General features: G+C 70.0%; 52 protein-coding genes, 1 tRNA gene and 1 rRNA gene (1 of these 54 only partly in view). 28 read left to right on the forward strand and 26 right to left on the reverse strand.

The window, feature by feature from the left end:
- Both IEY33_RS15285 and IEY33_RS15290 read right to left on the reverse strand, forming a co-directional pair.
- Window positions 1-79 (reverse strand): 16S ribosomal RNA (locus tag IEY33_RS15285); the annotation flags it as partial.
- Between the two features lie 354 nt (window positions 80-433).
- On the reverse strand, window positions 434-2,290 hold the full coding sequence (locus tag IEY33_RS15290) for a menaquinone biosynthesis decarboxylase (protein ID WP_188964161.1): 1,857 nt from the start codon (window positions 2,288-2,290) through the stop codon (window positions 434-436).
- A 136-nt stretch (window positions 2,291-2,426) separates the two neighbouring features.
- On the opposite strand from IEY33_RS15290, the gene IEY33_RS15295 reads away from it, so the two are divergent.
- Together IEY33_RS15295 and IEY33_RS15300 are read left to right on the forward strand one after the other, a co-directional pair.
- Complete coding sequence (locus tag IEY33_RS15295; RefSeq protein ID WP_188964162.1) at window positions 2,427-3,929, forward strand: DUF4153 domain-containing protein; 1,503 nt, start codon at window positions 2,427-2,429, stop codon at window positions 3,927-3,929.
- Window positions 3,930-4,151: 222 nt separating this feature from the next.
- The gene (locus IEY33_RS15300) at window positions 4,152-5,210 is read left to right on the forward strand and encodes a 3-deoxy-7-phosphoheptulonate synthase (RefSeq protein WP_188964163.1); all 1,059 of its coding nucleotides are present in this window, start codon (window positions 4,152-4,154) and stop codon (window positions 5,208-5,210) included.
- Between the two features lie 64 nt (window positions 5,211-5,274).
- On the opposite strand, the gene IEY33_RS15305 is transcribed toward IEY33_RS15300, so the two are convergent.
- Window positions 5,275-5,580, reverse strand: a complete 306-nt coding sequence (locus IEY33_RS15305; protein ID WP_188964164.1) for a GNAT family N-acetyltransferase — start codon at window positions 5,578-5,580, stop codon at window positions 5,275-5,277.
- Between the two features lie 143 nt (window positions 5,581-5,723).
- On the opposite strand from IEY33_RS15305, the gene IEY33_RS15310 reads away from it, so the two are divergent.
- A tRNA-Cys gene (locus IEY33_RS15310) sits at window positions 5,724-5,797 on the forward strand.
- A gap of 98 nt (window positions 5,798-5,895) precedes the next feature.
- On the opposite strand, the gene IEY33_RS15315 is transcribed toward IEY33_RS15310, so the two are convergent.
- The 4 genes from IEY33_RS15315 to uvsE all read right to left on the reverse strand — a co-directional run bounded on the left by IEY33_RS15315 (window position 5,896) and on the right by uvsE (window position 11,783).
- Window positions 5,896-6,867, reverse strand: coding sequence for a glycoside hydrolase family 130 protein (locus IEY33_RS15315; RefSeq protein ID WP_188964165.1), 972 nt, complete (start codon window positions 6,865-6,867; stop codon window positions 5,896-5,898).
- An 85-nt stretch (window positions 6,868-6,952) separates the two neighbouring features.
- Complete coding sequence (locus IEY33_RS15320; protein WP_229671058.1) at window positions 6,953-8,056, reverse strand: glycosyltransferase family 4 protein; 1,104 nt, start codon at window positions 8,054-8,056, stop codon at window positions 6,953-6,955.
- Entirely contained in the window at window positions 8,049-10,379 is a 2,331-nt protein-coding gene (locus IEY33_RS15325; protein WP_188964166.1) for a glycosyltransferase family 4 protein, read from the reverse strand. The genes IEY33_RS15320 and IEY33_RS15325 overlap by 8 nt, the downstream gene beginning before the upstream one ends.
- 510 nt (window positions 10,380-10,889) lie before the next feature.
- On the reverse strand, window positions 10,890-11,783 hold the full coding sequence (gene uvsE, locus IEY33_RS15330) for a UV DNA damage repair endonuclease UvsE (protein ID WP_188964167.1): 894 nt from the start codon (window positions 11,781-11,783) through the stop codon (window positions 10,890-10,892).
- A gap of 157 nt (window positions 11,784-11,940) precedes the next feature.
- On the opposite strand from uvsE, the gene IEY33_RS15335 reads away from it, so the two are divergent.
- Complete coding sequence (locus IEY33_RS15335; protein WP_188964168.1) at window positions 11,941-12,270, forward strand: PadR family transcriptional regulator; 330 nt, start codon at window positions 11,941-11,943, stop codon at window positions 12,268-12,270.
- Window positions 12,267-13,418, forward strand: a complete 1,152-nt coding sequence (locus IEY33_RS15340; protein ID WP_188964169.1) for a permease prefix domain 1-containing protein — start codon at window positions 12,267-12,269, stop codon at window positions 13,416-13,418. The genes IEY33_RS15335 and IEY33_RS15340 overlap by 4 nt, the downstream gene beginning before the upstream one ends.
- A gap of 7 nt (window positions 13,419-13,425) precedes the next feature.
- Here the strand turns inward: IEY33_RS15340 and urtE are convergent, their stop codons facing one another.
- The 5 genes from urtE to urtA all read right to left on the reverse strand — a co-directional run bounded on the left by urtE (window position 13,426) and on the right by urtA (window position 18,298).
- The gene (gene urtE, locus IEY33_RS15345; RefSeq protein ID WP_188964170.1) at window positions 13,426-14,130 is read right to left on the reverse strand and encodes an urea ABC transporter ATP-binding subunit UrtE; all 705 of its coding nucleotides are present in this window, start codon (window positions 14,128-14,130) and stop codon (window positions 13,426-13,428) included.
- Window positions 14,117-14,911 (reverse strand): urea ABC transporter ATP-binding protein UrtD, encoded by a 795-nt coding sequence (gene urtD, locus IEY33_RS15350; protein ID WP_188964171.1) that lies wholly within the window; start codon window positions 14,909-14,911, stop codon window positions 14,117-14,119. The genes urtE and urtD overlap by 14 nt, the downstream gene beginning before the upstream one ends.
- Complete coding sequence (urtC, locus tag IEY33_RS15355) at window positions 14,895-15,992, reverse strand: urea ABC transporter permease subunit UrtC (RefSeq protein WP_229671059.1); 1,098 nt, start codon at window positions 15,990-15,992, stop codon at window positions 14,895-14,897. The genes urtD and urtC overlap by 17 nt, the downstream gene beginning before the upstream one ends.
- Window positions 15,989-16,894 (reverse strand): urea ABC transporter permease subunit UrtB, encoded by a 906-nt coding sequence (gene urtB, locus IEY33_RS15360; protein WP_188964172.1) that lies wholly within the window; start codon window positions 16,892-16,894, stop codon window positions 15,989-15,991. The genes urtC and urtB overlap by 4 nt, the downstream gene beginning before the upstream one ends.
- A gap of 216 nt (window positions 16,895-17,110) precedes the next feature.
- Window positions 17,111-18,298, reverse strand: coding sequence for an urea ABC transporter substrate-binding protein (gene urtA / locus IEY33_RS15365; RefSeq protein ID WP_188964173.1), 1,188 nt, complete (start codon window positions 18,296-18,298; stop codon window positions 17,111-17,113).
- A 272-nt stretch (window positions 18,299-18,570) separates the two neighbouring features.
- Between urtA and IEY33_RS15370 the strand changes: the two genes are divergently transcribed.
- From IEY33_RS15370 to IEY33_RS15405, 8 genes are all read left to right on the forward strand, one after another.
- Entirely contained in the window at window positions 18,571-19,257 is a 687-nt protein-coding gene (locus tag IEY33_RS15370) for an urease subunit gamma (RefSeq protein ID WP_188964174.1), read from the forward strand.
- On the forward strand, window positions 19,254-20,963 hold the full coding sequence (gene ureC / locus IEY33_RS15375) for an urease subunit alpha (RefSeq protein ID WP_188964175.1): 1,710 nt from the start codon (window positions 19,254-19,256) through the stop codon (window positions 20,961-20,963). Before IEY33_RS15370 ends, ureC begins: the two co-directional genes overlap by 4 nt.
- A gap of 150 nt (window positions 20,964-21,113) precedes the next feature.
- Window positions 21,114-21,476: a hydrogenase maturation nickel metallochaperone HypA/HybF gene (locus IEY33_RS15380; RefSeq protein WP_188964176.1), complete on the forward strand. Its 363-nt coding sequence runs from the start codon at window positions 21,114-21,116 to the stop codon at window positions 21,474-21,476.
- Complete coding sequence (gene hypB, locus IEY33_RS15385) at window positions 21,473-22,141, forward strand: hydrogenase nickel incorporation protein HypB (protein WP_188964177.1); 669 nt, start codon at window positions 21,473-21,475, stop codon at window positions 22,139-22,141. Before IEY33_RS15380 ends, hypB begins: the two co-directional genes overlap by 4 nt.
- A complete protein-coding gene (locus IEY33_RS15390; RefSeq protein WP_229671060.1) occupies window positions 22,138-22,596 on the forward strand; it encodes an urease accessory protein UreE in 459 nt (152 codons plus the stop codon). The genes hypB and IEY33_RS15390 overlap by 4 nt, the downstream gene beginning before the upstream one ends.
- A 40-nt stretch (window positions 22,597-22,636) precedes the next feature.
- Window positions 22,637-23,329 carry an urease accessory protein UreF gene (locus tag IEY33_RS15395; RefSeq protein WP_188964178.1) on the forward strand — a complete coding sequence of 231 codons (693 nt, stop codon included), beginning with the start codon at window positions 22,637-22,639 and terminating at the stop codon, window positions 23,327-23,329.
- A gap of 8 nt (window positions 23,330-23,337) precedes the next feature.
- Entirely contained in the window at window positions 23,338-24,009 is a 672-nt protein-coding gene (gene ureG / locus IEY33_RS15400) for an urease accessory protein UreG (RefSeq protein ID WP_188964179.1), read from the forward strand.
- Window positions 24,006-24,866 (forward strand): urease accessory protein UreD, encoded by an 861-nt coding sequence (locus tag IEY33_RS15405; protein ID WP_229671061.1) that lies wholly within the window; start codon window positions 24,006-24,008, stop codon window positions 24,864-24,866. Before ureG ends, IEY33_RS15405 begins: the two co-directional genes overlap by 4 nt.
- 51 nt (window positions 24,867-24,917) lie before the next feature.
- On the opposite strand, the gene IEY33_RS15410 is transcribed toward IEY33_RS15405, so the two are convergent.
- Complete coding sequence (locus tag IEY33_RS15410; protein WP_188964180.1) at window positions 24,918-26,228, reverse strand: O-acetylhomoserine aminocarboxypropyltransferase/cysteine synthase family protein; 1,311 nt, start codon at window positions 26,226-26,228, stop codon at window positions 24,918-24,920.
- Window positions 26,229-26,703: 475 nt separating this feature from the next.
- On the opposite strand from IEY33_RS15410, the gene IEY33_RS15415 reads away from it, so the two are divergent.
- The 4 genes from IEY33_RS15415 to IEY33_RS15430 are packed head-to-tail and all read left to right on the forward strand — an operon-like array spanning window position 26,704 to window position 30,494.
- On the forward strand, window positions 26,704-27,708 hold the full coding sequence (locus tag IEY33_RS15415) for a sulfate ABC transporter substrate-binding protein (protein WP_188964181.1): 1,005 nt from the start codon (window positions 26,704-26,706) through the stop codon (window positions 27,706-27,708).
- A 2-nt stretch (window positions 27,709-27,710) separates the two neighbouring features.
- Window positions 27,711-28,577 carry a sulfate ABC transporter permease subunit CysT gene (cysT, locus tag IEY33_RS15420; protein ID WP_188964182.1) on the forward strand — a complete coding sequence of 289 codons (867 nt, stop codon included), beginning with the start codon at window positions 27,711-27,713 and terminating at the stop codon, window positions 28,575-28,577.
- Window positions 28,574-29,479 carry a sulfate ABC transporter permease subunit CysW gene (cysW, locus tag IEY33_RS15425; RefSeq protein WP_229671062.1) on the forward strand — a complete coding sequence of 302 codons (906 nt, stop codon included), beginning with the start codon at window positions 28,574-28,576 and terminating at the stop codon, window positions 29,477-29,479. The genes cysT and cysW overlap by 4 nt, the downstream gene beginning before the upstream one ends.
- Before the next feature lie 31 nt (window positions 29,480-29,510).
- Window positions 29,511-30,494 carry a sulfate/molybdate ABC transporter ATP-binding protein gene (locus IEY33_RS15430; RefSeq protein ID WP_188964183.1) on the forward strand — a complete coding sequence of 328 codons (984 nt, stop codon included), beginning with the start codon at window positions 29,511-29,513 and terminating at the stop codon, window positions 30,492-30,494.
- 78 nt (window positions 30,495-30,572) lie between these two features.
- Here the strand turns inward: IEY33_RS15430 and thrS are convergent, their stop codons facing one another.
- Window positions 30,573-32,522: a threonine--tRNA ligase gene (thrS, locus tag IEY33_RS15435; protein WP_188964184.1), complete on the reverse strand. Its 1,950-nt coding sequence runs from the start codon at window positions 32,520-32,522 to the stop codon at window positions 30,573-30,575.
- A gap of 268 nt (window positions 32,523-32,790) precedes the next feature.
- Here thrS and IEY33_RS15440 point away from each other — a divergent pair, with 268 nt between their 5' ends.
- Window positions 32,791-33,243: a hypothetical protein gene (locus IEY33_RS15440; RefSeq protein WP_188964185.1), complete on the forward strand. Its 453-nt coding sequence runs from the start codon at window positions 32,791-32,793 to the stop codon at window positions 33,241-33,243.
- A 48-nt stretch (window positions 33,244-33,291) separates the two neighbouring features.
- Here the strand turns inward: IEY33_RS15440 and IEY33_RS15445 are convergent, their stop codons facing one another.
- A complete protein-coding gene (locus IEY33_RS15445) occupies window positions 33,292-33,708 on the reverse strand; it encodes a DUF805 domain-containing protein (protein ID WP_188964186.1) in 417 nt (138 codons plus the stop codon).
- A 174-nt stretch (window positions 33,709-33,882) separates the two neighbouring features.
- A complete protein-coding gene (locus tag IEY33_RS15450; protein ID WP_229671063.1) occupies window positions 33,883-34,647 on the reverse strand; it encodes a DUF805 domain-containing protein in 765 nt (254 codons plus the stop codon).
- 187 nt (window positions 34,648-34,834) lie between these two features.
- On the opposite strand from IEY33_RS15450, the gene IEY33_RS15455 reads away from it, so the two are divergent.
- The 3 genes from IEY33_RS15455 to IEY33_RS15465 are packed head-to-tail and all read left to right on the forward strand — an operon-like array spanning window position 34,835 to window position 38,124.
- The gene (locus IEY33_RS15455; RefSeq protein WP_188964187.1) at window positions 34,835-36,406 is read left to right on the forward strand and encodes a B12-binding domain-containing radical SAM protein; all 1,572 of its coding nucleotides are present in this window, start codon (window positions 34,835-34,837) and stop codon (window positions 36,404-36,406) included.
- Between the two features lie 5 nt (window positions 36,407-36,411).
- The gene (locus IEY33_RS15460) at window positions 36,412-36,906 is read left to right on the forward strand and encodes a DinB family protein (protein ID WP_188964188.1); all 495 of its coding nucleotides are present in this window, start codon (window positions 36,412-36,414) and stop codon (window positions 36,904-36,906) included.
- A 36-nt stretch (window positions 36,907-36,942) separates the two neighbouring features.
- Window positions 36,943-38,124, forward strand: coding sequence for a cysteine desulfurase-like protein (locus IEY33_RS15465; RefSeq protein WP_188964189.1), 1,182 nt, complete (start codon window positions 36,943-36,945; stop codon window positions 38,122-38,124).
- Window positions 38,125-38,425: 301 nt separating this feature from the next.
- Here IEY33_RS15465 and IEY33_RS15470 read toward each other — a convergent pair whose 3' ends face one another.
- A complete protein-coding gene (locus tag IEY33_RS15470) occupies window positions 38,426-38,692 on the reverse strand; it encodes a hypothetical protein (protein WP_188964190.1) in 267 nt (88 codons plus the stop codon).
- Window positions 38,685-39,629 carry a transglutaminase-like domain-containing protein gene (locus IEY33_RS15475; RefSeq protein WP_188964191.1) on the reverse strand — a complete coding sequence of 315 codons (945 nt, stop codon included), beginning with the start codon at window positions 39,627-39,629 and terminating at the stop codon, window positions 38,685-38,687. The genes IEY33_RS15470 and IEY33_RS15475 overlap by 8 nt, the downstream gene beginning before the upstream one ends.
- A gap of 116 nt (window positions 39,630-39,745) precedes the next feature.
- Between IEY33_RS15475 and IEY33_RS15480 the strand changes: the two genes are divergently transcribed.
- Window positions 39,746-41,782 (forward strand): thioredoxin domain-containing protein, encoded by a 2,037-nt coding sequence (locus IEY33_RS15480; protein WP_229671064.1) that lies wholly within the window; start codon window positions 39,746-39,748, stop codon window positions 41,780-41,782.
- A gap of 262 nt (window positions 41,783-42,044) precedes the next feature.
- On the opposite strand, the gene IEY33_RS15485 is transcribed toward IEY33_RS15480, so the two are convergent.
- The 4 genes from IEY33_RS15485 to upp form a co-directional block, all read right to left on the reverse strand.
- Window positions 42,045-42,800, reverse strand: coding sequence for an ABC transporter substrate-binding protein (locus tag IEY33_RS15485; RefSeq protein ID WP_188964192.1), 756 nt, complete (start codon window positions 42,798-42,800; stop codon window positions 42,045-42,047).
- 228 nt (window positions 42,801-43,028) lie between these two features.
- A complete protein-coding gene (locus IEY33_RS15490) occupies window positions 43,029-44,183 on the reverse strand; it encodes an ABC transporter ATP-binding protein (RefSeq protein ID WP_188964193.1) in 1,155 nt (384 codons plus the stop codon).
- A gap of 177 nt (window positions 44,184-44,360) precedes the next feature.
- The gene (locus IEY33_RS15495) at window positions 44,361-45,308 is read right to left on the reverse strand and encodes an endonuclease/exonuclease/phosphatase family protein (RefSeq protein WP_188964194.1); all 948 of its coding nucleotides are present in this window, start codon (window positions 45,306-45,308) and stop codon (window positions 44,361-44,363) included.
- Between the two features lie 58 nt (window positions 45,309-45,366).
- Window positions 45,367-46,005 (reverse strand): uracil phosphoribosyltransferase, encoded by a 639-nt coding sequence (gene upp / locus IEY33_RS15500; protein WP_188964195.1) that lies wholly within the window; start codon window positions 46,003-46,005, stop codon window positions 45,367-45,369.
- A 150-nt stretch (window positions 46,006-46,155) separates the two neighbouring features.
- Here upp and IEY33_RS15505 point away from each other — a divergent pair, with 150 nt between their 5' ends.
- Complete coding sequence (locus IEY33_RS15505; RefSeq protein ID WP_188964196.1) at window positions 46,156-47,877, forward strand: C1 family peptidase; 1,722 nt, start codon at window positions 46,156-46,158, stop codon at window positions 47,875-47,877.
- A gap of 385 nt (window positions 47,878-48,262) precedes the next feature.
- Here the strand turns inward: IEY33_RS15505 and IEY33_RS15510 are convergent, their stop codons facing one another.
- Window positions 48,263-49,480, reverse strand: a complete 1,218-nt coding sequence (locus tag IEY33_RS15510) for a saccharopine dehydrogenase family protein (protein ID WP_188964197.1) — start codon at window positions 49,478-49,480, stop codon at window positions 48,263-48,265.
- A 276-nt stretch (window positions 49,481-49,756) separates the two neighbouring features.
- Between IEY33_RS15510 and IEY33_RS15515 the strand changes: the two genes are divergently transcribed.
- From IEY33_RS15515 to aroA, 3 genes are all read left to right on the forward strand, one after another.
- Window positions 49,757-50,032, forward strand: a complete 276-nt coding sequence (locus IEY33_RS15515) for a hypothetical protein (RefSeq protein ID WP_188964198.1) — start codon at window positions 49,757-49,759, stop codon at window positions 50,030-50,032.
- A gap of 1 nt (window position 50,033) precedes the next feature.
- Window positions 50,034-51,011, forward strand: a complete 978-nt coding sequence (locus IEY33_RS15520) for an FAD:protein FMN transferase (RefSeq protein WP_229671065.1) — start codon at window positions 50,034-50,036, stop codon at window positions 51,009-51,011.
- Between the two features lie 92 nt (window positions 51,012-51,103).
- On the forward strand, window positions 51,104-52,429 hold the full coding sequence (gene aroA, locus IEY33_RS15525; RefSeq protein ID WP_188964199.1) for a 3-phosphoshikimate 1-carboxyvinyltransferase: 1,326 nt from the start codon (window positions 51,104-51,106) through the stop codon (window positions 52,427-52,429).
- 2 nt (window positions 52,430-52,431) lie between these two features.
- Here the strand turns inward: aroA and IEY33_RS15530 are convergent, their stop codons facing one another.
- Complete coding sequence (locus IEY33_RS15530) at window positions 52,432-52,956, reverse strand: P-loop nucleotide/nucleoside kinase family protein (protein WP_188964200.1); 525 nt, start codon at window positions 52,954-52,956, stop codon at window positions 52,432-52,434.
- Between the two features lie 111 nt (window positions 52,957-53,067).
- On the opposite strand from IEY33_RS15530, the gene IEY33_RS15535 reads away from it, so the two are divergent.
- Both IEY33_RS15535 and IEY33_RS15540 read left to right on the forward strand, forming a co-directional pair.
- Complete coding sequence (locus IEY33_RS15535) at window positions 53,068-54,174, forward strand: PQQ-dependent sugar dehydrogenase (RefSeq protein WP_188964201.1); 1,107 nt, start codon at window positions 53,068-53,070, stop codon at window positions 54,172-54,174.
- Window positions 54,175-54,221: 47 nt separating this feature from the next.
- Window positions 54,222-54,665: a hypothetical protein gene (locus tag IEY33_RS15540; RefSeq protein ID WP_188964202.1), complete on the forward strand. Its 444-nt coding sequence runs from the start codon at window positions 54,222-54,224 to the stop codon at window positions 54,663-54,665.
- Between the two features lie 63 nt (window positions 54,666-54,728).
- On the opposite strand, the gene IEY33_RS19350 is transcribed toward IEY33_RS15540, so the two are convergent.
- Together IEY33_RS19350 and IEY33_RS19355 are read right to left on the reverse strand one after the other, a co-directional pair.
- Window positions 54,729-55,367 (reverse strand): P-loop nucleotide/nucleoside kinase family protein, encoded by a 639-nt coding sequence (locus IEY33_RS19350; protein WP_306415621.1) that lies wholly within the window; start codon window positions 55,365-55,367, stop codon window positions 54,729-54,731.
- Window positions 55,283-55,686, reverse strand: partial view of an aminopeptidase gene (locus IEY33_RS19355; protein ID WP_229671067.1) — the 3' portion only. 706 nt of this gene lie beyond the right edge of the window; 404 of the gene's 1,110 nt are visible here — the last part of the coding sequence; its start codon lies beyond the right edge, outside the window; the stop codon is at window positions 55,283-55,285. The genes IEY33_RS19350 and IEY33_RS19355 overlap by 85 nt, the downstream gene beginning before the upstream one ends.

Consider the following 55,686-nt stretch of genomic DNA (forward strand, 5'->3'; position numbering starts at 1 on the left):
GCAAGCTCTCTCGTTCGACTTGCATGTCTTAAGCACGCCGCCAGCGTTCACCCTGAGCCAGGATCAAACTCTCCATAAAATGGTTCAACACAGTCGGAAGACCGGTATTGATAGGTTTGTCCATGCCTTGCATGGTGTTGAACTCCGAAGAGTTCGTGGTCCCGGTGGGACCATGGTCCGTGAGGACCAGTGTTCGACCCGGTGGCTAAGACCGGATCTGTTCAGCAATCTGGAGATCACTCGGGGGAGTGACCCGCTGCTCACCCCTGTCGGAGTGTCCTGTCATCGTCATTCACCAGTTGTCATGCGTCTCGCGCTTTCGCGCCTGCCCGCTCTCACGGGCGAAGAGAACTATATGCTCCGCTCCCCGATCTGTCAACACCCCACGCGGCCACCCCTGAAGGAAGAGCGGAAACCCGCTCCAGGCGGGCGTTCAGCGCCACTGCTCCGGCAGACCGTACACGTGCCACCTCGCGTCCACCCTGTCCATGACCGACTTGTCCATCACGATCTTGGGCGGCCAGGGACGCACGAAACCCTCCTCGGGCAGTTTGCGCGCACCGTCCCAGGCGAGCAGGCGGTGCTCGCCGTGCGGCAGCACCCACACGTCACGCTCGGCGTCGATGTTGTTCAGGATGGTCCACCACGCGTCCTGATCGTCGGTCACGTCGGTCTGCTCGTCGCAGATGAGCAGGTGACGCACGCCCGCCGCCGCCGGGTGCGCCGCGAAGGCCGCCGCGAGCTCCTGCGCCTGACCGGGCCGCGTCTTGTCGAGCGCCACGTACCAGTACCCGTCCGCGCTCTGCCGCTGCGCGACCACGCCCTCGAAGGTCGGGAGGTCCGTGCTGGCGCGCGGCACGAACGGCACCTCTCCCCCACCCTCGCCCTCGTTCTGCCCCTGGCGGGACCCGGTGCCCGACCCGAGTTCCTCGGCGAGCTTGCCGGTCGCGTCGATGATGAGCTTGCCGCCGTAACTCCAGCCGCGACTGCTGTGATCGAGGGCGTCCATCGGCCCGCGCGTGCTGAGCGTGTCGCGGCCCGGCACGGCGCGGCGGGCCACCTCGCGCCACACCTCCCCGAAGTTGTTGACGGGCACCCCGTCGTCCAGCACCACGATCACCTTCGCGAACATCATCTGCCCCAGACCGAACAGGCCGTTCGCGGTCTTGTAGCCCTCACCGGGAAAGCGCTTCTTGATGCTGGCGAACACGAGGTTGTGCGCCACCCCGGCAGGCGGCATGTGGTAATCCGAGAGTTCCGGCAGGATGAGCTGCGCGGCAGGCAGGAACAGCCGCTCGGACGCCTCGATGAGGTACGCGTCCTCCATCGGCGGGCGGCCCACGATGGTCGCCGGATAGATGGGGTGACGGCGCATGGTGACGGCCGTGACGTGAAAGCGCGGGTACAGTTCCGGCAGGGTGTAGAAGCCGGTGTGGTCCCCGAACGGCCCCTCGGTCTTCCAGTCCTCCTGCGGGTCCACGTAGCCTTCCAGAATGAACTCCGCGTTGGCGGGCACGTCGAGGTCCACCGTCACGCCCTTCACGAGCGGGTACCGCTGCCCGCGCAGGAAGCCCGCGAGCGCGAACTCGTCCAGGCCGGGAATCGGCGGGAGCGGCGCGGTCGCCGCGTAGATGAGGGCCGGGTCGCCGCCGAGCGCCACCGCCACCTCCAGCCGCTTCCCGAGCTTGCGGGCCTTTTCGAGGTGGCGGGCGCCGGTCTTGTGACGCTGCCAGTGCATGCCGGTCTCGCGGGGACCCATGACCTGCATGCGGTACATACCCATGTTGCGCTCGCCGGTCTCGGGGTCCCTGGTGATGACGAGCGGCAGCGTGACGAAGGGGCCACCGTCGAGCGGCCAGCACTTCAGGACCGGCAGCTTGTTCAGGTCCACCTGATCGCCGCGCCACACGACTTCCTGCGACGCGGCCTTGCGGACCCGGCGCGGCGGGAGATTCATGGCGTCACGCAGTTTCGGGAGTTGCGACAGCATGCCGCCCACGCCCTTCGCGCCGCTCAGGTCGATCAGGTCACGGACCCGTACAGCCAGCGCGTCGAGGTCCGGGAGGCCCAGCGAGAGCGCCACGCGGTCCGCCGTGCCGAGCATGCCGATGACGAGCGGGAAGGGACTGCCGATCACGTTCTCGAACAGCACGGCCGGACCGCCCTTCTTGACGAGGCGGTCGGCGATCTCGGTGATCTCCAGGTCGCGGCTGACCGGGGTGGACACGCGCAGCAGTTCGCCGCGCTCGTCCAGCAGCCGGAGAAACGATTGCAGGTCGGGGAAGGACATGGCCCGAGTGTAGAGAGTCCCGGCGGGCCGGATGGTACGAAAACGCCAGGGGCGGGACATTGCTCCCGGCGGCGCGCACAGGCGAAAACGGCGAGTTATATACACATCATACTCAGGTGAGTACACTTAGGGCACCATGACCGACGCCGCCCCAGACCGCCGGACAGCCGCCCCCACCCCCGACCGCGCCGCCCTGCCCCTCACACTCGCCATCGCCGTCCTCGCATGGCTGCTCACTCGGAACACCAGCCTCACGCCCGGCCTGAACATCCCGCTCCTGACCCTCACGCTCACCGTCACGCTCAGCGTGATCGCCCGGAAACGCGGCACGCCCCCCAACCGCGCCGCCCTCACCGTCCTGACGCTCGGCCTGCTGTGCGCCGCCGGACTCGCCACGCGCGACGGCACCCTCGCCACCCGCCTGAACGCCCTCGGGCTCCTCACGGCCCTCACCTTCGGCCTGAGCTTCCTGCGCTTCCCCGGCCTGCACCGCCTCACGCTCGGCGAAACGCTCGGCACCCTCCTGAACGGCTTCGGGCACACCGCGACCGGCCTGCTGCGCATCGCCGTGCGCTCCCCCTGGCGACACCTGTGGCCCCGCCCCCGACCGCACACCGGACGCAGCCGCCGCATCCTGACCGGCGTCCTCCTGACCGTCCCCGTCTTGGCCGTGTTCGGCACGCTGCTCGGACAGGCAGACCCGCGCTTTGCGGCCCTCTTCACGCACCTGCCCGAGTGGGACATGGACCTCGGACCGCTCAGCGGCTCGCTCCTGACCATCCTGCTGTGGAGTTTCGCGGCGGGCGGCGCCGTCCACGCCGCCCTGCACGCCACCCCTCCAGGCCGCACCCCGCCCGGTCATGCCGCCCCCAACCGGACCGGACTGGGCCTCACCGAGCTCGGCGTGCCGCTCGTCAGCCTCAGCGTGCTCTTCTGCGCGTACCTGCTCGTCGAGACGCTCGCCGCGCCCGCCACCGGCATCGTCTACAGCCGGTACGTCCGGCAGGGCTTCGGGGAACTGAGCGCCGTGGCCGTCCTCACGCTCGCCGTGCTGCTCGCCTCGCACGCCCTGCTGCGCCGCGACCTGCGCCTCACCCTCCCCTACCGCCTCATGAGCGCCGCCGTACTCCTCCCGCTCGCCCTGCTCATCCTGAGCGCCTACACCCGCCTCAGCCTGTACGTCACCGCCTACGGCCTCAGCGAAACGCGCGTCCTCGGCGCCGTGTTCCTGGCGTGGGTGACGCTCGCCCTCGCCACGTACGCCGCGCTCGGCTGGCGCGGCAGGCTGGAACGCTTCGCGTACTTCTCGCTCATCTCCGGCCTGAGCCTCACCGTCACCCTCGACGCCGTGAACCCCGGCCACCTCATCGCGAACGTCAACCTGAACCGCGACCTGAACCACGTCACCAACACCCTGCGCCGCACCCCGCAACGCACGCACCTCGGCGACCTGCTCGCGCTCGGCGCGGACAGCGTTCCCGTCATCGTCGCGCACCTCGACGAACTCCCCGACCTCGGCGAGACGCACGCCGAACGCCTCGCCACCCTGCGCGCCGTCGCCAACGACCTGATCTTCCCCCAGGACGACTGGCGCACCTGGAACCTCGGCCGCGCCCGCGCACGCGCCATCCTGCCCTGACCCGCCCCGCCACCCCCGGACATGAACGTCACGTCTAGCCTTCCCGCACGCCCCGCACCCGCAGCGGAGTACCATACCGTCATGTTCGGCAGCGCGTTCTTCTTTTATTGGTCCAGGAATTCCCGGGCCTGACGTTTGCTGCAGCTGCACAGCCGCACCTCACCGCCCGGAACGCCACCGGGCGGTGTTTTTTTGCCTCACTGGCGCACAGGAGCACCCACCATGACCGCCACCCTCACCCCCACCACCGAGAACCTCAACGTCACCGGATTCCAGCCGCTCGCCACGCCCCGCAGCATGAAAGCCGAACTGCCCAACACGCCCGAAGCGCAACAGACGGTGCAGGCATCCCGGCAGGCCATCAAGAACATCCTCGACGGCACCGACCCCCGCCTCCTCATCATCATCGGGCCGTGCAGCATCCACGACGAAGCGCAGGCCCTCGAATACGCCGGACGCCTGCTGGAACTGCGCCGCAGGTACGCCGACCGCCTCGAGATCATCATGCGCGTCTACCCCGACAAGCCCCGCACCACCGTCGGCTGGAGAGGCTACCTCAACGACCCGCACATGGACGGCCAGAACGACTTCAACCTCGGCCTGCACAAGACCCGCGAACTGATGCTCAAGATCAACAGTCTGGGTCTGCCGCTCGCCACGGAACTCCTCGACCCCTTCGTGCCCCAGTACATCGACGATCAGCTCGCCTGGGGCGCCATCGGCGCACGCACCACCGAATCCCAGACGCACCGCGCCATGGTGAGCGGCGTGTCCGCCCCCGTCGGCTTCAAGAACGGCACCGGCGGCAGCGTGAAACTCGCGGTAGACGCCATCCTCAGCGCCCGCAAACCCCACACCTTCCTCGGCATCACCGACGACGGCCAGGCCGCCGTGGTCAGCACGCGCGGCAACGCCTACGGCCACATCATCCTGCGCGGCGGCACCGCCGGACCCAACTACGGCTACGAGCACGTGGAGAAAGCCAGCGAGATGCTCACCGCGTCCGGCGTCACGCCCGCCCTGATCGTGGACTGCAGCCACCACAACAGCGGCTACGTGCACGACAAACAGCTCGACGCGTGGCACGACGTGATCTTCCAGCGCGTCGGCGGCGACACCCGCCTGAAAGGCCTGATGGTCGAAAGCAACCTGAACGCCGGCAAGCAGAGCATCCCCGCCGACCTGTCGGAACTGCAGTACGGCGTGTCCGTCACGGACGCCTGCGTAGGCTGGGACACCACCGCCGACATGCTCGCCTGGGCCTACGAACGCCTCGCCTGAACGACGAGAACGGAGCGGCCCGCCAGGATGCACTGGCGGGCCGCTTCCTCTGCCGGGTCTACACCTACATGCCCAGTGCGCCGCGCTGGGCGGGGTCCACCAGTTCCAGATACTCGGGGTGCTGCCCGATGAAGGCGGCAACGAAGGGGCACATGGGGATGACCTTCCTGCCCTGCGCCTGCACGTCGTCCAGTGCCGCCTTCACGAGGCGCGAGCCGATGCCCTGCCCTTCGAGTGCTTCGGGCACCTCGGTGTGCGTGAACATGACGGCCGGTCCGGCCGGGCGGTACTCGGCGAAGGCGAGGCCCTGCGGCGTCTGCAGCTCGTACCGGCCCGCTTCCCTGTTGTCGTGCACTTCGTTCTGGGTCATGCTTCAGCGTAATGCGGGCGGGGCGCGGCGGCCCTTCACGGGGCCTTGATGGGCGGCGCAAGGGTGCGGGTGCCGGAGGGATTTTGACAGGTGGCGGGCGGCGCGTGCTAACATTCTCGCCGCTGGCCGCAGTGCGAGCGTGAGGCGCTGTAGCCAAGTGGTAAGGCAGAGGTCTGCAAAACCTCCACCACCGGTTCGAGTCCGGTCAGCGCCTCCAGACGAACGAGCGTGCGAATGGGTGATCCCCGTTCGCACGCTCTGCTTTGGCCGCCCGCCGGGGCGAGCATTCCATTCAGTCCCCCGGCCCTGGGCGGTTCAGTCGAGGGTGGGGACGCTGCCGTTCTCCTTCAGCCAGTCGAGCAGCGCGCGGAGGCTGGCGGTGGCGACCCCGATGCTGGTGTCCGCCTGCCCGTAGTACATGCGGAGCGTGTCGCCGTCGGGGAGCAGGGTGGTGCCGCACGGGAACACGACGTTGTCGACGTCGCCCACCCGTTCGGAGAGGTCGCGCGGCCCGAACACCCACGGGTCGCTGCGCAGCAGGCAGCGGTCCGGGTGGTGCAGGTCGAGGAGCGCGAGGCCGTTGCGGTACAGGACGCCGCTCCCGGTCGTCTTGACGCCGTGGTAGATGAGGAGCCAGCCCTCGGGCGTGCGGATGGGCGGGGCAGACAGGCCGACCTTGCGGGCGTCCCACCACGGGCCACGCCGCGCGGTGAGGACGGCGCGGCTGTTGCCGAAGTGCCGCAGGTTCTCGCTGAAGCTCAGGTGGATGTTGGCGGTGTTGCTGGTGACGGGGCGGTGCAGGGCCGCCCAGCCTTCCTCGAAGCGTACGGGGAAGATGGCGGCGTCCTTGTCTTCGGGCGGGAAGATCAGGCCGCGCCGGTCGAAGGTCACGAAGTCGCTCGTCATGGCGAGCGCCACGCCCGGCCCTTCCGGGCTGTACGCGGTGTACAGCACGGCGTACGCGTCCTCCTCGGGGAGGTACGTGATGCGGGGGTCCTCGATGCCCCAGCTTTCCTCCGGGTGGTCCGGGTGCGGCACGAGGGTCGGTTCGGCGTCGATCTTCCAGGCGGTGAGGCCGTCGCGGCTGCGGGCGGCCGTGAGGTGCGACAGGCCCCGGAAGTCCTCCACGCGGCACAGCAGCAGCGTGGTGCCGTCCTGCAGGAGGGTGGCGCCCGCGTTGAAGACCGTGTTGGCCTGGTACGGCCAGCGGTCCGCGCTGAGGACCGGGTTGCGGTCGTGTCTGTGGAACAGGACCGGGTCTCGGTGGCGGCCTGGGAGGAAGGTCATGCGGTCAGCGTACGCGCCGGGTGTGAAGGGCGTACGCGCCGAACCTTCATACTGCACGCGCGGCAGGCCGGGGCGGGCGAGGCGGTCACGGGCGCGTTCCGGCCGTGCGGGCGGCGAGCATGCCCCGGTACACCTGCAGGTAGCCGTCCACCATGTGCTGCACGGTGAAGAGGCGCTCCACGCGCGCCCGGACGGCGCGGCGGTCGAGGGTCGCGGCGGTCCGGACGGCCTGCACGGCGGCCGCCTCGTCGCCGGGCGGGACGATCACGCCGCCGTCCGTGCCGACCACTTCCGGCACGCTCCCGCGCCGGTACGCGATGACGGGCGTGCCGCACGCCATCGCCTCCACCATGCTCAGCCCGAACGGCTCGTCGAAGTGGATGGGGTGCAGCAGTGCGAGCGCGCCGCTCAGCACGCGGTCACGTTCCTGTGGGCCGACCGAGCCGAGGTACTGCACGTCCGGGCCGGAGGCGGGATTCAGGTGCGGCTGCACCTCCCGCTCGAAGTACGCGCGGTCCTGCACGATGCCCGCCAGCTTGAGGGGCAGGCCCGCCGCGCGCGCGATCCGGATGGCGTCCGCGGCGCCCTTGTCGGGGTGCATCCGCCCGAAGAACACGAGGTACGCGCCCGGCTCGGCCCGGAACGTGAACTCCGTCAGGTCCAGCCCGTGGTACACGGTGGCGGCGTACGTGAGGTCCGGCGCGCGGTCCGCGTCGCTGATGGACACGTACGCGGTGCGGCCGTCGTAGCGGCGGTACACGGGCAGGATGCCGGGGCCGGAGAAGCCGTGCACGGTGGTGACGGTGGGCGTCGCGACGAGGCCCGCGTACCCGAGCGGCAGGAAGTCCGCGTGGTTGTGGATCACGTCGAACTGCGCGGCGCGGTCGAAGAGGTTCCCGAGGTGCAGGGCCTCCATCACCTTCACGTCCATGCCGGGCGTCTCCTCGTACCCGCTGGGCACCACGGCGGACAGCGTGGCGGCCGTGAGCGAGTCGGCCGTCGCGAAGAGCGTCACGTCCACGCCCGCCCGCACGAGGCCCTCGGTGAGGAGCGACACGACGCGCTCCCACGGCCCGTAATGCCGGGGCGGGACGCGCCACGCGACGGGCGCGAGCATCGCCACGCGCAGCGGACGCCCCCCCTGCCCCGCTCCCTGCCGCGCGGGGGTCAGGGTGCCCGCGTCAGTCATCGGCGCTCAGGGGGGTGGGGCCGCCCCGTTCGCCCTGCGCGGCGGCCACCTGCAGGTCCAGCACCGCGTCCCACAGCAGCACGGTGGATTCCGCGCCCTGGTTGATGCTCGGCCCGTGCCGGTGCAGGCCGTCCCGGCACCCGGCGGTGACGGCGTCCAGCATCGGCTGCCCGAGCAGGTTGTCGCCCGTCAGCCAGTCGAGGGCGCGTGCCGCGCGCTGCAGCCACGCCTCTCCCGCCCCGGCCGCGTATGCCGCCGCGTACGCCGCGACGGACACGGCCGCCTCGATCGGCTGGCCGTCCCAGAGGGGCCGCGCCTCGCCGCGGAAGTACACGCGTTCGCACCCGACCGGCCAGAACGTCCACCCGTCCGGCCCGCCCAGCGGTCCGCGCTGCTGACCGTGCAGCCAATCCAGGGTGCTCAGCCCGAGCGTGAGGCTGCCCGTGTCGCCGCTCGCCTGCCCGAACGCGATCAGGGCGTGCGGCAGTTCGGCATTCGCGTAGCTGAGGTACCCCTCGAACCAGTTCCAGCCGGGCCGCGCGCTCGCCGCATGCAGGGACGCCAGGGTGAGCGCGTACCCGCGCGCGGCGTCCAGCAACGCCCCGTGCTCGGCGAGCAGCGCGGGTGAGCGGTGCAGGTCGCTCACGGCGAGCAGCAGGATCGCCTGCGCGCGCGGCGACTCCAAACCCAGGCCCGCCCGGCCCGAGCGGCGCAGCAGTTCGCGGGCCGCGTCCGAGACGAGCGGTTCCGGGTGCAGGGCCGCCACGACCAGGGCACGCACGGCGCGCGCCTGCGCGTTCTCGGCGCCGCGCGCCTCCAGCCAGCGACGGTCGTAACTGAGGAAATTCCGGAACACGCCGCTCCCCTCGTCGATGGCGTAATGCAGGAACGACAGGTAGCGCCGCGCGAGTGCCAGGTGGGCGGCGCTGACCGGCAGGCGGCACACGAGCTGCAGGGCGCGGGCATTGTCGTCCGTGGTGTACCCCTCGTGCGGGTTCGGGACGGCGCCCGTCGCGTGCTGGAAGAGGCCCGTGCCGTCCGTCATGGCGTGCAGGTGCGTCAGCTGCACCTGCGCGGGCCGCGCCGCACGGCGACCCATGCGGCCGTGACGGCGCGGCTGCACCTGCCCGAACACCTCCGCGTACGCCGCGCCCACGGCAGGCCAGCGCATCGCCTCCCCGAACACCTCCGCGCGCGCGCCCATCCCGGCCCGCGCGTGCGGGTCGGACAGCAGGGCGGACAGCGCCTCCCCCATCGCGCGCGGCTCCCCGAACGGCGTGAGGACGCCCCGCCCGTCCGCGAGGAGTTCCTCCGCGTACCAGTACGGCGTGCTCACGACGGCCTTGCCGTTCCCGACCGCGTACGCGAGCGTCCCGGACGTGATCTGCGCGGGATTGGGGTAGGGCGTGAGGTACACGTCGGCCGCCGTCAGGTACCGCTTCAGGTCGTCCAGCTCCACGAAACGGTTGTCCATCCGCAGGTTGTCCTGCACGCCCAGCTCGCGGGCCAGGGCCAGCAGTTCCTCACGGTACGCCTCGCCCTCGTGCCGCAGCACGTGCGGGTGCGTGGCCCCCAGGATCAGGTACAGCGCGTCCGGGTGGGCGCGCACCACGTCCGGCAGGGCACGCACGGCCGTGTCGAGGCCCTTGCCGCGCCCGATCAGCCCGAACGTGAGGATCAGGGGCCGCTCCCCCACGCCCAGTCGGGCCTTCTCGGTGGCGGGATCGCCCGTCAGGTCCGGCACGCCGTGATGAATAAGCCGCACCCGCCCGCGCGGCACGCCCTGCCGCACGAGGATATCCACCGCGCGGGCACTCATGACCACGATCCCGGCCGACAGGGCGCACAGTTCCTCCAGCACCGCCCGCTGCTCCGCGCTGGGCGTCTCCAGCACCGTGTGCAGCGTCGTCACGATGGGCGCGTCCAGGCCGCGCAGCAGCGTCAGCAGGTACGCGCCCGCCGGACCGCCGTAGATGCCGTACTCGTGCTGCACGCACACCACGTCGGGCCGCAGGGCGTTGATGCGTTCCGCGCCGCTCACGTACTCGTCCAGCGCGTCCTGCTCGATGGCGAACACCACTTCCGGCGGGTACGGGTAGGTGTGCCCGTCGTTCATGGCGACGACACTGACCCGCTCGACCGGCAGGGCGCGCGCCACGTCGGCCGTGAAGGTCGCGATGCCGCACTGGCGCGGCGCGTGGTTCCCGATCAGCAGGACGTGCCGCAGCGGCGCGGCGGGCGTGACGTGCGCGGCCGGACGGACCGGCAGCGCGGGCAGGGCGGTCGGCGCGGCGCGCCGGGACAGGGGGGATACGTCGGTCATGGGACCTCCTGCGCGTCCTGCCCCGACGTCCCCGCGCACTCGGTGGCGGGCTGTCGAGACGAGACGCGCACCGCAGCCAGCCCGGCCGGTCTGAGCGGCCGGGGCAGCGGCGGGTCGTGCTCGCGTCCGCCCGGACCGTTCGCTCGGCGGGCACCTGTCGGTGCGCGGCCCTCGTCGGCGGGAAGCGCTCACCGCCGGAACACGCGTCCGGCAGGAATGATCGGTACCTGAATGAAAAAGGGAGAGGTCAGGGATTCGGGGGGCGACGGGGTCCACCGACACCGCAGGGACCTGCACACCTCCTGGCCTCCAGCATCCCACACGCACCCACCGAAGGGGTGTGAGAAGCACGAATCCGTCCCCACACGCCCTTCACCTCACGCCACGCACGCCATTCACGGGGACGAGGACATGCGCCCGGGAACCCGGTCGTCCCGAACCGAGCTGAGCGCCTGAAGGTCAGCCGCGCGGAACGCGAAGCCGCCGCCCGACCGCGAGCGCCGGACCGGGTCAGCCCTGCACGTGCGCCCGCAGGCCCGCCAGTGCCAGCTCCTTCCCTTTCGCTTCCACCTCGATCCACGGCACGTCCCGGTACGCTTCCGGGAAGTGCGTGATCAGGTCCGTGTGCCTCCGGTCCTGCGGGCCGTCGATGCCGTTGCTCAGGTGCACCACCTGCCACTCGGGCGGCGTCCACGTGTCCCGCGCGGCCAGCACCCACTCCCGCACGCTCGGGTCGTCCTGCGACGCCAGCCGCTCACGCACCACGTGATGATGCGCGTCCAGCACCAGCGGCACGCCCGCCGCGCCGCACACCGGCAGCAGGTCCGCCGGACCGTACGCCCGCTCGTCGTTCTCCAGGCACAGACGCAGGCGCACCCCGTCCGGCAGGGTGGGAATGATCTCGGCCAGCTGCTCCGCCCGCCCCCCCTTGCCGCCGTGCAGCAGGATCATGTTCCACGGCGTGCGCGAGAACCCCAGCAGGTCCATCACGTGACCGTGCGCCGTGACGGCCAGCACGCTGCGCCGCACCACGTCCGGCCGCTCGCTGTTCAGCACGATGAACTGATCCGGATGCACGAGCACCCGGATGCCCGCCGACGTGAACGCCGCGCCCGCCTCGGCCAGCTGCGGCGCCAGCGCGTCCAGCACCTCACGGCCCGTCCCGTCGCCCTCCAGGTCCAGCATCGGGAACAGCGCCGCCGACATGCGGTACAGCCGGATGCCGTGCCGCACGCAGTACGCGGCCGCGCCCGCCAGGCGCGAGATGTTGTCGGCGTACAGGTCCAGCAGCGCGCCGCGCCGCCCGGCGTCCGGCAGGGCCCGGTACCGCGTGAGCGTGATGGTCCGGAACCGCACCTCCGGCCCGAACGTGATGCACACCAGACCCAGGTGGGGTGTCGTCATGGGGTCCAGGGTAGTGCAGGGCCGTGTCCGGGATCGTCTGAACGGCTGCCGGAAGTCTTTAACCACAATCTTGTTTGACAAGATATTGCCGCCCCACTACCTTGGTCCTCAAGATACCTGCACGGCAGGACAACCCTGAGCACGCGGCGGAGACGACATGAACCCACTCAAATCCGGCACCATCGACCTCGTCCTGCTCTCGGCCCTGCAGGACCGACCCCGCTACGGCCTGGAAATTCTGGAACACATCCGGACCCGCGCTGCAGGACAGTTCGACATGAAGGAAGGCAGCCTCTACCCGGCCCTGCACCGGCTGGTCAAGGCGGGCTGGGTGGACAGCGAATGGCAGGCGAGCACCCAGGGCGGCGCTCCACGCAAGGTCTACCACCTGACCGACAGCGGCCTGAACGCCATGAACGACAAACGGCAGGAATGGCAGGGCCTGCGAAATGCCGTGGACGCCCTGCTGACCCGCAGGCTGGCATGACCCGCCGCCGTCCCTTCGCCCGCCGCCCGCTCAGCATGAACGCCTACATCGGGCGGGCCACCGTGGGCCTGCCGAAAGCCGATCGCCTGGATGCCGCCGCCGAGCTGAGAACGCATCTGGTCGAGAGAATCGACAAGCTGCGTGCCGCCGGGCACCCCGCTGACGAGGCCGAATACCTCGCCGTGCAGGCGATGGGCGACCCCGCACCCACCAACCGGGGCCTGCTGGGGCACGCCTTCACCCACCGGGCAGGCTGGGCGGTACTTGCCGCTGTGCTGCTGGGCGGCGGGTGGGCCGGGTACGGCTACGCGCAAAGGGAATGGATGCCGCCGAAAGAGGGCGTCCTGTGGTCAGGCGACCTGACGCTGGAAGACCTGAAGGCACTGAACGCCGACGAGCACGCCCCCAGGGGGCAATTTCAGGTGGCGACACTCACTTACCCACGCGGCACGAAATCGATCTACTACGCGCTGGTCACGCCCGGGCACCTGGAGGTTCAGCAGAAGGACCTTCAGGCCGAACTTCGGGACAACCAGAGCGCGAGTGCCCTGCGTCGCCTTCCCGGCAGTTACCGGTACCAGGAGCGCTGGCTGATGACCGACACGAGAAGCAATACGGTCTGCACAGGCCACTGGGAGCTGTACAGCAATCTCAGGGTCATTCAGAGTCCCCGGCTTCCGATACAGAGTCAGAGCTGGCCGAATCTCGGCACCCCGAGCACCTGCACGGGCGTGAAACGGCAGTACCGGACACTCACCGCACTGACGCCGAAGCCCGGCTGGCACGCTGAAGGCAGGACTGTTTCCCAGGTGCCGTTCAGGCATGACGAGGAACTTCTCCCCCCCGAGCTGGGCGGCATCACGACCACTTCAGGTCCGACGGAGCTCCCGCTCAACCACTGGACCATCCTGCGGCAACTGGTGCTCAACCCCCGCACCGCCCTGAACGGACTCCCGACCCTCGCGGGTCCAGCGGCAGGCATGTACATCGCCGTCCTGCCGAGCAGCCAGCCCGGCACCGCAGACGGGTACACGGTCAGCGGCACTGTCGACGGGTACGGGAACGCCTCCACGCTCAGCTACGGGGGGAAGCCCCTGCCGCCCGCACCTCAGCTCAACGCGGCACAAACCAAGTTCGTCGAACAGTAAGCCTGCCTCATACGCCCAGGTAGCGTTGGACGTCCCGGGTGGGTGTCTCGGCGGTGAGGCCGGTTTCGACGACGCGGCCCTTCTGCATGACGTAGTAGCGGTCCGCGAAGGCCCACGCGAAGTCCAGGTACTGCTCGACGAGCAGCACGGCGACGCGCAGTTCGCGGCGGATGCGGGTGAGGGCCGCCTCGATCTCCTGCACGATGCTCGGCTGGATGCCTTCGGTGGGTTCGTCGAGCAGCAGGTAGCGGGGCTGCGTGACAAGGGCGCGCCCGATGGCGACCTGCTGCTGCTGGCCGCCGCTGAGGTTCCCGGCCTTGCGGCCCGCCATGTCGTGCAGGATCGGGAAGAGGTCGTAGATGAGTTCGGGCAGGTCGTGGCGGGCGTTCGGGCGGCCGTTCAGGGCGGGCAGGCCCATGAGGAGGTTCTCGTGCACGGTGAGGTGGGGGAACAGGCCGCGGCCCTGCGGGACGTACGCGAGGCCGCTGCGGGCGCGGGCGTAGGCGGGGTCCTGCTGGACGTGCTCGCCGTTCAGGCGGACCTGTCCGGACGTGATGGGGTGCAGGCCGGTGATGGCGCGCAGCAGGGTGGTCTTGCCGACGCCGTTGCGGCCGATGAGGGTGACGGCTTCCGCGTCGCGCACTTCGAGGTGCACGTCCCACAGCACCTGGCTCTGTCCGTACGCGGCGTTCACGCCTTCAAGCTTGAGCATGTGGGTCTCCGGGGGTGGGCGCGTCTTCTTTGGGTCGGCCCAGGTAGATTTCCATGACGTCCGGGTCGGCGCGCAGCGTGGCGAGGTCGCCTTCGCGGAACACCTGTCCCTGGTGCAGGACGGTGATGGGCGCGTCCAGCAGTTCCACGAAGGCCATGTCGTGGTCGATGACGAGGACCGTGTGGCGTCCGGCGAGCGTGCGGATGAGTTCGGCGGTCTTGGCGGTCTCCTGGGCGGTCATGCCTGCGGTGGGTTCGTCGAGCAGCAGGAGGTGCGGGTCGGTGGCGACCACCATGCCGAGCTCCAGCCACTGTTTCTCGCCGTGCGCGAGGCCGGACGCGAGCTGGTGGGCCTTGCCGTTCAGGCCGGTCAGGTCGAGGAGATCCGTGACGCGCTGGGCCTCGTGGGCGCGCATGCCGGGACGCAGGCTGCCGAGGACGCCTTTGCCGCGCCGGGTGGCGACCTGCAGGTTCTCGTGGACGGTCAGGCCGTCGAGCACGCCGGGCGCCTGGAATTTACGGCAGATGCCGAGGTTGGCGATGCGGTACTCGGGGAGGCGCGTGAGGCTCTGGCCTTCGTAGCGGACGTCGCCGCTGACGGGGCGGACCTTGCCGATGATGGTGTCGAGCAGGGTGCTCTTGCCCGCGCCGTTCGGGCCGATCAGGACGCGGAGGCTGCCGCGCGGCACCTGCAGGCTCAGGTCCGTGAGCGCCTTGAAGCCGTCGAAGCTGACGGTCACGCCCTGCACGTCCAGCAGCACGGGTTCAGTGGGAGACGACATCGTTCACCTCCTGCACGGCCTGCACCGGCTGGGTCGCCCGGGGCCGGACGCGGCGGCCGGTCAGCAGGCCCGCCACGCCCTGCGGGAGGGCCAGGACCACGAACACGAACAGTGCCCCCATGACGTACAGCCACGCGTCCGGCGCGGCGCTGGAGATCTTGTCCTTGGCGATCTGGCCCAGCACCAGCCCGCCCACCGCACCCAGCAGGCTGTTCCTGCCGCCCAGCGCCACCCACACCACGAGTTCGATGCTGAACGTCACGCCGATCATGGCGGGCGAGATGGTGCCCAGGTGCAGGGTGTACAGCGCGCCGCTGAGGCCCGACAGCAGCCCCCCGAACGCGAAGGCGGCGATCTTGAAGGCGGCCGGGTTGTAGCCCAGGAAGCGCACGCGGTTCTCGTTGTCGCGGATGGCGGTCAGGACGCGCCCGAAGTGCGTGCCGAGCAGCCACACGGTGCCCGCCATGCACGCGGCCAGCACGAGCAGCGTCACCCAGTACAGGCTGCGCGCCACGCCCGCGCCGCGCAGGTCGATGCCCAGGAAGGTCTGGAAGTCCGTGATGCCGTTGGTGCCGCTCGTGAGGCCCTGCGAGCCGTTCAGCCACGTCACGAAGGCCAGCACGAGCGCCTGCGTGATGATGCTCACGTACACGCCCGTGATGCGGCGCCGGAACATCAGCCACGCGACCAGTCCGGCGGCCACGGCGGGAAGGACCAGCACCATCAGCAGCGCGAAGGGCGCACTGGCGAACGGAATCCAGAACCACGGCAGCGTCTCGACGCCGTTATAGACCATGAAGTCCGGCAGTTCACCCTTCGCGGTGGCGGCGAGCTTGAGGTGCATGGCGAGCGCGTACCCGCCCAGCCCGAAGAACAGGCCCTGCCCGAGGCTGAGGATGCCGGTGCGCCCCCACACCACCATGATGCCGATGGCGGCCACCCCGAGTGCCAGCACGCGGCCCAGCAGCGTCAGGGTGTACGCGCCCAGGTAGAAGGGCGCCAGGGCCAGCGCGAGGGCCAGCAGCACCAGCAGGGCCGCCCGGACGGGGCTGGCCGTGGGTCGGCGCGGTCCGGGGTTCACGATTCCTCCAGGGCGCGCGACTGTGTGGGGAACAGACCGCGCGGCTTCCACTGCAGGAACGCGACCACCAGGATCAGCATGATGGCCTGCGCGAGACTGGAGCTGGTGAGTCCCTCGGCGAGTGCGGTCACGAAGCCCAGCAGCAGCGCGGCGACGCCCGCCCCGAGGACGCTGCCCACGCCGCCCACCACGACCACTAGGAAGGCGTTCACGATGTATGCGGCACCCACCGTGGGGTTCACGGGGGCGAGCAGCGCGAGGCCCACGCCCGCCACGCCCGCGATGCCTGCCCCGAGCGAGAACACCAGCAGGTCAAGGCGGCGCGTGTTGACGCCCAGCGCGGACGCCATCTCGCGGTTGCTGTTCACGGCGCGGACGTGCATGCCCAGGCGGCTGCGTGTCAGCACCCACCACATCACGCCCAGCACCAGGGCGGCCAGCACGATCACGAAGAGCCGCACGTACGGAAAGCTCAGGCCGTCCAGCACGCCGCCGTGCACGGTGACGGAGCCCGACAGCCACGCGGGCGCAGTGACCGGCACGCCGGTCGAGCCGAACACCTGCCGGGCCGCCTGCTGCAGGATCAGGCTGATGCCCCACGTGGCGAGCAGCGTGTCGAGCGGGCGGCCGTACAGGCGCCGGATGACGAGCGTCTCCAGCAGCGCGCCCAGCAGCGCGGTGCCGAGAAACGCGAGCGGGAAGGCGATCCAGAGGTAGCCGGGGCCGGTCATCTTGGCGGCGAGGTACGTGAGGTACCCGCCGATCATCAGGAACTCGCCGTGCGCCATGTTGATGACGCGCATCAGGCCGAAGCTCAGGGCCAGCCCCAGCGCCGTGAGCAGCAGCAGGCTGGCGACCGACAGGCCGGTGAAGAGCTGCCCGGAGAGAAAGACGGGGTCCATACGGGGTACTCCTTTGGAGCGGAGAACAGGAACTCGGGCTCGGCGTGCCGCCCAACGGTGAACTCAAACGGTGAACTCGAAAAAGGACTCTGCGACAGGCCGGTGCCGTCCTGTTTGGGGTCTTCTCAATGGTGGTCGCGGGACTCGCAGGGCGCACGGAGCGACGGGGGCGCTGCTGCCCATGGCCGTTCCGTGCGCCCGGTTCATCTGTTCAGCTCAGGGGCAGGTCTTGCCGGGGAAGGCCAGCGCGTCGTAGGGCTGCGGGGCCACCACGCCCTTGCTCTGCGACACCACCTTGAACTGACCGCCCGCGCCCGAGATGCCGGTGTAGACCGCCTGGGTCAGCGAACCGTTGGCGTCGACGGTGATCTTGCCGAGCGGGCTGTCGACGCTCACGCCCACGATGGCCTTGCGCACGGCGGCCGGGTCGAAGCTCCTGGCCTTCTCGACGGCCGCCTTCCAGAGGTACACGTCCATGTAGGCGTGCGCCATCGGGTCGGTGATGGCCGCGCCCTTGCCGTACTTGGCCTGGTACGCGGCCACGAACTTCTTGTTCGAGGCGTTCGGCAGACTCTGGAAGTAGTTCCAGGTGGCGTACTGGCCGGTGAGCAGGGCCGGCCCGATGCTCTGCGCTTCCTGCTCGGCAATCGAGAAGCTGATGACCGGCAGGCTGGCCGCCGTGTACCCGGCCGCCTGGTACTGCTTGAAGAACGACACGTTGCTGTCGCCGTTGAGGGTGTTGATGATGATCTGCGGCTTGGCGGCCTTGATCTTGTTGATGACGCTGCTGAACTCGGTGCCGCCCAGCGGGACGTACTCCTCGCCGGCCAGCGTGGCCTTCATGGCGGTGATGTGCTTTTTCAGGATCAGGTTGGCGGTGCGGGGGTACACGTAGTCGCTGCCGAGCAGGAAGATGTTCCTGTAGCCCTTGCTGAGCGCCCATTCCAGCGCGGGGAGGGCCTGCTGGTTGGGCTGAGCGCCGGTGTAGATGATGTTGGGGCTGCACTCGTTGCCTTCGAACTGCACCGGGTAGAAGAGCAGGCCCTTGTTCTTCTCGAAGACCGGGAGCATGGCCTTGCGGCTGGCGCTGGTCCAGCCGCCGAAGACGGTCGCCACCTTGTCCTGCGTCAGCAGCTTCTCGGCCTTGGTGGCGAAGGTGGGCCAGTCGCTGGCGCCGTCTTCCTTGACGACCTCGATCTTCTTGCCCATCACGCCGCCCTTGGCGTTGATCTCGTCCACGGCGAGCTGGGCGGCGTTGGCGACCGTGATCTCGCTGATGCTCATGGTGCCGGTCAGCGAGTGCAGCACGCCGACCTTCACGGTGTTCTGGGCGCTGGCGGTGGCGGTCAGGCCCAGCGCGAGAAGAAGGGTCAGGTGACGCTGGCGGCGGTTGCTGTGGCTCATGTGTTCCCCCTGTGAGGTCTGCGGTGGTCGTCGTGCGGCCCGGATGCCGGGCGGGTGCGTGAACGGGTGACAAGCGGCACGCCTGGTGGCGTGTTCCGTCCCCTCGCCTCATGAGTATTGCATTTTGTAAATATATTTTTTAACAATCTGCACAGACAACCGGGCGTTAGGAGGCTTACACCCGCCCGAGGTGATCACCTGTGTAGAATTCTGTTCACACCCGGCACGGCCACCCCCTACCCTGAAGTCCAGACCACCCCACAGGAGGCACCTTGAACCTCACCGAACGAGAACGAGACAAGCTGCTGATCTTCACGGCCGCCGAACTGGCCCGCCAGCGAAAAGCGCGCGGCCTGAAACTCAACCACCCCGAAACCGTGGCCCTCATCACCGCCGAGGTGCTGGAAGGCATCCGCGACGGCCGCAGCGTGCAGGACCTGATGAGCTGGGGCGCGACCATCCTGAGCGCCGACGACGTGATGGACGGTGTGCCGGAGATGCTGCACGACATCCAGATCGAGGGGACCTTCCCCGACGGCACCAAGCTGGTCACCATCCACGACCCGGTGCGCGGCGGGCACAGCCGCACGGTGGCAGGCGAGTACCTGCTGGAAGACAGCGACGTGGAACTGAACGCGGGCAGAGGCACGGCCACCGTGCGGGTCGCCAACACCGCCGACCGGCCCATCCAGGTGGGCAGCCACTTCCATTTCTTCGAGGTGAACGGCGCGCTGAACTTCGACCGGAAGGCCGCGTACGGCAGGAGACTGAACATCGCCGCCGGGACGGCCCTGCGCTTCGAGCCGGGCGAGGAACGCGACGTGGAACTCGTCGAACTGGGCGGCACCCGCACCGTGTACGGCATGAACGCGCTGGTCAGCGGAGAACTGGACGCGGCAGGCATGCGGGAAACGGCGCTGGACCGGGCGCGGGCAGCGGGCTTCAAGGGGACCGAATGAAACTCACGCGCCGCCAGTACGCTGACCTGTACGGCCCCACCACCGGCGACCGCGTGCGCCTCGCCGACACCGACCTGCTGATCCAGATCGAGCGCGACTACACCACCTACGGCGAGGAGGTGAAATTCGGCGGCGGCAAGGTCATCCGTGACGGCCTCGGCCAGAGCAGCACCGCCGTGCGGGAAGACGGCGTGCCGGACGTGGTCATCACCAACGCCATCATCCTCGACCACTGGGGCGTGGTGAAGGCCGACGTGGGCATCCGGGACGGGCGCATTCATGCCATCGGCAAGGCGGGCAATCCCGGCACCCAGGACGGCGTGACGCCGGGCCTGACCATCGGCGCCAGCACCGAGATCATCGCGGGCGAGGGGCACATCCTGACGGCGGGCGGCGTCGACACCCACATCCACTTCATCGCGCCGCAGCAGGCCTGGACGGCGCTGGAGAGTGGCGTGACCACCATGATCGGCGGCGGCACCGGCCCCACGGCAGGCACGAGCGCGACGACCTGCACGCCGGGCGAGTGGAGCATCCACCGCATGCTCGAAAGCCTGAGCGGGCTGCCGCTCAACTTCGGGCTGCTGGGCAAGGGCAACGCCAGCACCCGCGCGCCCCTCGCGGAACAGATCCGCGCCGGAGCGCTCGGCCTGAAACTCCACGAGGACTGGGGCACGACCCCCGCCGCCATCGACGCGGCGCTCAGCGTGGCCGACGAGTACGACGTGCAGGTCGCCATCCACACCGACACCCTCAACGAATCCGGCTTCGTCGAGGACAGCATCCGGGCCTTCGCGGGGCGCACCATCCACACCTTCCACACCGAGGGCGCGGGCGGCGGACACGCGCCCGACATCATCCGGGTGGCGGGCCTGCCGAACGTGCTGCCGAGCAGCACCAACCCCACCATGCCGTTCACCGTGAACACCATCCACGAGCACCTCGACATGCTGATGGTCTGCCACCACCTGTCGCCCCGCATTCCCGAGGACGTGAGTTTCGCCGAGAGCCGCATCCGGCCGGAGACCATCGCCGCCGAGGACGTGCTGCACGACCTGGGTGTGTTCAGCATGATGAGCAGCGACAGCCAGGCCATGGGCCGCATCGGGGAAGTCATCACCCGCACGTGGCAGACCGCCCACAAGATGAAGGTGCAGCGCGGCACGCTGAACGGCGAACCGTACGGCCGGGCCGACAACCTCCGCGCACGGCGCTTCATCGCCAAGTACACCATCAACCCCGCCGTCGCGCACGGCATCGCCCGTGAGGTGGGCAGCGTCGAGGTGGGCAAACTGGCTGACCTCGTGCTGTGGAAGCCCGCCTTCTTCGGGGTCAAGCCGCAGATGATCCTCAAGGGCGGCTTCGTGGTGGCCGCGCAGATGGGCGACCCGGGCGCGAGTATCCCCACGCCGCAGCCGGTGTACACCCGCCCGATGTTCGCGGCCTTCGGCGGCGGCATCGACGCCACCTGCCTGCATTTCGTGTCGGGCGTGAGCCTGCAGGAAGGGAACCTGCCCAGCCTGGGCCGCCGCTACAGCGCCGTGTCGGAGACGCGCAGCATCGGCAAGAAGGACATGATTCTGAACGACGCCGCGCCCGACATCCAGGTGAACGCCGAGACCTACGAGGTCCGGGTAGACGGTGAACTCGTCACCTGCGAACCCGCCGAGACCCTGCCGATGACGCAGAAGTATTTTCTGTTCTGATGCTCCCGGCAGAGACTTCAGGCCCTCAGAGCTTCGGACGACTCTCCGTCACGACAGGCGGGCGGGGAGGGGCGGCTGGCCTCACCGCTCCCTCTGCAGATCGTCTCGTCGTGTGGCCGGGCCGTCCTGAATGCTGTTCCCTCGTTCGTCATGCATGAGGCTTCCATCGCTCTCGACCTGATCCGTGTGGCGGAGGCGGTCTCGCTGGAGAACGGCGGTGGCCGGGTGCTCGCGTTGACGGTTCGTGTGGGGCAGTGGTCGGCGGTGGTGCCGGAGGCGCTCCGGGCGGCGTTTCCGGCGTGTGCCGAGGGATCGCTGCTGGAGGGGGCGCGGCTGAGCATTCAGAGCGTGCCGGGGGTGGGGATGTGCGCGGTGCATGGGCGGGTGGAGCTGAGTCTGCAGCGCGGCCTGCGCTGCCCCGCCTGCGGTGCGCGCACGCCGGAGCTGGTGCAGGGCGACGAGTTGGAGCTGGACGAGCTGGAGCTGGCTGAACCTGAACTGGAGGACGCATGACGACATCCATTCCGCGCATCGTGACGGTGCGGCAGAACATCCTGAAGGCGAACGACGCGGTCGCCGCCGAGAACCGCGCCACCTTCGCCGCGCACGGGTTGCGCGTGCTGAATCTGGCGAGCAGCCCCGGTGCGGGCAAGACGGCGCTGCTGGAACGCACGGCGCGGGACCTGGGGTCCGGGACGCGGCTGGCGGTGGCGGTGGGGGACCTCGCCACCGAGAACGACGCGGTGCGGCTGAGGCAGCATGGGGTGCAGGCGGAGCAGATCGTGACGGGCACCGTGTGTCATCTGGATGCGGGCATGGTGCAGGGCGTGCTGCCCCGCTTCGACCTGACAGCGCTGGACGTGCTGCTGCTGGAGAACGTGGGGAATCTGGTGTGCCCGGCCAGCTACGATCTGGGCGAGTCGGCGCGGGTGGTGCTGCTCTCGACCACGGAGGGTGAGGACAAGCCGCTGAAGTACCCGACGATCTTCAACACGGCGGACGTGGTGGTGGTCACGAAGATGGATCTCGCGCCGCACGTGGGGTACGACCGGGCGCTGGCGCTGGAGAACATCGACCGGGCGCGGCCCGGGGTGCGGGTGCTGGAGGTGAGCAGCCGGACGGGTGAGGGGCTGGACGCGTGGTACCGCTTCGTGCGGGGCGAGGGCTGGCCGGCGTGAAGCTGAGTGCGCTGCGTGTGCCGCTGGCGGGCGGGACGCTCTGCCCGGCCGGGCCGCCGGAGCTGACGGGGCGGGTGGTGCGGGTGCCGATGACGGCGCTGGACCGGCGGCGGGTGCGGCGGCGACTGATCGCGCCGGACGGGGCGGAGCTGCTGCTGGCCTTTCCGACGGGGACGTACCTCGCGCCGGGCGGGATGCTGGAGCGGCGGGGGGACGTGGCGTACGTGGTGGAGGCCGCGCCGGAGGACGTGGCGGCGGTGCGGCCTGCGGGGGTGTCGCAGGCGGTGCGGGTGGCGCACGCGGTGGGGAACCTGCACCGGGACGTGGTGGAGGACGGCGCGGACCTGCTGGTGCTGTGGGACGCGCCGGTGGAGCTGCTGCTCACGCGGCTGGGCGTGCCGTTCGAGCGGCAGTCGCGGCCGTTCCTGGGGCGGCCGTCGTGGGAGGACGAGTGACGCGGCGTGGCGCGGCGCCCGCAGCCGGGGGCGGTGCCGGATGACGACGCTGGCGTTGCTGCGGCTGCTGCAGCTGGCGGACAGTGCGTTTCCGGCGGGCGCGTACGCGTTCAGCGACGGGCTGGAGACGCTGGTGGTGCGCGGCGAGGTGCGGGACGCGGGGGACCTGCGGGCGTTCCTGCACGGGCAGCTGGTGCAGGGGTGGGGGCGGTGCGATCCGGGGGCGTGTGCGCTGGCATGGGCGGTCACGGACGACGCCGGAGCGGGCGGCGCTGCCCATCCGGGGCTGGAGCGCCTGGACGCGCTGCTGGACCTGCTGAAGCCGGTGGCGTCCACCCGGAACGCGAGTGCACGCGTGGGCGTGAACGTGATGCGCGCGGCGGGCCGCCTGTGGCCGCAGCTGGTGCCGGGGCCGGGCGGGCGCGCGGTGGGGGCGCGGCATCACGCGACGGCGTTCGGGCTGGTGGCGCGGCAGCTGGGGGCGACGCAGGAGGACGCGGTGGCGGCCTTCGTGAGCGGGTGGCTGCTGGGACGGGCCGTGTCGGCCACGCGCCTGATGCGGCTGGGCGGGATGGACGCGCAGCGAGCCGTGAGCGACCTGGACGGCGCGGCACTGGCGTGCGTGCGGGCCGCGCTGACGGTCACGCCGGACGACCTGGGCGGCTTCGCGCCGACGCTGGACGTGGCGGCCTGCGAGCAGGCGTCGCTGGACGTGAGACTCTTTCAATCGTGAGGACCGACATGACGACAACGGCAGGATTCAGGACGGCAGGCCCGGTGAAGATCGGGGTGGGCGGCCCGGTGGGGAGCGGCAAGACGGCGCTGCTGGAAGTGCTGTGCCGCGAGATGCGGGACCGCTACGAGCTGGGCGTCATCACCAACGACATCTACACCTTCGAGGATCAGCGCATCCTGACGCGCGCGGCGGCCCTCCCGCCGGAACGCATCCGGGGCGTGCAGACGGGCGGGTGCCCGCACACCGCGATCCGTGAGGACGCGTCCCTGAATCTGGAGGCGGTGGAGGCGCTGGAGGCGGACGTGCCGGGCCTGGACATCATCTTTCTGGAGTCGGGCGGCGACAATCTGGCGAGCAGTTTCTCGCCGGAGCTGGTGGACGCGTGGCTGTTCATCCTGGACGTGTCGGGCGGCGAGAAGGTGCCGCGCAAGGGCGGTCCCGGCATTCAGGCGTCGGACCTGCTGGTGATCAACAAGGTGGATCTCGCGCCGCTGGTGGGCGCGAGCCTGGACGTGATGGACGCGGACACGCGGGCACGGCGCGGCGAGAAGCCCTTCGTGTTCAGCGACCTGAAGCGCGGGGTGGGCGTGCAGGACATCGTGGCGTGGATCCGGCGGGAACTGCTGTTCGAGGACGTGCCGGGCATCGTGTCGGGCCTGGCGGCGCGTCCCTCGTGACCCTGGCTCCCGCGACGGTGGCCCTGTCGGAGGCAGGGCGGTCCACGCGCGAGGGGGTGCTGCACCTGCAGTTCGGGGTGCGGGGCGGGCGGACGGTGCTGACGCGCGACGTGCAGAAGGCGCCGCTGATGGTGGTGCGGCCCTTCGAGCTGCCGTGCGGGACGCTGATGGCGTTCGTGGTGAACCCGACGGGCGGCGTGCTGGGCGGCGACCACGCCGACATCCGCGTGACGGTCGGCGAGGGCGCGCGCGTGCTGCTGCTCACGCAGTCGGCGACGCGCGTGCAGCCGCACCCGGAAGGGCTGGAGGCCGTGCAGGACGTGCAGTTCAGCGTGGCGGAGGGCGGGCGGCTGGAGTACCACCCGGAGCGCACGATTCCCTTCGCGGGAAGCGCGTTCCGGCAGTCGGTGCAGGTGGACGTGGCGGAGGGTGCGCAGTTCGGGATGACGGAGTCGCTCGCGGTGGGGCGCGTGGCGATGGGGGAACGCCTGCAGTTCCGGCAGTACCGGTCGCGCGTGGAAGTGCGGCTGGCGGGGCGGCCGGTGGCGCTGGAGCGGGTGGACCTGCGCCCGCAGGAGGAGGCGCTGGACGTGCCGGGCCTGCTGGGCGGCCGGGCGTTCAGCGCGTCGGGCGTGTGGGTGGGCGGGCCGGACAGGGTGGGCCGTCAGGACGGCACGGACGGCGAGGACTGGCCGGGCGTGCCGGGCATCCTGGCGTGCGGGCGGAACCACGCGGGCGCAGTGTGGCTGCGGGCGGCAGCGGAGCGCGGCCCGGACCTGGACGCGGCACTGACCACGGCGCGGGACGCGCTGCGGTGTTCGCTGTTCGGCGCAGCCCCACTCCGCGTGCGCCGCTGACGCGCGCCCGGATGGCGATCAGGGCACGCGGCAGCACGCTGGTGGGGGCGTTCAGGCGGGGGTGAGGCTGGAGGTCAGGGCCTGCTGCACGTCCGCGATGATGTCCTCGATGTGCTCGATGCCGAGCGAGACGCGCACGAGGCCCGGCGTGACGCCCGCGGCGGTCTGCGCCTCGCCGCTCAGTTGACTGTGCGTGGTGCTGGCCGGGTGGATGACGAGGGTGCGGGTGTCGCCGACGTTCGCGACGTGCTGCGCGAGTCGCGCGTGCTGGATGAAGGCCTCTCCGGCGCTGCGGCCGCCGCGCAGTTCGAAGGTGAGGATGCCGCCCGCACCGCGCGGCAGGTACTTGAGGGCGCGTTCGTGGTGCGGGTGGCTCTGCAGGCCGGGGTACGTGACGCGGCTCACGTCCGGCTGCGTCTGCAGCCACTCGGCGAGGCGCTGGGCGTTGTGGGCCTGCCGTTCGGCGCGCAGGGCGAGCGTTTCGAGGCCCTGCAGGAACTGCCAAGCCTGCTGCGGAGCGAGCGTCGCGCCGAGGTCGCGCAGGCCCTCGGTGCGGGCGCGGATGGCGAAGGCGACGTTCGGCAGGCCGAGTGCGTTGCCTTCGCCGAAGGTCTCCCAGAAGTTCAGGCCGTGGTAGCTGGGGCTGGGGTCGGTCATGAGCGGGTACCGGCCGTTGCCCCAGTCGAAGTTGCCGCCGTCCACGACGATGCCGCCGATGCCGTTGCCGTGGCCGCCGATCCATTTGCTGGCGCTCTCCACGAGGACGTTCGCGCCCCAGCGGAGCGGCGCGGCGTAGTAGCCGCCCGCGCCGAAGGTGTTGTCCACGATGACGGCCACGCCTTGCGCGTGCGCGGCGGCGGCGATGCCTTCGAAGTCGGGGATGTTGAGGGCGGGGTTGCCGATGGTTTCCAGGTACACGGCGCGGGTGCGGTCGTCGATGAGGGCCGTGAAGTCTTCGGGGCGTTCGTCGCTGCCGGTGAAGCGCACCTCGATGCCGAGGCGTTCGAGGGTGACGCGGAACTGGTTGACGGTGCCGCCGTACAGGTTGGGGGTGGAGACGATGTTGTCGCCGGAGCGGGCGAGGGTGGTGATGGCGAGGAACTGTGCGGCGTGGCCGCTGGCGACGGAGACGGCGCTGACGCCGCCTTCGAGGGCCGCGACGCGCTGTTCGAGCACGTCGTTGGTGGGGTTCATGATGCGCGAGTAGATGTTGCCGAAGGCGCGCAGCGCGAAGAGGTCGGCGGCGTGCTGGGCGCTCTGGAAGACGTAGCTGTTGGTGGGGTAGATGGGGACCTGTTGCGCGCCGGTGGTGGGGTCGGGCGTCTGGCCGGCGTGGACGGTGAGCGTCTCGAAGTGCGGCATGCGGTGCCTCCTGGGGGTGGGCGGCGGCGTGGGGTGGTGGGGCCGCCTGGGTGGGGGTGGGGTGGTCAGGGTCAGCTTACGTCGCCGGGAGAATAGTTGACAGAAGTTGTCTATTGCTTGGGTCGGCTGCTGCCCGGGGGCCTGCACCCCGGCCACCTGCCGCTGTCGGCCCCCTCCCCCACCGTCTGAACGCGGTCCAACGGGCGTTCGGAGGGCGTACAGGAGGGCGCGGCGGGGCGTCTGTGGGCGGATTCACCGTTCCTGCACCTGTCCAGAAAGCAGTTGACAATTTTAATCAACTTATCGTTACAATACCCAAAGCTGTGGAACCCATCACGGCCGGAGGCGATCATGAACTGTCCCTGTCCCCACGCCTGAACCGTTCGTGCGCCCGCGCCGCAGACCCGCCCACACCCCCAACACCCCACAGGCCCGCCCACCGGCCAGGCCCTGCCCCCCGACCACGGAGTCCGACATGCCCCACACCCGCACCCTGCTGACCCGCGCCCTGCTGACGGTCGCCCTCGCCACCACCACCGCCACCGCCGCGAACATCACGTTCCTGAACGTCTCCTACGACCCCACCCGCGAACTGTACCAGGACATCGACGCCGCCTTCACCAAACTCTGGGCCGCCAAACACCCCGGCGACACCGTCAAGATCAACGCCTCCCACGGCGGCAGCGGCGCGCAGGCCCGCAGCGTCATCGAGGGCCTCGACGCCGACGTCGTCACCCTCGCCCTCGCCTCCGACATCGACGCCATCGCCGCGCAGGGCCTCATCTCGCCAACCTGGCAGTCGCGCCTCGCGTACAACAGCACCCCCTACACCAGCACCATCGTCTTCCTCGTCCGCAAGGGCAACCCCAAGAACATCAAGGACTGGCCCGACCTCGTCAAACCCGGCGTGCAGGTCATCACCCCCAACCCCAAAACCTCCGGCGGCGCCCGCTGGAACTTCCTCGCCGCCTACGGCTACGCCACCCGCAAGCTCGGCGGCGAAGCGCAGGCCAAGGACTTCGTGCAGAAGCTCTACCGGAACGTGCCCGTGCTGGACTCCGGCGCGCGCGGCAGCACCACCACCTTCGTGGAGCGCGGCATCGGCGACGTCCTGATCGCCTGGGAGAACGAGGCGCTCCTCGCCACCCGTGAACTCGGGAAAGGCAACTTCCAGATCGTGACGCCCAGCGTCAGCGTGCTGGCCGAACCACCCGTCACCGTGGTGGACAAAAACGTCGCCAAGCACGGCACGGCCGCCGTCACGAAAGCGTACCTGCAGTACCTGTACAGCCCCGAGGGGCAGGACATCATCGCGAAGAACTACTACCGCCCGCGCGATCAGGCGGTGGCGAAGAAGTACGCCGCGCAGTTCCCGAAGGTCAACCTGTTCACCATCGCCACCTTCGGCGGCTGGAAGGTCGCGCAGCCGAAGTTCTTCGGTGACGGCGGCCTCTTCGACCAGATCTACACCGGACGCTGAACGTGACGAGCCCCGCCGCGCCCCTCCCCGCCCCCACCGGCCGCACCCGGCGGCACGTGCTGCCGGGCCTGAACCTCACGCTCGGCTACGCGCTGCTGTACCTGAGCGTCCTCGTGATCGTTCCGCTGGCGGGCCTCGTCCTGCGCGCGAGCGGGCTGGGCCTCGCGGGCTTCTGGCGTGAGGTGAGCGCGCCGCGCGTGCTGACCGCGCTGGGCGTGTCCTTCGGCACGGCGCTCGCCGCGTCGCTCATCAACGTGCTGCTCGGCCTGCTGATCGCGTGGACCCTCACGCGCTACTGGGTGCCGGGCCGCCGCCTGATCGACGCGCTCATCGACCTGCCGTTCGCGCTGCCGACCGCCGTGGCCGGCATCACGCTCACGGCGCTCCTCGCGCCGAACGGCTGGATCGGGCAGCTGCTCGCGCAGCACGACCTGCGCGTCGTGTACACCCGCACGGGCATCGTGATCGCGCTCATCTTCATCGGGCTGCCGTTCGTGGTGCGCAGCCTGCAGCCGGTGCTGGAGGACCTGGGGCACGAGCAGGAGGAGGCCGCGTGGAGTCTCGGCGCGAGCCCCGTGCAGACGTTCATGCGCGTGATCCTGCCGGAACTGCTGCCCGCCCTGCTGTCCGGCTTCACGCTCGCGCTGGCCCGCACGGTCGGCGAGTACGGCTCGGTCGTGTTCATCTCCGGGAACCTGCCGTTCAAGACGGAGATCGCGCCGCTGCTGATCGTCAGCAAGCTCGAACAGTACAACTACGCGGGGGCGGCCGCCGTCGCCGTCGTGATGCTGCTCGTGTCCGTCACGCTGCTGCTCGTCGCGAACACCGTGCAGGCGCGCCTCGTGCGGCGCAGTGGGACGGCTGTATGACCCGCACCGGCACGCGCACCGCCGGGCAGGGTAACATCAGTGCCCAGATGCCCTCACGCCCGGCCAGGCCCTCCGTCCGGACCCCCTCCCCGCTCCGCCGGGTCTGGCCCGCCGTGATGGTCACCCTGACGCTCCTCGTGGTGGGCCTGTTCCTGGTGCTGCCGCTCGTGAGCGTGTTCGTCGCCGCGTTCGCCAAGGGCGCCGGACCGTACTGGGAGGCCGTCCGTTCACCCGACGCCGTGTCCGCCATCCTGCTGACCCTGCTGACCGTCCTGATCGCCGTGCCGCTCAACACCGTGTTCGGCGTGGCCGCCGCGTGGGCCGTCACGAAATTCCGCTTCCCGGGACGCGGCCTGCTGCTCACGCTCATCGACCTGCCGCTCGCCGTGTCGCCCGTCATCTCGGGCCTGGTGTACGTGCTGCTGTTCGGCCGTCAGGGCTACCTGGGACCATGGCTGGAAGCGCACGACCTGAAGATCATCTTCGCGCCGCCCGGCATCGTCCTGGCGACCACCTTCGTGACCTTCGCGTACGTGGCGCGCGAACTGATTCCCGTCATGCAGGCGCAGGGCAAGGACGACGAGGAGGCCGCCCTCACACTCGGCGCGAGCGGCTGGCAGACCTTCACGCGCATCACGCTCCCCAACATCCGCTGGGCGCTCGTGTACGGCGTCATCATGTGCAACGCGCGCGCCATGGGCGAGTTCGGGGCGGTGTCGGTCGTGTCGGGCCACATTCGCGGCCTGACGAACACCATGCCGCTGCACGTCGAGATCCTGTACAACGAGTACAACACCACCGCCGCCTTCGCCGTCGCGTCGCTGCTCGCCCTGATGGCCCTCGTCACGCTCGCCGTGAAGGCCGTCATGGAAGCCAGAGCCCCCCGCACAGAACGACACTGACCCGCCCGCCCCACCCCCCCAGAGGACCAGCATGAGCATCCAGGCAACCCACATCAGCAAACGCTTCGGGACGTTCGCGGCCCTGAACGACGTGTCCCTCAACGTCCCGGACGGCAAACTGGTCGCGCTGCTCGGCCCGAGCGGGTCCGGCAAGACCACCCTGCTGCGCGTCATCGCGGGCCTGGAACTGCCGGACAGCGGCCAGGTGTCCCTCGCCGGACAGGACGTCACCAACGCCGGACCCGGCGAGCGCGGCATCGGCTTCGTGTTCCAGCACTACGCGCTGTTCCGGCACATGACCGTCGCGCAGAACGTCGCGTTCGGGCTGAGCGTCAAGAACCGCCGCGAACGGCCCGACAAGGCCACCATCCAGGCCCGCGCGATGGAACTCCTGAAGCTCGTGCAGCTCGACTGGGCCGCGCACCGCTACCCCACGCAGCTGAGCGGCGGGCAACGCCAGCGCGTGGCGCTCGCCCGCGCGCTCGCCGTGAACCCGCAGGTGCTGCTGCTCGACGAGCCGTTCGGCGCGCTCGACGCGGCCGTCCGGCAGGAACTGCGCGACTGGCTGCGCGACCTCCACACGGACCTGCACCTCACCAGCGTCTTCGTGACGCACGACCAGCAGGAGGCGCTGGAGATCGCCGATCAGGTCGTGGTGTTCAACGACGGCCGCATCGAGCAGATCGGCACGCCGGACGAGGTGTACGACCACCCGGCCACACCGTTCGTGTACCGCTTCCTCGGCAAGACGAACGTCCTGCACGACGACGGCCGCCTGGAGTACGCGCGCCCGCACGACATCGAACTGAGCCGCGACGACCACACGGACTTCCGCGCGGGCCGCATCCGGCACGTGCACCTGGTGGGGTCGGAGGCGCGCATCGAGGTGCAGGACGCCGCTGGACGCGTCGTGAGCGCCGAGATGCCCAAGGCCCTCTTCCGTGACCTGCAGGTCGAGACGGGCGCGCAGGTGTACTACCGCCCGCGCCGCGTCACCCACTACCCCGCACCCTGATCAGCCCCACCGGGCATGACGAAGGGCGGGCCGCTCACCTCCGGGTAGAGCGGCCCGCCCTTCGTCATGCGGCCCGGTTCAGGCGCGCGTCTCGTACCGGCCGAGCAGTTCGGCCTTCAGGTCGTCGAAGCCCACGGCCTTGCGCTCCCGGGTGCCCTCCGCCGTGCGTTCGCGCACGCTGACCTGCCGCGCCGCCTGCTCGGCGTCCCCGACGATCAGCATGACGGGAATCTTGCTGAGTTCCGCGCTGCGGACCTTGGCGTTCATGCGGTTGCTGGAGTCGTCCACCTCGGCGCGCAGGCCCGCGTCGCGCAGTTCCTGCTCCAGCTGGCGCGCGTAGTCGTTGTGGCGGTCCGCGATGGGCACCACCATGATCTGACGCGGCGCGAGCCACAGCGGGAAGTCCCCGCCGTAATGCTCGATCAGGATGCCCACGAAACGCTCCAGGCTCCCGAACGGCGCGCGGTGAATCATGATGGGCCGGTGGTCCTGCCCGTCCTCGCCGACGTAACTGATGTCGAAGCGTTCCGGGAGGTTGTAGTCCACCTGAATGGTCCCCAGCTGCCACTCGCGCCCGATCACGTCCTTGACCACGAAGTCTAGCTTCGGGCCGTAGAAGGCCGCGTCCCCCGGCTCGACCGTGAACGGCAGGCCCACCTCCTGCACCGCCTCGATGATCTGCGTCTCGGCGGCGTTCCAGTTCTCGTCGCTGCCGACGTACTTGCTGTTGCCGGGGTCGCGCGTTCCCACGCGGAAACGGACGTCGTTCATGCCGAACGTCCCGAGGACCAGCACCGTGAGTTCCAGCACGTCCAGGAATTCCTTCTTGAGCTGGTCGGGACGGCAGAAGATGTGCGCGTCGTCCTGCGTGAAGCCGCGCACGCGCGTCAGGCCGTTCAGCTCGCCGGACTGCTCGTAGCGGTACACCGTGCCGAACTCCGCGAGGCGCACCGGCAGGTCCCGGTAGCTGCGGGGCTTGCTGGCGTAGATGCGGACGTGGTGCGGGCAGTTCATGGGCTTGAGCATGTACTGCTCGTCGTCCACCGTGATGGGGCTGAAGTTGCTGTCGCTGTAGTTCTGGTAGTGGCCGGAGGTCTTGTACAGTTCGAGGTTCCCGATGTTGGGCGTGATGACGCCCTGGTAGCGGCGCTGGAACTGCTGCTCCTTCAGGAAGGCGGCCAGCTCGTCACGCAGGATCGTGCCGTTCGGGAGCCACAGCGGGAGGCCCTTGCCGACCATCGGGTCGATGGTGAACAGCTCCAGTTCCTTGCCGAGGCGGCGGTGGTCGCGGCGCTTCGCTTCCTCCAAGCGCTCCAGGTACGCGTCCAGTTCCTTCTGCGTCGCGAAGGCCACGCCGTACACGCGCTGCAGCGCTGCGTTGCTGGCGTCGCCGCGCCAGTACGCGCTGGACGTGCTCATGAGCTTGAAGGCGGCGGGGAGCGCCCCGGTGCGCGGGAAGTGCGGCCCGCGGCACAGGTCCACGTAGTCGCCCTGCGTGTAGAAGGTGATCGGCTCGTCGTCCGGCAGCGCCGTGATGAGTTCCACCTTGTACGGGTCGTAACTGAACTGCTCCAGGGCGGCCGCCTTGCCCACGTCGGTCCGGACGATGTCGAGGTTGCGGGCCAGGATGTCGCGCATGACGCCCTCGATGGCCGGGAAGTCCTCCTCGCTGAGCGGTTCGGGCAGGTCGAAGTCCTGGTAGAAGCCGTTCTCGATGGCGGGGCCCACGCCGCGCTTCACGGCTGTGGCCGGGTAGCCCTTCGCGACGTAGAACTCCCCCACCGCCTGCGACAGCGCGTGCCCCAGCGAGTGCCGGAACAGCGGCGCGGCGTCCTCCGGCTTCTTCCTGGTGATGAGCGTGATGGCCGCCCCGTCCGGGAGGGGCGTCATGAGGTCCATCAGTTCACCGTCGGCGGTGGCGGCCAGTGCGTCCTGCGCGAGACGCGGGCCAATGGCGCGGGCGGCGTCGAGAGCGGTGGCGTTGGCGGGCAGTTCCAGTTGTTTCCCGTCGGGCAGTGTGACGTGCATAAGACTCCTTCGATTCAGCATGGGTGGGCCCGGTCTGGACGCGGGGCAGCAGAACGCCTGAAAGCTGCGGGAGCTCTCAGGCACTGATAGTTCGCGTGACCGGGAAGGCAGGCATTCGTCTGCAGCTCACGCCGCGCATCACCAGACCGGAGTGACGGGGCGAAGGCTTCATGCGGGCAGTCTAGCGGCTGGGCGGCAGGACCGGCAACTTCGGGCCGACACCTGCCCTCACGTGCAGGCCAGCAGGGGCGTACGGTACGGGCAGCGTATGACCCTGCCTCCGCGCTTCCGTCGTCCCGGCTGGTCCGATGAACCCTGGCTGCACTGCCCCCGCTGCCGTCACCCGCTGATCCGCTGGCACCGCTACACGTGGACTCCGGAACGCCCGCAGGTGGTGTGGGACCCGGACCGCTGGCTGCTGCCGTTCCCGGTGATGGGCGCCGTGCTGATGACCGGTCTGATCCTGCTGTGCACGGAACTGCTGCTGATCGGCGGGCTGGGCCGTGGGCGCGTGCTGCTGTGGACGGTCACGCAGCTCGGCCTGCTGTGGGCCACGGCGGTCGCGTGGGTGGACTGGCGGTGGCGCCTGCAGCGCCGGGCGCACCTGCGACGCACCCTGCAGCCGCACGACTGGGTGTGCGCCCGCTGCCTGCACAGCGAGCCGGACCGCGCGGACCTGTACCTCGTCCCGCAGGAGCACGGCGCGCCCGACCAGCCGTAGACACGACGAGGGGCGACCCCCACGCGGAGGCCGCCCCGGACGCGCACTTCAGAAGGCGGGCTTGGGAGCCTCGTTCAGGCCTTTGGGGTTGGGACCCCACTTGTTGCTGCCGGGCTTGCTGTCGAGAACGGTGAACACCAGGATCACGATGCTCAGGCCGATCAGGGTCAGCAGGTACCACCAGCCGCTGAAGCCCGCGTCGTGCAGGCGGCGCACGGTGACCGCGATGGTCGGGATGAGCGTGGCGAGGCCGTAGATGCTGAGCAGCCCGACGAACAGCATGCCGACGGGGGACATGGAACTGGCGCTCCCGCTGCTGAGCACACCGCTCGTCACGGCGAACAGGCCGTACAGGACGGCCGTGATGATGAAGTTGACGAGCGTGAACATCCAGAATTCACGGCGGCGGGCGCGGCCCGAGAAGTTGGCGTAGTTGTTGCGGATGACGTTCAGGTATTCGTTCATGCGGTTCTCCCTGTCGGGCGTGGGGCCGGGTGGGCCGCCCGTGCTGGCGTGTGACGGACATGAGTTCCCGATACATTTCCGCTCACTCTTCTCAGACTACAGGAAGGGGATGGCAGCCGTACACGCACCTGCCCGTCCCCGGCCGCGTTCCGCCCGCTCCGCGAGGGCCGCAGGTCAGTACGCGCCGTTCGCCCTGCCCAGCGCCTGTTTAGGGTTCTCGCCCCACCTGTTGCTGCTGGGCGTGCCCTCGGTCGCCAGGAACACCAGCAGCACGATCAGGCCCGCGAGCGGCACGAACGCGATCAGCTGCCACCACCCGCTGCGGCCCGTGTCGTGCAGGCGGCGCGTCGTGATCCCCAGCTGCGGCAGCAGCAGCCCCAGCGACACCACCGCGCCCAGCGGCCCGGACCCCCGGCCGTCACCGAGATCGCTGAAGAGGATGCCGTCCAGCACGGCCGCCACGATCGTCAGCAGCAGCAGGAACAGCGTGAACATCCAGAACTCCCGGCGGCGGGCGCGGCCCGTGAACACCGCGTACTTCTTCGTGACGGCGTCGATGAAGGACGCGAAGGCGCCCTCCACCGACCCGTCCGGCGTGCGGCCCGCACCGGGCGCGGGCGGCACCACCCACCCGGAAGGCGCGGCGGCACGTGCCGGTCCCGGGCCTCCTCCGAAGCGCAGGGCGTTCAGGCCCTCCACGGCACGCGCCGCGCACGTCCGGAAGCGCCGCTCGTCCTCCGGGTCGAGGTCTATCCCGTCGTGCATGACGCGGTTCCGCAGGAAACTCACCTGCTTCAGGTCGCGCTGCACGTCGTCCGGCAGCGCCGCACCGAGGCTCTGCGCCTTCTCGCCCATGCCTGCCCCCACCGCGCCCAGCCGCGTGAGGAGCGTCTCGATCTCGACGGAGGTATCGCGAACCATGCGGAGCGTATCGGTCATGCCTTCAGAGTACCGGGCGGGCATGCTGTCCCTCCTGTCAACTGCGTGCGGGCAGGACGTGACGCGGCCCTCAGTCGGCACGCGGAATCCGGGTAGACTGGTGAACTGTGACGCGCACGGCGCGAGAACGGCCAGGTCAGGTCCCCAGGGGTGAGCGGGGGAGTTGGGCCTCGCCAAGAGGAGACTTTTGAGTTACTGGCGAAAAACAATCAAGCCGCTGCTGGACGACGAAATCGGCACCATTCACAAGCAGGCTCCGGCCCGCGTGACGCTCGCCTTCCCGAACCGGTACTCGGTCGGCATGGCGAGCCTGGGGTATCAGGTCATCTACCGGCTCTTCAACAACGTGGACGGCGTCGCGTGCGAACGGACCTTCCTGCCGGACGACCCGGACGCGTTCGAGGGGACGGGCGAGGCCCTGCCGACCGTCGAGTCCGGCCGGGACGCCGGGGACTGCCAGCTGTTCGCGATGAGCGTGTCCTTCGAGCTGGACCTGACGAACATCATCCGGACGCTGGACCTGGCGGGCATTCACCCGCTGCGCGAGAAGCGCGACGACAGCGACGCCATCGTCATGATCGGCGGGCCGCTCACGAGCAGCAACCCGTACCCGCTCACGCCGTTCGCGGACGTGATCGCCATCGGGGACGGCGAGCAGATCGTGCCGGTCCTCGCGGAAGCGCTGCGTGACGCCACGTCCCGCGAGGACTTCTACGACCTCGTGGACGGCATGCCCGGCATCTTCCTGCCCGCCCGGCACAGCCACGAACCGCAGTGGGCGACGGCCCCCAAGGAACTGCTGCCCGCGTACAGCCAGATCGTCACGCCGCACAGCGAGCTGAGCAACATGTTCCTGGTCGAAGCGCAGCGCGGATGCCCGCGCCCCTGCACCTTCTGCCTGGCCCGGACCATGTACGGCCCGAACCGCAACAACCAGGGGCAGGAACTGCTGGACACCATTCCCGACTGGGTCACCAAGGTCGGCCTGGTCGGCGCGGCCCTCAGCGACTTCCCGCACACCAAGTTCGTGGGCCGCACCCTGACGGACCGCGGCATCAAGCTCGGCGTGAGCAGCATCCGTGCCGACACCGTGGACGCCGAACTGGCCGAGATCCTCAAGGCGGGCGGCCTGCGGACCTTCACGGTCGCCTCGGACGCGCCCAGCGAACGCCTCCGCCAGTGGTTGAAGAAGGGCATCACCACCGAGGACCTCCTGAAAACCGCGCAGATCAGCCGCGACCTGGGCTTCAAGGGCCTCAAGGTGTACATGATGATCGGCCTCGGCCCCGAGAACGACGACGACATCACCGAACTGATCTCCTTCACCAAGGAACTCGCCAAAGTCAACCGCATCGCTCTGGGCATCTCCCCCTTCGTGCCGAAACGTCACACGCCGCACTTCCAGGACTCCTTCGCGGGCGTGAAGACCATCGAGAACCGCCTGAAGCGCATCCAGAAGGAACTGCGCACCACCGCCGAACTCCGCAACGTGTCCGCCAAGTGGGCCTGGGTGGAGAACGTCATCGCGCGCGGCGGCGCAGATGTGGGCATGGCCGCCTACGCCATCTACAGGAACGAGAGCATCGGCGCGTGGAAGAAAGCCCTGGACGACGTGGGCTGGGTGGACCCCTACGAGGCGAACGAGAGCCGCATCGAGCTGCCCGCCGGTCAGATCGTGCGCGGCGACTACGGCCTGCACAGCCCCGACGACCTCGCCGGACGCAAGGTCAGCAGCCACGCCGAAGGCCTCGCCATCTGAGACGCGTGCCTCACCTGCTGCACTTCACGCCCGCCCCGGCCCGCACGCCGGAGGTGGGCGTGCTGCTGTCGGTGCTGCACGAGGCGCGCGCGCGGACGCTGGCGCATCTGGCCGAGCGACCACCCGACCTGGACCGGCAGCCTGCCGTGGGGCACAGTGCCGGGACACTGCTGTACCACGTGGCGGCCATCGAGCTGGACTGGCTGTACGCGGAGGTGCGTCAGGAACCGTTCCCGGACGCGGTGCAGGAATGGTTCCCGCATGACGTGCGGGACGCGGCGGGCCACCTGAGCGTGGTGACGGGCGAGCCGCTGGAGCGCCATCTGGCGCGGCTCGCGTGGGTGCGCGCCCGGCTGGACGACACCTTCCGGGACATGACGCTGCCGGAGTTCCGGCGGGCACGGCGGCTGGAGGCGTACGACGTGACGCCCGAATGGGTGCTGATGCACCTGAGCCTGCACGAAACGCACCACGCGGGCCAGCTCGCGCTGCTGCCCTGAAGTGCCGGTCGGAGGCAGCTGCGCTAGCCTGACGGCATGCAACTCGCTGATATTCGCGCTCAGTTTCCGCAACTGCAGGACGATCTGGTGTACCTCGACAACGCGGCGGGCGGGCTGGTGCCGCAGCGGACGCTGGACGCCGTGCAGGCGTACCTGTCGCGGTTCGGGAGCATCAACAGCATGCCGGGGCACGCGCGCGGCGCGGAGGTGCTGGCCCTGAAGGGCCGGGCGCGCGCGGCGACGGCACTGTTCCTGAATGCCCAGCCGCAGGAGGTCGCGATCGGGCCGAGCGCGACGGCGCTGGCGTTCCGGCTGTCGGCGGCGTTCGCGCGGCTGTGGGGTGCGGGCGACGAGGTAATCATCTCCGAGCTGGATCACGAGGCGAACGCCAGCCCCTGGCGGGAACTGGAACGGGTGGGCGTGACGGTGCGCGTGTGGCGTGCACGGGACGACCTGACGCTGCACGTGGAGGACCTGTCGGCGCTGCTGTCCACCCGGACGCGGCTGGTGGCGTTCACGGCGGCCAGCAACGCGTTCGGGGTGCGGACGCCGGTACGGGAGGCGGCGCGGCTGGCGCGGGAGGCTGGCGCGTGGGTGATGGTGGACGCCGTGCACATGGCGTCGCACGAACTGCCGGACGTGCGGGCGTGGGGCGTGGATTTCCTGACGTTCAGTCCGTACAAGGTGTTCGCGCCGCACCTGGGCGTGCTGTTCGTGCGGCGGGAACTGCTGGCGGGCCTGCCCGTCCCGAAGCTGGAGTTCGTGTCGGACGACGACATCACGAAGCTGGAGCACGGCACGCCGCAGTACGAACTGCTCTGCGGGTGGCTGGCGAGCCTGGAGTACCTGCGGGAACTGGGCGGCCACGCCGAGCTGGACCGTGGAGCGCTGGAGGCGGCGTTCCGGCGCGTGGCGGAACTGGAGTCGCCCGTCGCGGCGCACCTGCTGGCTGGCCTGACGGGCGACACGCGCGTGACGCTGTACGGTCCGCACGATCTGGCGGGACGCGTGGGGACGTTCGGGTTCCGCGTGGCGGGCGAGCTGCCGGAGGTGACGACGGCGCGCCTGCGGGAGCGTGGCGTGAGTGCCGCGTCCGGGCACTTCTATGCCGTGATGCCGGTCCGGCGCCTGGGCCTGTACCCGGAGGGCGTGGTGCGGGTGAGCATCGCGCACTACACGTCGCTGCTGGACGCGCAACGGCTGCTGGACGCGCTGTAAGACGGTGTTGAGCTGAACTCTCGGAGTTCGGCCGAGCGAAGCGAGCACCGAAAAGTACGGTGTTGAGGGGGTGGAAGCGGGCAGGCGTCCTGCAGGGCGTATCGTCGTGAACGGACGCGGCTGGCCACGCCACTCTTCCCGTTTTGCCCAAGAAGGGATGTCGGTGCTGTTCCCGGCATCTTTGGAACCTGATCAACACCGCACGAGACGAGTTCCGACCCGGTTCCGGGTGGGGCGCGCAGGCAGGCTCAGGGCAGGAGGCCCGGACGGGAGTCGTCCGGGCCTCCTGTCGTCTCGCGGTTCAGGTGTGGAGCAGCAGGGCCGTGAGTGCGCCGACCAGGATGGCGGCGGCGGCCGACACAGTTTCGGGGCTGTTGAGGCCGTGACGCCGGACGAGGTTCCCGGCGGTGAGGCCCATCAGGGCGAGGCAGACGAGGGCGAGGACGTTGCCGGGCGCGGCGAGCAGGATCTTGAGGGCGAAGTACACGACGACGCCGAGGACGGCACTCAGCAGGAACGTGAACGCGCGGGGCGGTGTGGGTCGGGGACTGGGGCGCTGTTCAGTCACGCTGAAGCCACTCGGCGCTCAGGCGCAGGCCCTCCGGGGTGGGGGTATGCGGGTACCCGGCGGCCAGGGGAGGCAGTTCCGTGTCGAGGGTCTGGTCCCCCCAGACTTTCATGTGTGCGAGGACGCTGCCGCCGAAGGCGGTGTTGAAGGCCACGTCGGACGCGTCGCGGCCCGTGGCGATCAGGATGCGGCCCACGCGGGGGACGTTGTGGCGCGCGTCGAAGGTGCGCCAAGCGCCGTCCAGCCACACCTCGAACCACGCGTGGAAGTCCATGGGGCGGTAGTCGGGCTGCACGCCGATGTCCGGCAGGTAACCGCACACGTAGCGGGCGGGGAGGTTGAGGGCGCGGCAGAAGGCGACGCCGGCGTGCGCGAAGTCGCGGCACACGGCGTACCCGGACTGGTACGCTTCGCGGGCGCTGGTGGAGGCGGTGCTGCCCGCCCCGTACTGCAGGCGCGTCTGCAGGTGGTCGCAGACGGCCTGAGCCTGCGCCCAGCCGCCCTGAATGTGCCCGAACAGCTGCCACGCCTCGGCGGACAGCAGGTCGCTGTCCACGTAGCGGCTGGGCAGCAGGTAGTGCAGCATGGGGCTGGGGAGGTCCTGCACGAGCGCCTTGGGGAGGTCCGGAAGGACGGGGTCCTTGTGGGCGGGCACTTCGACGAGCAGGTCGTGGGACACTTCGAGTCGTCCGGCGGGCGCGAGGAGTCGCCAGACGGTGTTGCCGTGAGGGTCGAGGTAACTGCTGTGCTGCGCGAGCGGTAGGTCCGGCACGATACGTTTGCGGGACGCGAGGATGCGCTGGCCGGGGCGGTCGGTGGGTTCCACCACGAACAGCATCGGGGTGGGCTGGCTCAGTTCGAAGTGCAGTTCGAATCCCGCGCGTATGCGGATGGTCTCGGCCCGGCTGGGGTCTGGGCTGGAGGCAGGCGACGTCATGCCACATGGTAGCGGTTCGCCGGGCCGGGCCGTAGGGGACGTTCTCTGAAGGTTTCGTGCGTGTTCCCGGCGGGCGTGGGCGGGCGGCCGGGGGCCGCGTCCTGTAGCCTGAACGCATGACGGAAGACGCTCACCTGAACCGGCTCGCGCAGGAGACGAGTCCGTACCTGCGGCAGCACATGCACAACCCGGTGGACTGGTACGCGTGGGGTGACGAGGCCTTCGAGGAGGCGCGGCGCAGTGACCGGCCCGTGCTGCTGTCGGTGGGGTACTCGACGTGTCACTGGTGTCACGTGATGGCGCACGAGAGTTTCGAGGACGCGGCCACGGCGGCCTTCATGAACGCGAATTTCGTGAACGTGAAACTGGACCGCGAGGAGCGGCCCGACATCGACGGGCTGTACATGAGTGCCGTGCAGGCGTTGACGGGGTCGGGCGGGTGGCCGATGACGGTGTTCCTGACGCCGGACCGGCGGCCCTTCTACGCGGGCACGTACTTCCCGCCGCGTGACCTGCAGGGCATGCCGAGCTTCATGCGGGTCATGACGTCCGTCGCGGGCGCGTGGCGCGACGACCGCGACAAGCTGGAGGGGAACGCGGAGGCGCTCACGGCACACATCCGCGAGGCGAGCGTGCCGAGGCCCGGCCCGGACGCGTGGCCGGACGACCTGCTCCCGCACGCGCTGCAGAACCTGCGCGCCCTGCACGACGAGCGGAACGGCGGTTTCGGCCGCGCCCCGAAATTCCCGTCCCCGACGACGCTCAGCTTCCTGCTCACGCAGCCGGACGGGCAAGACATGGCCCTGCACGCCATGCACGCCATGCTGCGCGGCGGCATCTACGATCAGGTGGGCGGCGGGTTTCACCGGTACAGCGTGGACGAGGCGTGGCGCGTTCCGCACTTCGAGAAGATGCTGTACGACAACGCGCAGCTCGTGCGGGTCCTGCTGAGCGGCTTCACGCTGAGCGGCGACCCCGCGCTGCTCTCGGGCGCGCAGGACACCCTGACGTACCTGGAGCGCGAGATGCGCGCCCCGGACGGCGGGTACTACAGCGCGCAGGATGCCGACTCGGGCGGCGTGGAGGGCCTGACGTTCGTGTGGACGCCGCAGGAGTTCCGGGACGTGCTGGGCGAGGACGCGGACGACATGGCGCGCGTGTTCGGCGTGACGCCGGAGGGGAACTTCATGGACCCGCACCGGCCCGAGTTCGGGCGGCGCAGCGTGCCGTACCTGCCGCACGGCGTCCCGACGGACCTGCAGGAGCGCGTGCGGGACGCGCGGGCCCGGCTGTTCGCGGCCCGGGCGGCGCGCGTGCAGCCGGGCCGGGACGACAAGGTCCTCACGGGCTGGAACGGCCTGATGCTGGCCGCCCTGGCGGACGCGGCCCGCGTGACGGGCGACGCGCACTGGCTGACGCTCGCCCGGCAGAACCGCGACTTCGTGCGCGCGAACCTCCTCGACCCGCATGCGGACGGGACGGAGGGCGCGTCGGCGCTGCTGCACACCTTCAAGGACGGCCGCGCCCGCGTGAGCGGCCTGCTGGAAGACCAGGCGGTGTACGCGCTTGGCCTGATTCAACTGTACCGGGCGGGCGGGGACCTGAACGACCTGATGTGGGCGCGCGCCCTGTGGCGCACGGTGCGCCGTGAGTACTGGGACGACGAGGCGGGCGTGTTCTACACCACCGCGAGCGGGCAGGAGGTGCTGATCACGCGCCGCCCGGAGTTCTTCGACGCGGCCGTCGTCAGCAGCCACGCGGCCGCCACGCAGCTCGCCGTGTGGATGGAGCGTTACTTCGCGGATGAGGACGCCGGGCGCGTCGCGCGCCGCGCGGTCGGCACGTACGCGCAGGAGCTGCTGGCCGCGCCCGCCGGGCTGGGCGGCCTGCTGTTCGCCGCCGCGCACCTCCTCTCGCCCGAGACGGAGGTGGCCGTGCTGGGCGACCCGGCCGAACGCGCCCCGCTGGAGCGGGAACTGGCGCGGCACGAGCTGCCGTTCACGGTGATCGCGCCCGCCGTGCGCGGCGAGGGCCTGCCGGTGCTGGAGGGGCGCGGCGGGCACGGCACGGCGTACGTGTGCCGGGGCCGCACCTGCGACCTGCCCGCCCGCGACCCGGACACGCTGCGCGCACAGCTGCTCGCGCTCGGCTGATCCGGTGTTGAGCTGAACGTTTGGAGTTCAGCCGGGCGACAAGGGCAGCAACAACTCCGGTTTTGATCCGATTCGAGGGATGCCGGGAACAGCAGAGGCATCCCTTCCATCTCCTCAAAACCGTACGACACGGGGCGTCCGGTCAGCGGTGCCCGGCACCTGCGTACGGGGCAACAGGAGCAGGCCGCCAACCCTTGACTGAGGTCGGCGGCCTGCCCTGGCCCGCGTCCCGCCGCCCCTTCAGGAGCGAACGGTCAGCGCTTTACTTGCAGCGGATGTCGGAGCCGAAGTAGCTCTGGCTGAGCTTGGCGTACACGCCGTTGCTCTGCAGGGTGGCGAGGCTGGAGTTCAGTTCCTTCACGAGGCTGCTGTTGCCTTTCTTGACGGCCATGGCGATCTTCTCCTGGAAGAGCAGCTCGCCGACCTGCAGCTTGCCTTTCTGGGCCTTCACGACGTCCAGTGCGCTGAACTTGTCGCCCACCCAGGCGTCCACGCGGCCCGCCATCAGGGCCGCCTGCGCGTCGGTGTCCTTGGGGAAGGTGCTGACGCGGCCGATCCCGGCGACCTTCTGGACGTTCTCCAGGTACGTGGTGCCGACCTGCACGGCGACCGTCTTGCCCTTGAGGTCGGCGGCCGTCTTGGGTCCGCCGATCTTGCTGACGACGGCGCCGCCCGTGCAGTAGTGCGGGTTGCTGAAGTCCACGGCCTTCTGGCGTTCGGCGGTGATGCCGTGCGACGCGATCACGAAGTCGTAGCGGTCCTGGTTCAGGCCGATCAGGAGGTTGTCGAAGGGCTGCGAGATCCACTCGACCTTCAGGCCCAGCTGCTTGGCGATGGCGTTGGCGAGGTCCACCTCGAAGCCGGTGAGCTGCTTGCCCTTGAAGTAGTTGAAGGGCGGGAAGGCGCCTTCGGTGGCGATCTTGATGGTGCCGGACTGCTTGATGGCGTCCCAGGTGCGGGCCTGGGCGGTCGTGGCGAGCAGTGCGAGGGTGGTCAGGGCGAGGAGCGTCTTCTTCATGATGGAACCTCCGGAAACAGCGTCGGGAAGTGGAAAGGTGACGGGCGTGGACCTGCGCTGCGGGCAGCGTTCAGCCAGGGTTAATGTATCCGATCACGCACAGGTCGGCAATGCGGCGCGCATGAGGACGGCCCGCCGCTTCCGGAAGGTGCGGCGTGACACGGGGCGGGGCGGCAGCAGACAGGGCGGACCGCCCGGAGGCGGTCCGCCCTGCTGTGGGGTGCGGGTTCAGGCGGTGGTGTATACGGCCTGTTCGAGGTCGGCCTGACCCATGGTGCCGGTGGGCGTGCCACGGTCGATGGCGTTCTCGGTCTGCACGTCGAAGGCGTGCAGGCGGCGCTGGTCGACGAGCAGTTCGACGTTGTCGCCCGGCTGGATGCGGGCCTGGCCGTCGACCTTGACGGTCACGGTCTGCCCGGCGATCTCCACGATGAAGTCCGTCTGCGCGCCGAGCGGCTCGACCACGACGACGCGGCCGCGCACGATGTTGGTGCCTTCCGGCAGGTTGCTCATGCCGCGCAGGCCGAGGTGCTCGGGGCGGATGCCCATGATGACGTCCTTGCCCTCGTGCGCCTTGAGGCTCTCCGCGAGGCGGCCTTCGGGCGCGACGGCGGAACCGCCGACCACGAACTGGCCGTTCTGGACCTTGGCCGTCACGAAGTTCATGCTGGGGCTGCCGATGAAGCCCGCCACGAACTTGTTGTTGGGGTAGTCGTACAGGTTCAGGGGGGTGTCCACCTGCATGATCACGCCGTCACGCATGACGACGATGCGGGAACCCATGGTCATGGCCTCCACCTGGTCGTGCGTCACGTAGATGATGGTGGTGCCCAGGCGGCGGTGCAGCTGGCTGATCTGGGAGCGCATCTCCACGCGGAGTTTCGCGTCGAGGTTGGAGAGCGGCTCGTCCATGAGGAACACTTTCGGTTCGCGCACGATGGCGCGGCCCAGCGCGACGCGCTGACGCTGACCGCCGGAGAGTTCCTTGGGCTTGCGGCCGAGCAGGTGCTCGATCTGCAGGATCTTGGCGGCGTCACGCACGCGGGCGTCGATCTGCTCCTTGGGAGTCTTGCGGAGCTTCAGACCGAAGGCCATGTTGTCGTAGACATTCATGTGCGGGTACAGCGCGTAGTTCTGGAACACCATCGCGATGTCGCGGTCCTTGGGGGGCACGTCGTTGACGACGCGGTCACCGATGCGCAGCGTGCCTTCCGAGATGTCTTCCAGGCCCGCGATCATGCGGAGCGTGGTGGACTTCCCGCAGCCGGACGGCCCGACGAACACCATGAACTCCTTGTCCTTGATGTGCAGGTTGAAGTCCTTGACGGCCGTCTGGGTCTTGCCGTAGCGCTTGTAGATGTGTTCCAGGATCACTTCTGCCATTGAATGCCTACCTTTCCCCGGCTCTTACCCGTGAGTTTCCTCGGGCAATTGGGGTGCGTGCGTGAGGGCGGTGCGAACTGTATGCCGTGCTGACAAGGGCCAGTGTACGCGCTGCACGCAGGCGGCGCAAGAATCGCGGGGCCCGCCGGGAGCACCTGTCTGCCCAGGTGAGCGGCTTCAGGGTGCGGCGGGGACGGTCAGCTGCACCAGCAGGGGGCGGTGGTCGGAGGCGCGGCTGCGCGGCACGCTGGCGTGCGTGGCGGTCAGGCCGCGCAGCCACACGTGATCGATCCGCACGGCGGGCCACGCGGCCGGGAAGGTGAGGCCCAGGCCCGACCCGGCCTGCCAGGCGTTCGTGAAGCTGCGCTGCAGCCGGGCGTACACCATGCCCCTGGCGGGCGTGTTGAAGTCGCCGCACACGGCGAGCGGGCCGGGCGTGGCGGCGGCCCGCCGCAGGAGCGCGTCCACCTGCGCGTCCCGGGCCGCGCGGGCCGCCTGCCAGTCCCGGCGGAGCGGCACGGTGGTCAGGTGCGCGTCCAGCACCGTGACCTGCACGCCCTGCACGCCGAGGGTGGCGCTCAGCAGGTGGCGGGCCGTGCCGGGCAGCGGGTCCGCCCGCCACGAGTGCACGGGCAGCGTCGTGAGGATGGCCGTCTCGCGGGACCGGACGACCGCGTACCCCGGGAGGCGCGCGGCGAGCAGCGCGGGCAGGTCGCCGTGCACGGCGTTGGTTTCCTGCAGGCACACGACCTGCGCGTGCGCGGCCCGGATGGCGCCTGCGAGCGCGTCCGGCCCGCCCTGGCCGCGCGCGACGTTGTACGTCAGAAGCCGCAGGGGCAGACCGGCCCGGGGCGTGCCGGGCGCGGCGTGCGGCCACGCCCAGCCGAGCTGCGCCAGCACGGTCACGGACGCCACGGCACACACGGCCGCCGCCGACCACGCGCGCCGGTGGGCGGCGAGGAGCAGCACGGCCAGCGGCAGCGGCAGCCACAGCAGGGGCGGCAGGAAGTACGTGACGAGCAGCGTCGGCACGCTGCGCTCCGCCACGAGCGAGGCCGCGCTCAGCAGCAGCACCGTCCCGGCCGCCGCCCACGCGGCCCCTGTCAATCGGGTCAGTCCGGGCATTCGGGTCAGTCCGGGCAGTCGGATCAGGCGGGGCGCCCGTTCTCTCCCCTGCCGCGCGTCACTTGGTGCCGTAGATGCGGTCCCCGGCGTCCCCGAGGCCCGGCACGATGTACCCGTGGTCGTTGAGGCCCTCGTCGATGGCGGCCACCACGATCTCCACGTCCGGGTGCGCGTCGTGCACGCGCTTGATGCCTTCCGGCACGGCCAGGATGCACATCAGCTTGATGCTCTGCGCGCCCGCCGCCTTGAGGTTGTCGATGGCGGCGACGGCGGACCCGCCCGTGGCGAGCATCGGGTCGGTGAGGAACACGCGACGTTCGGAGATGTCGGCGGGCAGCTTGCTGTAGTACGCGACCGGTTCCAGCGTCTCGGGATCGCGGTACATGCCGATGTGCCCGACCTTCGCGGCCGGAATGAGGCGCACGATGCTGTCCGTCATGATGAGGCCCGCGCGCAGGATCGCGACGAGCGCGAGCTTCTTGCCGCTCAGCATCGGGAACTGCGCCGTCGCGATGGGCGTGGTGAGCGTCGTGGGTTCCGTCTCCAGGTCGCGGGTGGCCTCGTAGGCGAGCAGCATGCTGATCTCGGCGGCCAGCTCGCGGAATTCCTTGACGCCCGTGTGGACGTCGCGCATCAGGGAGAGCTTGTGCTGCAGCAGCGGGTGCTGTGGGGCGGTCAGCTTGGGGGCGTCGGACATGGTCCGAGTGTACACACGTGGCCGGGCAGGCGGGCCGGGCAACGCAACGCGACCGTAACGCCCGCCCCGGCAGCATGAAGGCAGGACGGATGTCCGACCCCGCGCCGCACACCCGCAAGGACCGTCCGGCGCTCCCCGATGGAGGTCCACATGAATGCACGCCCCGCCACCACCGCCCCGCTCCTGACGCTCACCTCCGCCCTGCTGGCCCTGGTCCTGCCCGCCCCGGCGCTCGCCGCGCCCGGCCCGCTGCTCGCGCAGGCGGGCGGCGTCAAGCTCAACACGTCCACCCTGCAGCTCAGGACGCTGGACGTGAGCCAGCTGCTGCAGACGGCCCCCGCCTTCGGGAGTGCGGCCCTGCCCGCCGGACTGCGGGTGCTGCAGGGCGACGACGCGGCCCGCTTCGCGGCGCTCGGCACGCCCACCTGGATCACGGCCGCCGCCCTGCAGAGCAGCGCCGCGCTGCGGCAGCAGCGGCTCGACCGGAACCTGAGCGTCGTGTCGGGCGCCGTGACCGCCCGGCCGGAACTGGCGCGCCTCGTGCAGCTCGCGCAGACGCGGCCCTACGAGGAACCGGTCCTCACCATCGACACCAGAAGCGGCCCGCAGCAGGTGCGGCTCCTGAGTGCCGAGGTGGGCCTGGAGCAGACCGCGTCGCAGCTCTCCCTGATGCAGGGGCAGCGGCGCACGAACGCGGACCTCGCGCTCGGGTACGCGCGCAGCCTGAACCTCGACGACGCGGCCCTGCGGGACGTGCAGGACGTCAGCGCCGCCCCGCAGGCGCCCGGCGCGGGCGGCAGCGACACGGTCAGCGTCAGCCCCGTCGTGACGCGCGCCCTGAACAACGTCACGCGCGCCACCCTGAACGTCCGCGACCTCACGCAGCTCCTCGCGCCGCAGGGCCAGGGCGACGGGCTCGACACCGAAGGCAACTGCAGCGCCAGCGCGAACGGCCTGTACCAGGCGATCGACTTCCCCATGAAGAAGTACCTGCCGGACGTGAGGTCACAGGGGGGACGCGGGACGTGCTGGGCCTTCGCGACGGTCGGCGCGGTCGAAACGACCCTCAACCGGGACTTCAAGCGCCGCGCGAACCTCTCCGAGGAGGACTTCGTGGCGTACAACAAGATCCTGGCAGGCCAGCTGGACGCCGCGGACGGCTTCTGGCCGCTCGCGGCCGCCAAGCAGTCGCAGGAGAACAACTACCGCTTCGCGCTGGAGAACACCTGGCAGTACAACAAGAGCCGGGAGCGTACCGAGACGGAAACCCCCAAGAAGTCCGGCCACTGGACGTACACCAACACCTGCAAAGGCTACCCCTTCGCCAGCACCTGCTCCGACACGGTGCACCAGGCGCCCAGCGCGTGCCTGCTGGTGGGCGGCAAGCAGAGCTGCGGCTTCCAGCTCGCGCAGGCCCGCACCGCGTACGGCATCGACATGAACCGCACGAGCGACCTGTACGACCCCGCGAACCGCGCCGCGTCGCTCTTCTGGACGGCGCTCGCCGTGCGGAGCGGCAACCCCGTCCTCATGACGCACGACGCGTACTACCTGAACGGCGGCGGGTTCGTGGGCGACCTGCCGTACGGTGCCGTCCAGCACTGCGACGACAACGGCCAGAACTGCCAGCCGAACAAGGCCGCCGACGTGCAGAACTGGAACCACGTCGTCATGCTCGTCGGGTACGTCACGAACGCCGAGCTGAAAGCGAAACTCCCGAACGCGCCCGAAGCGGCCGGCGGCGGGTACTTCATCGCCAGGAACTCCTGGGGCGGCTGCTGGGGCGACGGCGGGTACGCGTACCTCCCGTGGAACTGGCTGATGAAGTACGTGGGCCGCCTCGACGTGAACATCCAGGGCACCGTGAACTGAGCCGGAACGCAGAAGCGGGAAGCCCCACCACAGGGCTTCCCGCTCTCCTGAATCCAGGGGACACCCCGGGACTTCGTCGTCGTACGTCAGGCCGGGGCTTCCCTTCGCTGGCCCGGCCGTGGGCTCGTACGGTTTTGATCCGATTCCAGGGATGCCGGAAACAGCACCGGCATCCCTTCTTGGGCAGAACAGCGCCCATGAGGACGCTTGCCCGCTTCTTGGGCAGAACGGACGCCCTGCAGGACGCCTGCCCGCTTCTTGGGCAGAACAGCGCCCTGCAGGACGCTTGCCCGCTTCCATCTCCTCCAAACCGTACTTGTTGGTGCTCGCGGCCGGGCGGCGGCTTCGCGTTCCGCTCGGCTGAACTCCAAAAGTTCAGCTCAAATCAGTCGTGAACGAGCTGAATGCCGGGCAGTTCGTCCACCGGGAGGCCCCAGGCGTTCATGGCGGCGACGAAGGGATCGGGGTCGAACTCCTCGACGTTGTACACGCCGGCCTTCTTCCAGGTGCCCTGCAGCATCAGCATCGCGCCGATCATGGCAGGCACGCCGGTCGTGTAGCTCACGCCCTGTGCCTGCACTTCCCTGTAGGTCTGGGCGTGGTCACAGACGTTGTACACGAAGTGCACCTTCTCTTTGCCGTCGTGCCCGATGCCGCGCGCCTGCACGCCGATGCAGGTCTGCCCGGTGTAGTTCTCGGCGAGCGATTCCGGGGCGGGCAGCACGGCCTTCAGGAACTCGATGGGCGCGATCTTCTGGCCCTTGTAGTCGATCGGCACGATGCTCGTCATGCCGATGCCTTCCAGCACGGAGAGGTGCTTGATGTAGCTCTCGCCGAAGGTCATCCAGAAGCGGGCGCGCTTGATGGTCGGAAAATTCAGGACCAGCGATTCGAGTTCCTCGTGGTACAGCACGAAGCTCTTGCGGGTCGTGACCTTGGGGTAGTAGATGTCCTGAGAGATCTCGAGCGGCTGCGTCTCGACCCACTCGCCATTCTCATAATAGCGGCCGTTCGCGGTGATCTCACGGATGTTGATCTCGGGGTTGAAGTTGGTGGCGAAGGCCTTGCCGTGGTTGCCGTTGTTGCAGTCCACGATGTCGAGGTAATGAATTTCCTTGAAGTGGTGCTTGGCGTGGTGCGCGGTGAAGACGTTGGTCGCGCCGGGGTCGAAACCGCAGCCGAGAAGCGCCATGAGGCCCGCCTTCTCAAAACGCTCGCGGTACGCCCACTGCCAGGAGTACTCGAACTTCGCGACGTCGAGCGGCTCGTAGTTGGCGGTGTCGAGGTAGTGCACGCCGGTCTCCAGGCAGGCGTCCATGATGGTCAGGTCCTGGTACGGAAGCGCCACGTTGATGACGAGTTCCGGCTTGAAGGCGTTGAACAGTTCGACCAGGGCGGGCACGTTGTCGGCGTCGACGCTGGCGGTCGTGAACTTCGCCTTGCTGCCGGGCATGTGCTCGTGGATCTCGGCGACGATCTTGTCGGCCTTGCTGACGGTGCGCGTGGCGATCAGCACTTCCGTGAAGACCGTGTCGTTCTGCGCGCATTTCTTGGCGACGACGTTGCCCACGCCGCCCGCCCCGATGATGATGACTCTGCTCATGCGGCCAGGATAGCGCAGGGGTGTCATACGGTTTCGATCCGATTCCAGGGATGCCGGAAACAGCGAAGGCATCCCTTCTTGGGCAGAACGGACGCCCTGCAGGACGCCTGCCCGCTTCCACCTCCTCAAAACCGTATCGATTTGCACTCGCTTCGCTCGGCTGAACTCCAAAAGTTCAGCTCAAAACCGGATCATGCGGCTTTCGTGGCGTGCACGCAGGACCGGGCGGGACACGCGTGGGCGGGCGGCACGCTAGCCTCTGCGTATGGTGAGGGCTTGAAGGTCTTCGTGGTGATGCTGGCGGGCTTCGTGACGCTGGTGGGCGTGTTCGTGGCGGTGTTCGCGTTCCAGGGTCGAGAGGTCCGCGTGTACGGTCAGGCGGTGCTGGCGGCCGTGCGGGTGCCGCCTGCCGTGCCGGTCGCGTGCAGCCGGGTCGCGCCGGGCGTGCGGGTGCCGGCCCAGGTGGCGGAGTGCCGCGTGCGGACGAGCGGCGGGCGAGCGGAAGTGGACCTGCGGCTGGACGGCGGGCGCAGCTTCCTGCTGAGGCGCTGACGTGCCGCGCCTGACCGGGCTGCTGGCGCGCCTGCCGTGGCGTGCGCGGTCCGTGCGGCACGCGGCGGTGCTGGAGGGCGTGCTCGGCACGACGCTCGACCTGCAGGTCGTGGCGGGCACGTCCGGTCAGGCGCGGGCGGCGCAGGCGGCGCTGCTCGCCGAGATCGACCGGCTGGAGGGCGTGTTCAGCCGCTTCCGGCCGGACAGCGAGCTGAACCGCTGGCTCGCCACGTCCGGCGGGCAGGTCCCGGTGTCCGCCGACCTGGGGGGCGTGCTGCGGGAGGCGCTGCACTGGACGGAACGCAGCGGCGGGGCGTTCCACCCGGCGACCGAGGCGCTCAGTCCGCTGTGGCGGGCGGCCGAGCAGAGTGGCGTGCCGCCCGCCCAGGACGCGCTGGACGTGGTGCTGCGCCAGATGCGTGGGCCGCTGTACCGCGTGCAGGAGGAGGGCGGCGCGTGGACGGCGACGCACCTGACGCCGCTCCCGCTGGGCTTCAACGCCTTCGCGAAGGGGCACATCGCGGACCGCGCGGCGCTCGCGGCGCTGGGCGTGCCGGGCGTCACGCAGGTGCTCGTGAACCTGGGCGGGGACCTGCGCGTGCTGGGGCCGCAGCCGGTCACGGTGGACATCGCGGACCCGTCCACCCTGGCCGACAACGCCGCGCCGCTCTGCAGGGTGCGCGTGCAGGACGCGGGCGTCGCCACGAGCGGCCGCGCCCGCCGGGGCTTCCGGGTGGGAGGAACGTGGTACTCGCACCTGCTCGACCCGCGAAGCGGGCAGCCGCTCGCGCGGGTGGTGAGCGCCAGCGTGACCGCGCCGAGCAGCGCGGTGGCCGACGTGCTCGCCACCGTCCTGAGCGTCCTCCCGCCCGCCGATGGCCTCGCGTTCGTGCGGGACGTGCCGGGCTGCGCGTGCCTGCTGGTGGAGGCGGACGGGACCGTGCACCGCAGCGCGCGCTGGCCGGCGCTGGAAGTCTGAAGTCTGAACTGCCGACCCGCGCACCTGCCTGAACGTGTGGCTCTTCTATGCGTCTGCGTGCCGCTCGGCGGGCCGTCCGGTACGCTGGACGCATGTCCGACCCTCTGCCAGGCACCTTCGACGTGATCGTCCACCCCGTCCCGGAACTGCGTGGCACGCTGACCGCGCAACCCAGCAAGAACTACACCACCCGCTACCTGCTGGCCGCCGCGCTCAGTGAGGGCCGGACGCGCGTGGTGGGCGCCGCGACCTCCGAGGACGCCGAAGCGATGCTGCGCTGCCTGCGCGACTGGGGGGCGGGCACCGAGCACGTCGGGCAGGACGTGGTCGTGACGGGCTTCGGCGCGCGGCCCCGCAGCGGCGTGACGCTCAACCCCGGCAACGCGGGCGCCGTCGCCCGCTTCCTGATGGCCGTGGCCGCCCTGACCGGCGAGACGCAGTTCGTGACGGACTACCCGGACAGCCTCGGGAAGCGGCCGCAGGCGGACCTGCTGCAGGCCCTGGAGCGCCTCGGGGCGCGCACCGCCAGCGTGGACGGCCACCTGCCCGTCACGGTGGCGGGCGGCAACCTGCGCGGCGGACAGGTGGAAGTGTCGGCCGAACGCAGCAGCCAGTACGCGTCCGCGCTGATGTTCCTCGCGCCGCTGCTGCCCGAGGGCCTGGACCTGCGCCTGACGGGCGACATCAAGAGTCACGCGCCGCTCCGGCAGACGCTCGACACGCTCGCCGCGTTCGGCGTGCGGGCCACGGCCAGCGACGACCTGTCGCGCATCCGCATTCCGGGCGGGCAGACGTACCGGCTGGAACGGGCCGAAGTGCCGGGCGACTACCCCGGCTCGGCCGCCCTCCTCGCCGCCGCCGCGGTCCTGCCGGGCGAGGTGACCGTCTCGAACCTGCGCGCCGCCGACCTGCAGGGCGAACGCGAGGCCATCGACGTGCTGCGCGCCATGGGAGCCGACATCACCCGCGAGGGTGAGCGCGTCACGGTGCGCGGCGGACGCCCCCTGCACGCCGTCACGCGCGACGGGGACGGCTTCACGGACGCCGTGCAGGCCCTCACGGCCGCCGCCGTGGCCGCGACCGGTACCACCACCTGGGAGAACGTGTACACCCTGCGCCTCAAGGAATGCGACCGGATCAGCGACACGCGCCACGAACTGGAAGCGCTGGGCCTGCAGACCGCCGAGACGCGCGACAGCCTGAGCGTCACGGGCGGCCCTGTCGCGGGCGGCGTGACGGTCGACGGGCACGGCGACCACCGCATGATCATGCTGCTCACGCTGCTCGGCATGCGCGCCGCCGCGCCCCTCCGCATCACGGGCGCGCACCACATCCGCAAGAGTTACCCGGGGTTTTTCGCCCACCTGACCGCGCTGGGCGGAAGATTCGAGTACGCGCCGAACACGCGGGAAGAGTAGGTCTACCCCAGTCCGAAGTGGGCCGCGATCTGCCGGGCCGCCGCGTCCGGTTCCAGATCGGAGGTGTCGATGTGCAGAGTCGTGCCCGGAATCGTGCCGAATGAGCCCGGCGACTGCGCCAGGGCGTCACGCAGTTGCGGCACGCTGGCGATCTTCCAGCCCTGCCGGGACGGGCTCGCCACCCGGGCCTCCAGCACCTCGGGGCGGCAGTGCAGACGCACGTACAGCACCTCGCCCCCGTGCGACTCGACGACCGAACGGTAGCGCTCCACCGACGGGCCTGAAACGCTCGAATACCAGAAGGTGAAGATCAGGCTCACGCCGGCCGCCGCCGCCCGCTCGAAAGCCTCACAGCGCAGGTGCCGCACGTAGTTCATGTACTCCGGGCTGCCGTGCGCGAACAGGCTGGCCGCGAGGTCCACCGTCAGGTGGTTATGGAACAGCCGGAAGCCGGTGAGCCGGGCGAGTTCCCGCGCCACGGTCAGTTTGCCCGTTCCCGGCGGGCCGTAGAGGAACACGAGTTTCACCGCCCGATGCTAGCCCGGCCGGACCGGTAAGCGGGCGAAGTCTAAATACGGCCCAGCCAGTCTTTATCCCACCGCGCAGCCGGTTTCATCTGCCCGCGCTCTACTGGTGGCATGAAACTCAATGCTCTGGCCCTGCTGGGCATCGTGCTGTCTGCCGCGTCTGTCCAGGCCCAGTCCACTTCCGGCTCTGCCCTGGTTGCCCGACTGAAAGCGCCCGAAGGCTTCAAGGTGAGTCTCTTCGCGGACGGCCTGAAGAACCCACGCCTGATGGCCGTGGCCCCCAACGGGGACCTGTTCGTCGCCGATCAGGGGGCGGGCCGCGTGTACGTGCTCCCGGACCGCAACGGGGACGGCGTGGCCGACAGCAAGCAGGTGTTCGCGGAGGGCCTGAACGCACCGCACAGCCTCGCCTTCCACGGCGCGTACCTGTACGTCGCGAACACCGACGCCGTCGTGCGCTTCCCGTACAGGAGCGGCGACCAGAAGGCCAGCGCCGCCCCCACAAGGCTGGTGAGCCTCCCGACGGGCGGCGGGCACAGCACGCGCACCATCGTGTTCGGACCGGACAACCGCATGTACGTCGCGGCGGGCAGCAGCTGCAACGTGTGCGAGGAGAGCGACCCGAAGCGCGCGGCCGTGTGGGTGTACGACGAGGACGGCAGGAACGGCAGACTGTACGCGAGCGGCCTGCGGAACGCGGTGGGCCTCGCCTGGAAGGGCGACACGTTGTACGCCTCCATGAACAACCGCGACAACCTCGGGGACGACCTGCCGCCCGAGACGTTCTTCAGGCTGAAGTCCGGCGGGTTCTACGGCTGGCCGTACTGCTACAACCTGAACGGCAAGCAGGTGTTCGACAAGGACTTCGGACGCAGGACGGCCGACGTGTGCGGCACGGCCCTCCCGGCCTTCGCGACGGTCACGGCGCACTCCGCGCCGCTCGGCATCGCCTTCTACACCGGCAAGACCTTCCCGGCCGCGTACCGGGGCATGCTGTTCGCGGCGCTGCACGGCTCCTGGAACCGCTCCACGCGCAGCGGCGACAAGGTCGTGATGATCGACCCCACGTCCGGCAAGGTCACGGACTTCCTGACGGGCTTCCTAGACGGGCAGACCAGCCTGGGCCGCCCGGCAGGGGTGCAGACGGCCGCCGACGGCTCCCTGATGGTCACGGACGACCAGACCGGCACCGTGTACCGCGTCAGCGCCGCGAAGTGACCGGACGGGGCGGCGCACCCGTGCCGTGCCGCGTGTAAGCTCACGTCATGACCTTTCCCGCTCCCCAGACGCCTGCCCTGCAGGTGCCCGCCCGCCTCTCCTGGGTGACGGTTCCGCTGATCGTGATGCTTGTCCTGCAGGTGATCGGCGTGCTGCTCCTGCCGCTGCTGGTGCCGCTCATCTCGGCCATCGCGGCCTCACCGGATTTTGCGGCCTCCATGAATGACAGCGCCACGGACCCCGCCAGTGTCCGCATGGTGCTGGGGTTCCTGTCTGCGTTCGTGTGGGTGATCGAGGTCTTCCAGATCGCGCTGGCGGTGCTGTACGTGTTCGTGCTGCGTGCCGTGCAGGCGGGCCGCAGCTGGGGTCGCGTGGCGGCCATCGTGCTGTTCGTCCTAGGCATCCTGAACTTCCCGCTCGGGACGCTGCTCGGCGTGTTCGGCCTGATCGGCGCCTTCGACGCCGAGGTGACCGCCTACTGCAACAGGTGACGGGCACGGCAACGGGAAGGGGCGGGCCTGCAGCGGGCCCGCCCCTTCCTCTGCTGTCCCGCCCTACCCGGGCAGGGTGGCCAGCAGCGCGTCCACCGTCTGCTCGGCAGTGAGGCGGGCCGTGTCCAGCACCGTCCAGCCCTCGGCGCGGTACTCGTCCACCGGCATGGAGGGGTGCAGGGACCGGATGAGCGGGTCGAGGGTCGCGGTGTCGTATGTCTTGTTGGTGCGCGTGGCGTTGCGGTGCAGGGCCACGTCCAGGCCGGGCGCGAGGAACACGCGGCGCACCGTCAGGCTGTGCAGGCCGTCCACGAGGTGCTGCACGCCGCGCGGCCACAGCACGTCGTCGATGACCACCTCGAAGCCCTCACGGGCGTACAGTCGCGCCTGCTGCACGGCCGCGTGGTGCGCCAGCCGGAACTGACGGACCGCTTCCGGCGGGTGGTCGGGCGCGGGGGGGGCCAGGCCCGACACGACCTGTTCCCGCAGCGCGTCGATCTCCAGGTGCAGGCCGAACGGGAAGCGCCGCAGGAGGGCGCGGCTCACGGTGCTCTTGCCCGCGCCGGGACTGCCCGAGATGATCCAGACCGCACCCTGGGCGGTGTCGCCGTCGCCGCTCAGACGAACTGGCCGCCGCGCTGGAAGACCTCGCCGTCCAGCAGGATCTCGCCGCCGCCGCGCAGGTCGCAGATCATGTCCCAGTGCAGGGCGGAGGCGTTCACGCCGCCCGTCTCGGGGTAACTCTTGCCGAGCGCGAGGTGGACGGTCCCGCCGATCTTCTCGTCGAAGAGGATGTTGCGGCTGGGCGTCTGAATGCCGTAGTTGGTGCCGATCCCGAGTTCGCCGAGCAGGCGGGCGCCCGCGTCGGTGTTCAGGGACGACAGCAGCACGTCCTCGCCCACCTCGGCGCTGGCCTGCACGACGCGGCCCGCCTGGAAGGTGAGGCGGATGCCGGACACGGTGCGTCCGCCGACCATGGTGGGGAGCGCGTAGTAGATGTGGCCTTCGGCGCTGTCCTCGT

Origin of the sequence: Deinococcus aquiradiocola, from assembly GCF_014646915.1 — a bacterium.
In the GTDB taxonomy this organism is placed as follows: Bacteria; Deinococcota; Deinococci; order Deinococcales; family Deinococcaceae; genus Deinococcus; species Deinococcus aquiradiocola.

What these genes read in the sequence shown, in the direction of transcription:
- IEY33_RS15315 (WP_188964165.1), bottom strand. Translation starts at nt 6,867, where the DNA reads ATGACCTTCCTCCCAGGCCGCCACCGAGACCCGGTCCTGTTCCACAGA.
- thrS (WP_188964184.1), bottom strand. Translation starts at nt 32,522, where the DNA reads ATGCACGTCACACTGCCCGACGGGAAACAACTGGAACTGCCCGCCAAC.
- urtD (WP_188964171.1), bottom strand. Translation starts at nt 14,911, where the DNA reads ATGTCGTCTCCCACTGAACCCGTGCTGCTGGACGTGCAGGGCGTGACC.
- IEY33_RS15540 (WP_188964202.1), top strand. Translation starts at nt 54,222, where the DNA reads ATGACCTTTCCCGCTCCCCAGACGCCTGCCCTGCAGGTGCCCGCCCGC.
- IEY33_RS15490 (WP_188964193.1), bottom strand. Translation starts at nt 44,183, where the DNA reads ATGGCAGAAGTGATCCTGGAACACATCTACAAGCGCTACGGCAAGACC.
- IEY33_RS15395 (WP_188964178.1), top strand. Translation starts at nt 22,637, where the DNA reads ATGACGACGCTGGCGTTGCTGCGGCTGCTGCAGCTGGCGGACAGTGCG.
- IEY33_RS15485 (WP_188964192.1), bottom strand. Translation starts at nt 42,800, where the DNA reads ATGAAGAAGACGCTCCTCGCCCTGACCACCCTCGCACTGCTCGCCACG.
- upp (WP_188964195.1), bottom strand. Translation starts at nt 46,005, where the DNA reads ATGTCCGACGCCCCCAAGCTGACCGCCCCACAGCACCCGCTGCTGCAG.
- IEY33_RS15320 (WP_229671058.1), bottom strand. Translation starts at nt 8,056, where the DNA reads ATGACTGACGCGGGCACCCTGACCCCCGCGCGGCAGGGAGCGGGGCAG.
- IEY33_RS15415 (WP_188964181.1), top strand. Translation starts at nt 26,704, where the DNA reads ATGCCCCACACCCGCACCCTGCTGACCCGCGCCCTGCTGACGGTCGCC.
- IEY33_RS15510 (WP_188964197.1), bottom strand. Translation starts at nt 49,480, where the DNA reads ATGAGCAGAGTCATCATCATCGGGGCGGGCGGCGTGGGCAACGTCGTC.
- aroA (WP_188964199.1), top strand. Translation starts at nt 51,104, where the DNA reads ATGTCCGACCCTCTGCCAGGCACCTTCGACGTGATCGTCCACCCCGTC.
- urtB (WP_188964172.1), bottom strand. Translation starts at nt 16,894, where the DNA reads ATGGACCCCGTCTTTCTCTCCGGGCAGCTCTTCACCGGCCTGTCGGTC.
- uvsE (WP_188964167.1), bottom strand. Translation starts at nt 11,783, where the DNA reads ATGACGACACCCCACCTGGGTCTGGTGTGCATCACGTTCGGGCCGGAG.
- urtA (WP_188964173.1), bottom strand. Translation starts at nt 18,298, where the DNA reads ATGAGCCACAGCAACCGCCGCCAGCGTCACCTGACCCTTCTTCTCGCG.
- IEY33_RS15305 (WP_188964164.1), bottom strand. Translation starts at nt 5,580, where the DNA reads ATGACCCAGAACGAAGTGCACGACAACAGGGAAGCGGGCCGGTACGAG.
- ureC (WP_188964175.1), top strand. Translation starts at nt 19,254, where the DNA reads ATGAAACTCACGCGCCGCCAGTACGCTGACCTGTACGGCCCCACCACC.
- IEY33_RS15480 (WP_229671064.1), top strand. Translation starts at nt 39,746, where the DNA reads ATGACGGAAGACGCTCACCTGAACCGGCTCGCGCAGGAGACGAGTCCG.
- cysW (WP_229671062.1), top strand. Translation starts at nt 28,574, where the DNA reads ATGACCCGCACCGGCACGCGCACCGCCGGGCAGGGTAACATCAGTGCC.
- IEY33_RS15440 (WP_188964185.1), top strand. Translation starts at nt 32,791, where the DNA reads ATGACCCTGCCTCCGCGCTTCCGTCGTCCCGGCTGGTCCGATGAACCC.
- IEY33_RS15300 (WP_188964163.1), top strand. Translation starts at nt 4,152, where the DNA reads ATGACCGCCACCCTCACCCCCACCACCGAGAACCTCAACGTCACCGGA.
- hypB (WP_188964177.1), top strand. Translation starts at nt 21,473, where the DNA reads ATGACGACATCCATTCCGCGCATCGTGACGGTGCGGCAGAACATCCTG.
- IEY33_RS15505 (WP_188964196.1), top strand. Translation starts at nt 46,156, where the DNA reads ATGAATGCACGCCCCGCCACCACCGCCCCGCTCCTGACGCTCACCTCC.
- IEY33_RS15430 (WP_188964183.1), top strand. Translation starts at nt 29,511, where the DNA reads ATGAGCATCCAGGCAACCCACATCAGCAAACGCTTCGGGACGTTCGCG.
- IEY33_RS15410 (WP_188964180.1), bottom strand. Translation starts at nt 26,228, where the DNA reads ATGCCGCACTTCGAGACGCTCACCGTCCACGCCGGCCAGACGCCCGAC.
- IEY33_RS15445 (WP_188964186.1), bottom strand. Translation starts at nt 33,708, where the DNA reads ATGAACGAATACCTGAACGTCATCCGCAACAACTACGCCAACTTCTCG.
- IEY33_RS15450 (WP_229671063.1), bottom strand. Translation starts at nt 34,647, where the DNA reads ATGACCGATACGCTCCGCATGGTTCGCGATACCTCCGTCGAGATCGAG.
- IEY33_RS15535 (WP_188964201.1), top strand. Translation starts at nt 53,068, where the DNA reads ATGAAACTCAATGCTCTGGCCCTGCTGGGCATCGTGCTGTCTGCCGCG.
- ureG (WP_188964179.1), top strand. Translation starts at nt 23,338, where the DNA reads ATGACGACAACGGCAGGATTCAGGACGGCAGGCCCGGTGAAGATCGGG.
- IEY33_RS15340 (WP_188964169.1), top strand. Translation starts at nt 12,267, where the DNA reads ATGACCCGCCGCCGTCCCTTCGCCCGCCGCCCGCTCAGCATGAACGCC.
- IEY33_RS15290 (WP_188964161.1), bottom strand. Translation starts at nt 2,290, where the DNA reads ATGTCCTTCCCCGACCTGCAATCGTTTCTCCGGCTGCTGGACGAGCGC.
- IEY33_RS15335 (WP_188964168.1), top strand. Translation starts at nt 11,941, where the DNA reads ATGAACCCACTCAAATCCGGCACCATCGACCTCGTCCTGCTCTCGGCC.
- IEY33_RS15465 (WP_188964189.1), top strand. Translation starts at nt 36,943, where the DNA reads ATGCAACTCGCTGATATTCGCGCTCAGTTTCCGCAACTGCAGGACGAT.
- IEY33_RS15325 (WP_188964166.1), bottom strand. Translation starts at nt 10,379, where the DNA reads ATGACCGACGTATCCCCCCTGTCCCGGCGCGCCGCGCCGACCGCCCTG.
- IEY33_RS15495 (WP_188964194.1), bottom strand. Translation starts at nt 45,308, where the DNA reads ATGCCCGGACTGACCCGATTGACAGGGGCCGCGTGGGCGGCGGCCGGG.
- urtE (WP_188964170.1), bottom strand. Translation starts at nt 14,130, where the DNA reads ATGCTCAAGCTTGAAGGCGTGAACGCCGCGTACGGACAGAGCCAGGTG.
- IEY33_RS15475 (WP_188964191.1), bottom strand. Translation starts at nt 39,629, where the DNA reads ATGACGTCGCCTGCCTCCAGCCCAGACCCCAGCCGGGCCGAGACCATC.
- IEY33_RS15295 (WP_188964162.1), top strand. Translation starts at nt 2,427, where the DNA reads ATGACCGACGCCGCCCCAGACCGCCGGACAGCCGCCCCCACCCCCGAC.
- IEY33_RS15380 (WP_188964176.1), top strand. Translation starts at nt 21,114, where the DNA reads ATGCATGAGGCTTCCATCGCTCTCGACCTGATCCGTGTGGCGGAGGCG.